Source organism: Ideonella sp. (assembly GCF_041287625.1).
Lineage (GTDB): Bacteria > Pseudomonadota > Gammaproteobacteria > Burkholderiales > Burkholderiaceae_C > Ideonella.
Genome location: NZ_JBGGNH010000066.1, coordinates 54,576 through 111,000, shown reverse-complemented (window position 1 = coordinate 111,000; position 56,425 = coordinate 54,576). Strand labels below are relative to the sequence as shown.

Annotated in this window: 53 protein-coding genes and 2 tRNA genes (2 of these 55 only partly in view); 24 read left to right on the top strand and 31 right to left on the bottom strand. The window is 67.4% G+C overall.

All coding sequences use genetic code 11. The features are described from left to right. Positions 1-1,489 carry the 3' portion of an ATP-binding protein gene (locus ACAH41_RS24365; protein ID WP_370538570.1) on the top strand. Its footprint begins 818 nt before the window's first position, so only the last 1,489 of its 2,307 coding nucleotides appear in the window; its start codon lies beyond the left edge, outside the window; the stop codon is at positions 1,487-1,489. A 171-nt stretch (positions 1,490-1,660) separates the two neighbouring features. Here the strand turns inward: ACAH41_RS24365 and ACAH41_RS24360 are convergent. The 8 genes from ACAH41_RS24360 to uvrC all read right to left on the bottom strand — a co-directional run bounded on the left by ACAH41_RS24360 (position 1,661) and on the right by uvrC (position 8,830). After that, positions 1,661-1,736: transfer RNA gene (locus ACAH41_RS24360), tRNA-His, on the bottom strand. Between the two features lie 59 nt (positions 1,737-1,795). Continuing rightward, positions 1,796-3,709 carry a SurA N-terminal domain-containing protein gene (locus tag ACAH41_RS24355; RefSeq protein WP_325648182.1) on the bottom strand — a complete coding sequence of 638 codons (1,914 nt, stop codon included), beginning with the start codon at positions 3,707-3,709 and terminating at the stop codon, positions 1,796-1,798. A 127-nt stretch (positions 3,710-3,836) separates the two neighbouring features. Further along, positions 3,837-3,912, bottom strand: a tRNA-Val gene (locus ACAH41_RS24350). An 18-nt stretch (positions 3,913-3,930) separates the two neighbouring features. After that, positions 3,931-4,203, bottom strand: coding sequence for an HU family DNA-binding protein (locus ACAH41_RS24345; RefSeq protein ID WP_141287698.1), 273 nt, complete (start codon positions 4,201-4,203; stop codon positions 3,931-3,933). A 339-nt stretch (positions 4,204-4,542) separates the two neighbouring features. Beyond that, positions 4,543-5,409, bottom strand: coding sequence for a DMT family transporter (locus ACAH41_RS24340; RefSeq protein WP_325648183.1), 867 nt, complete (start codon positions 5,407-5,409; stop codon positions 4,543-4,545). A gap of 88 nt (positions 5,410-5,497) precedes the next feature. Then, complete coding sequence (gene pgsA, locus ACAH41_RS24335; RefSeq protein WP_325648184.1) at positions 5,498-6,064, bottom strand: CDP-diacylglycerol--glycerol-3-phosphate 3-phosphatidyltransferase; 567 nt, start codon at positions 6,062-6,064, stop codon at positions 5,498-5,500. A gap of 59 nt (positions 6,065-6,123) precedes the next feature. Next, a complete protein-coding gene (locus tag ACAH41_RS24330) occupies positions 6,124-6,744 on the bottom strand; it encodes a hypothetical protein (RefSeq protein WP_325648185.1) in 621 nt (206 codons plus the stop codon). Then, entirely contained in the window at positions 6,731-8,830 is a 2,100-nt protein-coding gene (gene uvrC, locus ACAH41_RS24325; RefSeq protein ID WP_325648186.1) for an excinuclease ABC subunit UvrC, read from the bottom strand. The genes ACAH41_RS24330 and uvrC overlap by 14 nt, the downstream gene beginning before the upstream one ends. A gap of 76 nt (positions 8,831-8,906) precedes the next feature. On the opposite strand from uvrC, the gene earP reads away from it, so the two are divergent. The 5 genes from earP to mnmC all read left to right on the top strand — a co-directional run bounded on the left by earP (position 8,907) and on the right by mnmC (position 14,706). Continuing rightward, the gene (gene earP / locus ACAH41_RS24320; protein ID WP_325648187.1) at positions 8,907-9,995 is read left to right on the top strand and encodes an elongation factor P maturation arginine rhamnosyltransferase EarP; all 1,089 of its coding nucleotides are present in this window, start codon (positions 8,907-8,909) and stop codon (positions 9,993-9,995) included. Between the two features lie 211 nt (positions 9,996-10,206). Further along, the gene (gene efp / locus ACAH41_RS24315) at positions 10,207-10,761 is read left to right on the top strand and encodes an elongation factor P (RefSeq protein WP_325648188.1); all 555 of its coding nucleotides are present in this window, start codon (positions 10,207-10,209) and stop codon (positions 10,759-10,761) included. Between the two features lie 87 nt (positions 10,762-10,848). Next, the gene (locus tag ACAH41_RS24310; RefSeq protein ID WP_325648189.1) at positions 10,849-11,703 is read left to right on the top strand and encodes a glycosyltransferase family 2 protein; all 855 of its coding nucleotides are present in this window, start codon (positions 10,849-10,851) and stop codon (positions 11,701-11,703) included. Positions 11,704-11,713: 10 nt separating this feature from the next. Next, positions 11,714-12,688 carry a heme-dependent oxidative N-demethylase subunit alpha family protein gene (locus tag ACAH41_RS24305; protein WP_325648190.1) on the top strand — a complete coding sequence of 325 codons (975 nt, stop codon included), beginning with the start codon at positions 11,714-11,716 and terminating at the stop codon, positions 12,686-12,688. Beyond that, positions 12,685-14,706, top strand: a complete 2,022-nt coding sequence (gene mnmC, locus ACAH41_RS24300; RefSeq protein ID WP_325648191.1) for an FAD-dependent 5-carboxymethylaminomethyl-2-thiouridine(34) oxidoreductase MnmC — start codon at positions 12,685-12,687, stop codon at positions 14,704-14,706. Before ACAH41_RS24305 ends, mnmC begins: the two co-directional genes overlap by 4 nt. A gap of 29 nt (positions 14,707-14,735) precedes the next feature. Here mnmC and ACAH41_RS24295 read toward each other — a convergent pair whose 3' ends face one another. Both ACAH41_RS24295 and rpiA read right to left on the bottom strand, forming a co-directional pair. Further along, on the bottom strand, positions 14,736-14,930 hold the full coding sequence (locus tag ACAH41_RS24295) for a hypothetical protein (RefSeq protein WP_141290799.1): 195 nt from the start codon (positions 14,928-14,930) through the stop codon (positions 14,736-14,738). Positions 14,931-15,067: 137 nt separating this feature from the next. Beyond that, entirely contained in the window at positions 15,068-15,730 is a 663-nt protein-coding gene (gene rpiA, locus ACAH41_RS24290) for a ribose-5-phosphate isomerase RpiA (RefSeq protein ID WP_325648192.1), read from the bottom strand. Between the two features lie 98 nt (positions 15,731-15,828). On the opposite strand from rpiA, the gene ACAH41_RS24285 reads away from it, so the two are divergent. Beyond that, positions 15,829-16,872 (top strand): quinone-dependent dihydroorotate dehydrogenase, encoded by a 1,044-nt coding sequence (locus ACAH41_RS24285; RefSeq protein WP_325648193.1) that lies wholly within the window; start codon positions 15,829-15,831, stop codon positions 16,870-16,872. A gap of 91 nt (positions 16,873-16,963) precedes the next feature. Here the strand turns inward: ACAH41_RS24285 and orn are convergent, their stop codons facing one another. Further along, entirely contained in the window at positions 16,964-17,524 is a 561-nt protein-coding gene (orn, locus tag ACAH41_RS24280) for an oligoribonuclease (RefSeq protein ID WP_325648194.1), read from the bottom strand. Positions 17,525-17,579: 55 nt separating this feature from the next. On the opposite strand from orn, the gene ACAH41_RS24275 reads away from it, so the two are divergent. Both ACAH41_RS24275 and rsgA read left to right on the top strand, forming a co-directional pair. Then, the gene (locus tag ACAH41_RS24275) at positions 17,580-18,857 is read left to right on the top strand and encodes a M48 family metallopeptidase (RefSeq protein ID WP_325648195.1); all 1,278 of its coding nucleotides are present in this window, start codon (positions 17,580-17,582) and stop codon (positions 18,855-18,857) included. Continuing rightward, positions 18,854-19,795, top strand: a complete 942-nt coding sequence (gene rsgA / locus ACAH41_RS24270) for a ribosome small subunit-dependent GTPase A (protein ID WP_325648196.1) — start codon at positions 18,854-18,856, stop codon at positions 19,793-19,795. The genes ACAH41_RS24275 and rsgA overlap by 4 nt, the downstream gene beginning before the upstream one ends. Positions 19,796-19,797: 2 nt before the next feature. Here rsgA and ACAH41_RS24265 read toward each other — a convergent pair whose 3' ends face one another. The 6 genes from ACAH41_RS24265 to rpsP form a co-directional block, all read right to left on the bottom strand. Further along, on the bottom strand, positions 19,798-20,793 hold the full coding sequence (locus ACAH41_RS24265; protein WP_325648197.1) for a CobD/CbiB family protein: 996 nt from the start codon (positions 20,791-20,793) through the stop codon (positions 19,798-19,800). 66 nt (positions 20,794-20,859) lie between these two features. Then, entirely contained in the window at positions 20,860-21,555 is a 696-nt protein-coding gene (locus ACAH41_RS24260; RefSeq protein WP_370538574.1) for a CoA pyrophosphatase, read from the bottom strand. A 154-nt stretch (positions 21,556-21,709) separates the two neighbouring features. Beyond that, on the bottom strand, positions 21,710-22,063 hold the full coding sequence (gene rplS / locus ACAH41_RS24255) for a 50S ribosomal protein L19 (protein ID WP_141287537.1): 354 nt from the start codon (positions 22,061-22,063) through the stop codon (positions 21,710-21,712). Between the two features lie 121 nt (positions 22,064-22,184). Continuing rightward, positions 22,185-22,937, bottom strand: coding sequence for a tRNA (guanosine(37)-N1)-methyltransferase TrmD (gene trmD / locus ACAH41_RS24250; RefSeq protein WP_325648198.1), 753 nt, complete (start codon positions 22,935-22,937; stop codon positions 22,185-22,187). A 56-nt stretch (positions 22,938-22,993) separates the two neighbouring features. Then, positions 22,994-23,659: a ribosome maturation factor RimM gene (gene rimM, locus ACAH41_RS24245; protein WP_325648199.1), complete on the bottom strand. Its 666-nt coding sequence runs from the start codon at positions 23,657-23,659 to the stop codon at positions 22,994-22,996. 29 nt (positions 23,660-23,688) lie between these two features. After that, entirely contained in the window at positions 23,689-23,946 is a 258-nt protein-coding gene (gene rpsP / locus ACAH41_RS24240) for a 30S ribosomal protein S16 (RefSeq protein ID WP_325648200.1), read from the bottom strand. Between the two features lie 269 nt (positions 23,947-24,215). Between rpsP and ACAH41_RS24235 the strand changes: the two genes are divergently transcribed. Beyond that, complete coding sequence (locus ACAH41_RS24235; RefSeq protein ID WP_325648201.1) at positions 24,216-24,767, top strand: GNAT family N-acetyltransferase; 552 nt, start codon at positions 24,216-24,218, stop codon at positions 24,765-24,767. Next, the gene (locus ACAH41_RS24230; RefSeq protein WP_325648202.1) at positions 24,764-25,222 is read left to right on the top strand and encodes an NINE protein; all 459 of its coding nucleotides are present in this window, start codon (positions 24,764-24,766) and stop codon (positions 25,220-25,222) included. The genes ACAH41_RS24235 and ACAH41_RS24230 overlap by 4 nt, the downstream gene beginning before the upstream one ends. A gap of 43 nt (positions 25,223-25,265) precedes the next feature. Here ACAH41_RS24230 and ACAH41_RS24225 read toward each other — a convergent pair whose 3' ends face one another. From ACAH41_RS24225 to murJ, 9 genes are all read right to left on the bottom strand, one after another. Then, positions 25,266-26,276 (bottom strand): inorganic phosphate transporter, encoded by a 1,011-nt coding sequence (locus ACAH41_RS24225; protein ID WP_325648203.1) that lies wholly within the window; start codon positions 26,274-26,276, stop codon positions 25,266-25,268. A gap of 19 nt (positions 26,277-26,295) precedes the next feature. Beyond that, positions 26,296-26,943, bottom strand: a complete 648-nt coding sequence (locus ACAH41_RS24220) for a DUF47 domain-containing protein (protein WP_141287535.1) — start codon at positions 26,941-26,943, stop codon at positions 26,296-26,298. Positions 26,944-27,232: 289 nt separating this feature from the next. Beyond that, positions 27,233-27,589 carry a DMT family protein gene (locus ACAH41_RS24215; RefSeq protein WP_325648280.1) on the bottom strand — a complete coding sequence of 119 codons (357 nt, stop codon included), beginning with the start codon at positions 27,587-27,589 and terminating at the stop codon, positions 27,233-27,235. A gap of 5 nt (positions 27,590-27,594) precedes the next feature. Beyond that, entirely contained in the window at positions 27,595-28,098 is a 504-nt protein-coding gene (folK, locus tag ACAH41_RS24210) for a 2-amino-4-hydroxy-6-hydroxymethyldihydropteridine diphosphokinase (RefSeq protein WP_325648204.1), read from the bottom strand. Beyond that, complete coding sequence (gene pcnB / locus ACAH41_RS24205; protein WP_325648205.1) at positions 28,088-29,752, bottom strand: polynucleotide adenylyltransferase PcnB; 1,665 nt, start codon at positions 29,750-29,752, stop codon at positions 28,088-28,090. Before pcnB ends, folK begins: the two co-directional genes overlap by 11 nt. Then, a complete protein-coding gene (locus ACAH41_RS24200) occupies positions 29,749-30,423 on the bottom strand; it encodes an HAD family hydrolase (RefSeq protein ID WP_325648206.1) in 675 nt (224 codons plus the stop codon). The genes pcnB and ACAH41_RS24200 overlap by 4 nt, the downstream gene beginning before the upstream one ends. Next, positions 30,404-31,159 (bottom strand): DnaA regulatory inactivator Hda, encoded by a 756-nt coding sequence (gene hda, locus ACAH41_RS24195; RefSeq protein ID WP_325648207.1) that lies wholly within the window; start codon positions 31,157-31,159, stop codon positions 30,404-30,406. Before hda ends, ACAH41_RS24200 begins: the two co-directional genes overlap by 20 nt. A gap of 237 nt (positions 31,160-31,396) precedes the next feature. Then, the gene (locus ACAH41_RS24190) at positions 31,397-32,266 is read right to left on the bottom strand and encodes a tetratricopeptide repeat protein (RefSeq protein ID WP_325648208.1); all 870 of its coding nucleotides are present in this window, start codon (positions 32,264-32,266) and stop codon (positions 31,397-31,399) included. A 61-nt stretch (positions 32,267-32,327) separates the two neighbouring features. After that, positions 32,328-33,884, bottom strand: coding sequence for a murein biosynthesis integral membrane protein MurJ (gene murJ, locus ACAH41_RS24185; RefSeq protein ID WP_325648209.1), 1,557 nt, complete (start codon positions 33,882-33,884; stop codon positions 32,328-32,330). 144 nt (positions 33,885-34,028) lie between these two features. On the opposite strand from murJ, the gene rpsT reads away from it, so the two are divergent. After that, positions 34,029-34,325 (top strand): 30S ribosomal protein S20, encoded by a 297-nt coding sequence (rpsT, locus tag ACAH41_RS24180; protein ID WP_141287403.1) that lies wholly within the window; start codon positions 34,029-34,031, stop codon positions 34,323-34,325. A gap of 71 nt (positions 34,326-34,396) precedes the next feature. Here rpsT and ACAH41_RS24175 read toward each other — a convergent pair whose 3' ends face one another. Next, on the bottom strand, positions 34,397-34,738 hold the full coding sequence (locus tag ACAH41_RS24175) for a DUF3579 domain-containing protein (RefSeq protein WP_325648210.1): 342 nt from the start codon (positions 34,736-34,738) through the stop codon (positions 34,397-34,399). 353 nt (positions 34,739-35,091) lie between these two features. On the opposite strand from ACAH41_RS24175, the gene ACAH41_RS24170 reads away from it, so the two are divergent. The 5 genes from ACAH41_RS24170 to ACAH41_RS24150 all read left to right on the top strand — a co-directional run bounded on the left by ACAH41_RS24170 (position 35,092) and on the right by ACAH41_RS24150 (position 40,237). Then, on the top strand, positions 35,092-36,285 hold the full coding sequence (locus ACAH41_RS24170; RefSeq protein WP_325648211.1) for an aspartate aminotransferase family protein: 1,194 nt from the start codon (positions 35,092-35,094) through the stop codon (positions 36,283-36,285). Next, entirely contained in the window at positions 36,282-37,244 is a 963-nt protein-coding gene (gene argF / locus ACAH41_RS24165; RefSeq protein ID WP_325648212.1) for an ornithine carbamoyltransferase, read from the top strand. Before ACAH41_RS24170 ends, argF begins: the two co-directional genes overlap by 4 nt. A gap of 236 nt (positions 37,245-37,480) precedes the next feature. Next, positions 37,481-38,224 (top strand): metallophosphoesterase family protein, encoded by a 744-nt coding sequence (locus ACAH41_RS24160; RefSeq protein WP_325648213.1) that lies wholly within the window; start codon positions 37,481-37,483, stop codon positions 38,222-38,224. Between the two features lie 14 nt (positions 38,225-38,238). Continuing rightward, entirely contained in the window at positions 38,239-39,807 is a 1,569-nt protein-coding gene (locus tag ACAH41_RS24155) for a bifunctional serine/threonine-protein kinase/universal stress protein (protein ID WP_325648214.1), read from the top strand. A 106-nt stretch (positions 39,808-39,913) separates the two neighbouring features. Beyond that, on the top strand, positions 39,914-40,237 hold the full coding sequence (locus ACAH41_RS24150; protein WP_325648215.1) for a YkgJ family cysteine cluster protein: 324 nt from the start codon (positions 39,914-39,916) through the stop codon (positions 40,235-40,237). A gap of 16 nt (positions 40,238-40,253) precedes the next feature. Here the strand turns inward: ACAH41_RS24150 and ACAH41_RS24145 are convergent, their stop codons facing one another. After that, on the bottom strand, positions 40,254-40,934 hold the full coding sequence (locus ACAH41_RS24145; protein WP_325648216.1) for a hypothetical protein: 681 nt from the start codon (positions 40,932-40,934) through the stop codon (positions 40,254-40,256). Positions 40,935-41,116: 182 nt separating this feature from the next. On the opposite strand from ACAH41_RS24145, the gene kynB reads away from it, so the two are divergent. Genes kynB through kynA form a run of 3 tightly spaced genes read left to right on the top strand, consistent with a single transcriptional unit; the run spans position 41,117 to position 43,993 of the window. Next, entirely contained in the window at positions 41,117-41,782 is a 666-nt protein-coding gene (gene kynB / locus ACAH41_RS24140; protein WP_325648217.1) for an arylformamidase, read from the top strand. A 26-nt stretch (positions 41,783-41,808) separates the two neighbouring features. Continuing rightward, the gene (gene kynU / locus ACAH41_RS24135) at positions 41,809-43,101 is read left to right on the top strand and encodes a kynureninase (protein WP_325648218.1); all 1,293 of its coding nucleotides are present in this window, start codon (positions 41,809-41,811) and stop codon (positions 43,099-43,101) included. Between the two features lies 1 nt (position 43,102). Continuing rightward, positions 43,103-43,993: a tryptophan 2,3-dioxygenase gene (gene kynA, locus ACAH41_RS24130; protein WP_325648219.1), complete on the top strand. Its 891-nt coding sequence runs from the start codon at positions 43,103-43,105 to the stop codon at positions 43,991-43,993. 68 nt (positions 43,994-44,061) lie between these two features. On the opposite strand, the gene ACAH41_RS24125 is transcribed toward kynA, so the two are convergent. Then, positions 44,062-45,429, bottom strand: a complete 1,368-nt coding sequence (locus ACAH41_RS24125; protein ID WP_370538569.1) for a S8 family peptidase — start codon at positions 45,427-45,429, stop codon at positions 44,062-44,064. 292 nt (positions 45,430-45,721) lie between these two features. On the opposite strand from ACAH41_RS24125, the gene ACAH41_RS24120 reads away from it, so the two are divergent. After that, a complete protein-coding gene (locus tag ACAH41_RS24120; protein WP_325648221.1) occupies positions 45,722-47,533 on the top strand; it encodes an aminopeptidase P family protein in 1,812 nt (603 codons plus the stop codon). Positions 47,534-47,599: 66 nt separating this feature from the next. Here ACAH41_RS24120 and ettA read toward each other — a convergent pair whose 3' ends face one another. Next, the gene (gene ettA, locus ACAH41_RS24115; protein ID WP_325648222.1) at positions 47,600-49,264 is read right to left on the bottom strand and encodes an energy-dependent translational throttle protein EttA; all 1,665 of its coding nucleotides are present in this window, start codon (positions 49,262-49,264) and stop codon (positions 47,600-47,602) included. A gap of 181 nt (positions 49,265-49,445) precedes the next feature. Continuing rightward, entirely contained in the window at positions 49,446-51,866 is a 2,421-nt protein-coding gene (locus ACAH41_RS24110; RefSeq protein ID WP_325648223.1) for an EAL domain-containing protein, read from the bottom strand. Between the two features lie 341 nt (positions 51,867-52,207). Here ACAH41_RS24110 and ACAH41_RS24105 point away from each other — a divergent pair, with 341 nt between their 5' ends. The 3 genes from ACAH41_RS24105 to ACAH41_RS24095 all read left to right on the top strand — a co-directional run. Then, complete coding sequence (locus ACAH41_RS24105; RefSeq protein ID WP_325648224.1) at positions 52,208-53,650, top strand: DEAD/DEAH box helicase; 1,443 nt, start codon at positions 52,208-52,210, stop codon at positions 53,648-53,650. A 242-nt stretch (positions 53,651-53,892) separates the two neighbouring features. Beyond that, entirely contained in the window at positions 53,893-55,635 is a 1,743-nt protein-coding gene (locus ACAH41_RS24100; RefSeq protein ID WP_325648225.1) for a methyl-accepting chemotaxis protein, read from the top strand. A gap of 93 nt (positions 55,636-55,728) precedes the next feature. After that, positions 55,729-56,425: the 5' portion of a diguanylate cyclase domain-containing protein gene (locus ACAH41_RS24095; protein ID WP_325648226.1), read on the top strand. It continues 275 nt past the right edge of the window; 697 of the gene's 972 nt are visible here — the first part of the coding sequence; the start codon lies at positions 55,729-55,731; its stop codon lies beyond the right edge, outside the window.

Below are 56,425 nucleotides of genomic sequence, written 5' to 3'. Positions count from 1 at the left end.
GTCCTTACATCCGGCCCGGCTGAAAGGCCGCTGGCTGATTGCCGCGGCCGCCTGGGCCGCCACGCTGGCCTACGCCCTGCCCTCGCTGTCCGGCACGCTGACGCAGGACTGGTGGTGGGGCCAATCGCTGCTGCTGGGCGATGGCCTGGTCTGCATCGCACTGCTGAGCTGGTCGCACCGCAATGAACCGCATCCGTTTGCGGTGGTGATGCGCCGCTTCTGCGTGGTCACCGTGGCCACGCTGGCGCTGCTGACGCTGGCCGTCTCGATGCGCCCGCACCTGCCGGCGGAAGTGCAGCCGGTGGCCTCGGTCGGGCCGGTGATCTGGGGCGTGTTCTTCGCCTCGGTGGTGCTGCTGGTGCCTTTCATCTCGCGCTCGCAGAACGTGATGCGCGAGTTCGCGATGCTGGCCGGCATCAGCACCATTGCCACCTCGGTGGACCTGCTGTTTGTCGCGGTCTTCTCGTTCAGCCAGTTCACCTCGCTGACGCTGTCGCTGTTCCTCGCGCTCGGTGCCTACGCTGCCATCCGCCAGTGGCTGGTGAGCCAGATGATGGGCGCGCGCGCCTTGACCACCGAGCGCATGTTCCAGCACCTGTACCGCATTGCGCGCGAGGTGGAGGCGCGGCCGGAACGCGCGGCAGACCGCATGATCGAGCTGCTGCGCAATGTCTTCGAGCCACTGGAGACCCACCGCAGCGCCGGCCGCGCCCAGCAAAGCCGCATTGCCGGCAATGGCGCGGTGCTGCAGGTGCCGCTGCCCAACCTGACCGACAACCCGACAGTGGACGGCATGGTCTCGCTGCGCTTTGCCGAGCGCGGCAAGCGGCTGTTCACGCAGGAAGACGCGCGTCTGGCCGACCGGGTGCTGGAGCAGCTGATGCGCGCGCTGGCGCACGACCGCGCGGTCGAGCGCGGCCGCAGCGAAGAGCGCACCCGCATCGCGCAGGACCTGCACGACGACATCGGCGCGCGCCTGCTGACGCTGATGTACAAGTCGCAGAGCAAGGAAATGGAAGAGTACGTGCGGCACACGCTGCAGGACTTGAAGACCCTGACCCGTGGCCTGGCTGCCAAACACCACCCGCTGGCACTCGCCGCGGCCGAGTGGAAGACCGACATCACGACCCGACTGGAAGCCGTGCGCTGCGAGCTGGAGTGGCATGCCCACTTCGACCAGGAAGTGACGCTGAGCATGATCCAGTGGTCCTCGCTGACCCGCATCCTGCGCGAGCTGGTCAGCAACGTGATCTCGCACTCCAAGGCCTCGCACGTGCGCATCGAATGCCGGCTGCACAACGGCCGCTTCAGCTTCGAGCTCGCCGATGACGGCGTGGGCCGCGAACCGGCCAAATGGTCCCACGGCCTGGGCCTGGGCGGCATCCGCAAGCGCGTGAAGCTGTTGAACGGCACGGTACGCTGGCAGGAGCGCGACCCGGTGGGCACGCTGTGCAGCGTAGACATCCCACAGCTCGTCCGACCCGATTAAATGGGGCACCCGGCTTCGCGGGTACGCGAAGCCACCCGCCGGGCGGGTTGCGCAGGCCGCTTGGGGCGGCCCGGCGCTGGCCTGCGTTTTGGGTCACCCGCCTCGCGGGGATGCAAAGCCACAAAGCAAAACGGCGACAAGAACTGAACCTTGTCGCCGTTTTTCATTGGGTGGGGTGGCTAATGGGACTCGAACCCACGACAACCAGAATCACAATCTGGGACTCTACCAACTGAGCTATAGCCACCACCGGAAGCCTATGATTATAGCCATCAATTCAGCCCCTTTTCAGGGGCCCGAGGCGAATTAATTTGCCTCGGTGGCAGAAGCTGCGGGCTCCGGCGCCTTCAGCTTGATGTCGACCTTGTAGCGGCGCTTCAGTGCATCGTAGTACGCCGCCGTCTCTGCGCTGGCCAGGGCGCGAGCCACAGCGGGCTGGGCGCTGGCGACATCGGCGTCCCCCGCAATGCGGGGCACGCTCTTGAGCACCTTCAGCACCGCGTAACCCTGAGCACCCAGGTCCACGCCCACGACGGCCGGTGCCTTGCTCAGGTCGGCCGCGAGCGCTGCGTCCACCACCTGGCGCGGCAGGTCTTGGGCCTTGGCGCGCGAGACGGTCACAACCTGCGGCAAGGCCTCGGCCGGATTCTGCTTCAGCGCAGCCACGCGGGCTTCGCCTTCCTTGCGGGCCGCTGCGGCAGCCTGCTCGGCCCGCAGCTGCTTCAGCACATCGGCATGCACTTCGGCGAGCGGGCGCAAATGCTCTGGCTGGTACTCGGTGACGCGGGCCGCAACCATCTGATTGGGGCCGGTTTCAATCGCCTGCGTGTTGCGCTTGTTCTTCAGCACTTCGTTGCCGAACACCGCGTCCAGCAGCTTGGCCGAAGCCAGCGGGCCGGCGGCATTCGGCACCGGCTGGCGCTGGACCGAAGCGCTGAGCTTGGTCAGCTTGAGCTTGTCGACAACAGGCTGCAGCGAGTCGCTCTGGTCTTCGACAGTGTTGGAGAACTCTTCGGCCGCGGCCGCATAGTTCTTCTGTGCCGCCTGCTTGCCCACCTCGTCCAGGATCTCGGCGCGCACGCTGTCGAAAGGCTTGACCTGCCCACCGCGCACATCGGTCAGCTTGATGATGTGGAAGCCGTAGTCGGACTCGACCACCTTGCTCAACTCGTCCTTCTTCATCGCGAAGGCCGCATCTTCAAACGGCTTGGTCATCGCGCCGCGGCCGAAGAAGTCCAGGTCGCCGCCCTTTTCGGCAGAGCCGGGGTCGGCCGAGTTCTTCTTGGCCAGTTCGGCAAAACGCTCCGGCTGCTTGCTCAGCTCGGCCAGCAGGGCCTCGGCTTTTTCCTTGGCCTTGGCGCGCTCGGCCGCCGGCGCATCCTTGGCAGCAGCGATCAGGATGTGGCTGGCGCGGCGCTCTTCAGGTGCGGTATAGCGCAAGGCCTTGTTCTGCTCATAGTAGGTCTTCAGGTCTTCCTCGTTGACCTGCACCTGCTTTTGCAGTTGCGCCAGGTCCAGCACCACGTAGTCGATCTTGGCGACTTCCGGCGAATGGAACTGGCTGCCATGGGCCTTGTAGAAGGCCTCGATCTCGGCATCGGTGGGTTTGACCTTGTCCAGGTAAGCGCCCGCCTCGAAGCGCTGCAACTGCACCTCGCGCTGGTCCAGCAAGGCGTTCACGTTGGCGCTGAGCAAGGCCTTGCCCGAGAAGGCCGACTCGTTCACGCCCGCCAGCACTTGGCGCTGCGCATATTGCTGACGCACACGCTCCTGGAACTGGGTCGCGGTCATGCCTTGCGCCGCCAGGAATTCCTTGTTCAGGGAGCCGTCAGGCTTGCGCAGCATCGCAAACTGCGGGTCTGCCACGAACAACTGCTGCAGCCGCAGGTCGGACACGCCCAGGTTCTGCTTGGCGACTGCCGTTTCCATCACGCGCTCGCGCACCAGCTCATCCAGCGTCTGGCGCTTCATCTCAGGCGTGTCGAACAGCTTCACGTCGATGTTGGGCATGCGCTCGCGCATCTGCTCGATCTGCTGGCGGTGCGCTGCATCGAGCTCGCTCTGCTTGATGGCGCGGCCGTCCACCTTGGCCACCGTGGCGGCGGCGTCGCTGGTGAAGCTGGAGTAGCCCTGCAATCCGAAGAAGACGAAGGACGGAAAAATCAGCAGTACCAGCAGGCCTTGCAGCAGGCGGTTGTGCGAACGGACGAAATCGAACATGTGACTTGTGCCTTGGTGGAATACGGCGCTCGCCGGAAACAACAAAGGCGAACCGTTGAGTTCGCCTTTTGTTCCTGGCTGCGCACGTCGCGCGGGATTCTAATCAATGCCCGGCGGGGCGCTGCGGTGGTGAGTGCTGAGGGGCTCGAACCCCCGACCTACGCCGTGTAAAGGCGCCGCTCTACCAACTGAGCTAAGCACCCGCAGCTTCAACAAATTCTTCAGTTCAACGCGTCTTTCAGGCCCTTGCCCGGACGGAACTTCGGCACCTTGGCCGCCTTGATCTTGATCGGCTCGCTGGTACGCGGATTGCGGCCGGTACGGGCAGCGCGCTTTGTCACCGCGAAGGTGCCAAACCCAACGATCGACACGCTGCCACCTTTTTTCAAGGTGGTCTTCACCCCACCGATCATCGCCTCCAGCGCGCGCGTGGCGGCTGCCTTGGAGATGTCGGCCTGCAGGGCGATGTGCTCGATCATTTCAGACTTGTTCACGAAAGTACCCCCTCTCTCAATGGTGCAGCAACGACGCCGGACAACAATCGGTTTCATGCTGCCCCACCGGCTCAGCGAGTGGGCTGCAGGCGCCTGGCTTGCGCTGCTCCTGTCACCAGTGCTTCCGCTGCCAAGACAGGCCAGAACCTGACCAGACCCGGGTGCTGCAGGCCATGCAGACCAGAGAAGAAAGGGGCGAGACGAGAGAGAAAAGCCGTGGGAGAAACCGCTGTCCGGGCAGAAAATCATTACAGCGTCCACCCGTGGCGGTGTCAAGCACGGATGCGGATTCTATGCGTAAACACCCGTTCTTCAGAGGACGGCGCCAGCCAGCCTTCATCAGGCCCGCAGAGGCTGCCGCACGACCAGCGCCACACCCAGCGCCGTCAGCGCCATGCCGGCCAGCATGTCGGCTGTCAGCGGCTCGCCGAACAGCAGCGCCGCCATCAAGGCCGTGCAGGGCGGCACCAGGTACATCAGGCTGGTGACCTGGGTCGCCGCGCCACGCTGTATCAGCAGGTAGAGCAAGGAGCTTCCACCCAGCGTCAGCACGCCCACCGACCAGGCCATGGACGCCATCAGCGGCCAGCCCCAATCCATTGCTTCGGGCTCCAGCAGCGCCAGCGGCAAGGTCACGAGGAAAGCGGCGCCCATCTGCACCAGGCCCGCGCTGCGCACGTCGCAAGCCGCCACATGGGCTTTTTGATACAAGGTGCCCACGGTGATGCCGGCCAGCGCCAGCAGCGCGAGCGCCAGGTTGGCCGCGTGCAGTTCACCGGCGCCCAGCTTGTGGCGCACCACCAGGAACAGGCCCAGCAGCCCCAAGCCCAGGCCCAGCCATTGCCTGCGCGCAGCGCCTCGGCCAGGTGCAGATCCCGCAGCGCTGCGCGAGGCCAGCCACAGCGCCGTCAACACCGGTTGCAGGCCGACCAGCAGCGCAATCGTGCCCGCACCCATGCCCAGCTTGACGGCCGACCAGACGCCGCCGAGGTAACCCGCCTGCATCAGCAGACCGGTCACCGCGAGGTGGCCCCACTGCGCCCGTCCCTGCGGCCAGTTGGCACCCGAAACCCGGACCCAGATGCCAAAGGCCAGCACCGACAGGGCGTAGCGCCATGCCAGGAAGCTCATCGGCGGCGAATGCGGCATGCCGAAGCGCGCGACGATGAAGCCGGTGCTCCAGATCAGCACGAACACCCAGGGCATGGCCGCGATTAGGCGAGTGTTCGCCGAAGGAGCGGGAGTGGGCGTGACGCTCATGCAGAAGGGGGACCAGGGGCAGTGCCCCGCAGGCTCAACGGGCCTTGGCCCGGATCTCCGGCAGCGCCTTCTGCAGGTAGTACACCATGGACCAGATGGTCAAAACGCAGGCCACCAGGATCAGCAACGTGCCCCAGATGCGCGTGGGCAGCAGGCCGAACAGCTCGCCGTCATACAGCAGGAACGGGATGGCGATCATCTGCACCGTCGTCTTGAGCTTGCCCAGCATGTGCACCGCAACACTGCGGGAGGCACCGATCTGCGCCATCCACTCGCGCAAGGCAGAAATGGCGATCTCGCGGCCGATGATGACCAGCGCGATCAGCGCGTGCACGCGGCCGAGCTCCACCAGCACCAGCAAGGCCGCGCAGACCAGGAACTTGTCAGCCACCGGATCCAGGAAGGCGCCAAAGGACGAACTCTGGTTCAGCCTGCGCGCCAGGTAGCCATCCAGCCAGTCGGTGAGCGCACACACGATGAACATCACCGTGGCCAGCAGGTTGCGCGTAGGCGCTTCCCACGGCAGGTAGAACACACCGACGATCAGCGGAATGGCCACGATGCGGGCCCATGTCAACAACGTCGGTATCGTGAAAAACATCTGTCGATTCTGCCTGCATTTGGTGCCTGCCGCGGGCGACACATCTCAATCTCGGGATGTCACTGGTCCAGCGTGCGCGGCTTGAACTGGCGGTCTTCGTTGAACAGGAAGACTTCGGTGAACTTCCACGGCTTGGGCAGCTTGCGCACGTCGCCATAGGGCGCTGCCTTGTACACCGCATCCATCGCGATCTTCACCGTGTCCCTGGCCTGGCTGGGCTGTCGCAGGACTTTGATGTGGGCCACTTGGCCATCGGCCTTCAACTCGATCTCCAACACCGGAATGGCCAGCAAGGGCTCGGGCACCGCCCCGTGGTAGATGCGTTCCGGGTTGGCCTCGACCAGCCTGCGCGCGGCCCGCTCGCGGTATTCGTCCCAGTTCCTGGCTGGCGGCAGCGGCGCGGCGGGCGAGCCGTTGCCCACCACCGGCGCGTCCACCGCCTTGCCGCTCCTGGCGGCCTCGGCCGCCTCGGTGCTGGGCACCGCCGCGGGCAGAGGTGTGGAGCAGCCGGTCAGCATTCCCGGCAGACCGGTGACCAGCCCGGCCATCAGCGTGACGCTGACCGTGGTGGCCCAGCCGCCGCGCCACGCGCCGGGGCTGATGCACCAGGCCGCGCCAGCTGCAACATCGGCCGCGTCGCCAGGCATGTCGTCGTCGTTTTGCGGCTCAATGCAATGCACGGTGGATCTCCTCCGCCAAATCCCTCGAAATGCCTTCGACCGTGACCAGGTCGTCGACGCTGGCCTGCGCCACGCCGCGCACCCCGCCAAAGCGCTGCAGCAGCTTCGCACGCTTCTTCGGCCCCACGCCCGGAATGTCTTCCAGCTTGCTGCCGCCTGTGCGAACGCTGGCACGCTTGGCCCGCATGCCGGTGATCGCGAAGCGGTGCGCTTCGTCGCGGATCTGCGCCACCAGCATCAGCGCGGCCGAGTCCGGCGCCAGCGTCAGCTTCTCGCGCCCGTCGGCAAACACCAGCTCTTCCAGCCCCACCTTGCGGCCCTCGCCCTTTTCCACGCCTGCGATCAGCGACAGGTCCAGCCCCAGCGACTGGAACACCTCGCGCGCCATCGTCACCTGGCCCCGCCCGCCATCTACCAGCACCAGGTCAGGCAAGCGCACCTTGGCATCCGGCGGCAGCGGGCCTTCGGCCACCAGCGCGGCCAGTTTCTCGTAGCGGCGCGTCAGCACCTGGCGCATCGCGGCGTAGTCGTCGCCACCGGTGATGCCTTCGATGTTGAAGCGGCGGTACAGGCTGTTCTGCATCTTGTGGTCTTCGTAGACCACGCACGAGGCCTGCGTGGCCTCGCCGGCCGTGTGGCTGATGTCGAAACACTCGACGCGGAACAGCTCCAGGTTGTCGACCGCCAGGTCCAGCGCATCGACCAGGGCGCGCGTGCGTTCACGCTGTGAGCCTTCTTCGGCAAGCAACCGCGCCAACGCCAGTTCACCGCCCTTGATCGCCATGTCCAGCCAGATGCGGCGCTGCTCGCGCGGCTGGTGCAGCGCATTCAGCTTGATGCCCGCCTGCGTGCCCAGTGCCTGCAGCAAGGTGCGCTGCACCGGGTGGCTGAGCACCAGCAGCGGTGGCGGTGCGGTGCCCAGGTAGTGCTGTGCCATGAAGGCCTGCAACACCTGCTGCTCGGCTGTCAGCAGTTCGACCGGCTCCAGCGGCTCCGCCGGCTCACTACCCACCTTGGTATCATCTGCCGTGGCCTCGGCAACCTCCGCAGTGGCCTCTTCGGTCGCCAGCGCAATGGCTTCTTCCACATGCGTCGGAAAGAACGCCCTGTCCCCCAGGTGCCGGCCGCCGCGCACCATTGCCAGGTTCACGCAGGCCCGGCCACCGGCCACCTTGACGGCCAGGATGTCCACGTCCTTGCCGGTGCTGGACAGGCTGCTTTCATCGACAGACTGCTGGTGCTGAACCTTGGCCAGCGCCGCAATGCGGTTGCGCAGCTCGGCCGCGCGTTCGAATTCCAGCATCTCGGCGTGCGCCATCATCTGCGACTGCAGCTCGTCCACCACCTGCTGCTGTTCACCGAGCAGGAAGCGCTCGGCGTCACGCACATCGCGGGCGTAGTCCTCGTTCGAGACCAGGCCCACGCAAGGCCCGGAGCAGCGCCGGATCTGGTAGAGCAGGCAGGGCCGCGAGCGGTTGTTGAAAACCGTGTCTTCGCAGGTGCGCAGCCGGAAAACCTTCTGGATCAGCTGGATGGTTTCCTTGACCGCCCAGGCGCTCGGGTACGGACCGAAATAGCGGTGCTTGCGGTCCACCGCGCCGCGGTAGTAGGCCAGCCGCGGAAAGCGCTGGGCCTGCGGCACCAGGCCACCATCCGGCCCGCGGGCGCCCGTGATCTTCAGGTACGGATAGCTTTTGTCGTCCCGGAACAGGATGTTGAACTTCGGGTTCAACGCCTTGATCAGGTTGTTTTCCAGCAGCAGCGCTTCGGCTTCGCTGCGCACCACCGTGGTCTCCAGACGCACGATGCGCGAGACCATCAACCCGATGCGCGTGCCGCCATGGTCTTTCTGGAAATACGAGGACACGCGCCGCTTCAGGTCACGTGCCTTGCCCACGTACAACACGCCGCCTTGTGCGTCGAAGTAGCGGTAGACACCAGGCAGCCCGGGGAGCGCCGCCACTTCGAGCAGCAGGCGGGCCCGCTGCTCGCCCGCATCGACGGGAGAGGGCGTGGCAGCCGGCGGTGTGGTCGGCGGCAGCTCGGCTGTGCCGGGAACGGAAGGGTCGGAATCCGGAGACGTCATGGGTGGCGAAGGCTGAGCAGCGCATTGTGCCGTCGCAGCCAAAGCGGGCATGGCGGCGCTGCCGATAATGCGCCGCATGCCGCGATGGGATTGGGACCTGCTCTGCCGCGTGATCGACAACCACGGCGACCTGGGGGTGTGCTGGCGGCTGGCACGCGAGCTGGTGAGCCGCGGCCACCGCGTGCGGCTCTGGCTGGACGACGACCGCGCACTGCGCTGGATGGCGCCCGATGGTCCGCCGTCCGGCTTGCAGGTGCTGCCCTGGCCGACGGGCGAACAATTGCCAGCATTGTTCGATGGCGCGCCAGGTGACGTCGTCGTCGAAGCCTTCGGCTGCGAGCCGCCGCCCGCCTTGAAGCACCGCATCGCCCAGGCCGCAGTCGCCGGCCGGGCACCGGTCTGGATCAACCTCGAATATCTCAGCGCCGAAGGCTACGTCGAGCGCTCGCACCGCCTGCGCTCACCGCAACGCCTGGGCGACGACCAATGGCTGGACAAGTGGTTTTTCTACCCTGGGTTCACCGCGGCAACCGGTGGACTGCTGCGTGAATCCAATCTGGACGCCCAGCAAGTGGCATTCGACGCCCCAGCCTGGCTGGCCGCGCATGGCATCTCGCCGCAGCCGGATGAGTGCCTGGTCAGCCTGTTCTGCTACGAGAACCCGCAGTTGCCTGCCCTGCTTGACTGCCTGGCCGAACAGCCCACGCTGCTGCTGACGGCACCCGGCCCGGCCACCGAAGGCTGCGACGGACTCGCGCTGCCCACCAATGTCCGCTGGCAGCCGCTGCCCTGGCTCAGCCAGCCCGCATACGACCGGCTGCTGTGGGCCTGCGACCTGAACCTGGTGCGCGGTGAAGATTCCTTCGTTCGCGCCCAGTGGGCTGGGCGGCCCTTCCTGTGGCAGATCTATCCGCAGGACGACGGCGTGCACGCGGGCAAGCTGGCGGCCTTTCTTGACCGCCACCTTGCGGCTGCTCCGGCGCCGCTGGCGGGCCAGGTACGACAGGCCATGTGGACCTGGAACGGCCTGGCGCCGGCAGGGGCTTTTCCGGCGCTGCCGGCGCTGTCCGAATGGCGGGTGCTGGCAGCGCGCTGGCGTGCACATTTGTTCAGCCAGCCTCCTCTTGTCGAGCAGCTGCTCGATTTCGTCGCCGGAAAGCGTTAAAATTCAAGGCTTTGCGGAAATCAGCCCGGCGGCCTGGATTTCCGACAACCCTAACTCTCACGCGGCGCCGCAGGCCCTGCGATGCCCTGTGGATCGGGACTGGCTGGCCAAGCTTCAGATGCTTCAGCACCCCGGCCTTGCAGGCATGGCGCGCACCCGATGCATTTGGGTGCCCTGTGCAGCGTGGCGCCGCCCTTACTGGAATATCACCATGAAACTCGCTCAGGAAATCCGCGCCGGCAACGTCATCATGCAGGGCAAGGACCCGATGGTCGTGCTCAAGACCGAATACAGCCGTGGCGGCCGCGGTGCTGCCACTGTGCGCATCAAGATGAAGAGCCTGCTCAGCGGCTTCGGCGCTGAAACCGTCTTCAAGGCCGACGACAAGATGGACCAGATCGTCCTCGACAAGAAGGACTGCACCTACTCCTACTTCGCCGAGCCGATGTACGTCTTCATGGACGACGAGTACAACCAGTTCGAAGTCGAAGCCGAGAACATGGGCGACGCCATCTCGTACCTGGAAGACGGCATGACCGTCGAAGTGGTGTTCTACGACGGCAAGGCCATCTCGGTCGAAATGCCCACCAGCGTGGTGCGCGAGATCGAAACCGAGCCGGCCGTCAAGGGCGACACCTCGGGCAAGGTCATGAAGCCGGCCAAGCTGGTGGGCACCGGTTTCGAAATCGCCGTGCCGCTGTTCGTGGAAAACGGCGACAAGATCGAAATCGACACCCGCACCCACGAATACCGCAAGCGCGTCTGATCCTTTTCGGATTCAACGGCATCATCGGGGCACCTTCGGGTGCCCTTTGTCTTGGTGTCCCCGCTTTCGCTTTTTTGCCGCCTCCTCATGACCGCTGCGAACCGCCCGAGTTGCACCTTGTGCCTCATCGCCAAGAACGAAGGCCGTTACCTGCTCGAATGGGTGGCCTACCACCGGCTGCTGGGCTTCGACCAGATCGTCATCTACGACAACGACAGCGACGACGACACCGCGGCCCTGCTCGCACCGCTGCAGCAGCACGGCCTGCTGGAAAGACGCTTGTGGTCGCTGGGTGCCAATGAATCACCGCAGACCACCGCCTATGCAGACGCGCTGGCCCGGTCCCAGACGGACTGGATGCTGTTCATCGATGCCGATGAATTCCTGGTGCTGCAGCAGCATGACTCCGTGGCGGACTTCCTCGCGCCACACCATGCAGACTCGGGCATTGGCGTCGTCGCGCTGAACTGGCGGCTATTTGGCGACAACGGCCTGACGGGCCATGACCCACGCCCGGTGACCGAGCGTTTTCAAATGGCCGCAGCGCTGGACTTTCCGGTACAGCACCACGTGAAGTGCTTTGTGCGCGTGGCACAGGTTCAAAAGCCCGTTCGGATCCATTTGTGGCACAGCCAAGGCCGCGCCGTGCATCCCTCTGGCCGAGCGTTGGAGACAACCGAATTGCAGGGGCAGTCGCGTGCCATTGAGTTCTCGGTCGCCCAGTTGAACCATTACTACGGCAAAACGCTGGAGGAATACCAGCACAAGGCCGCACGCGGCCGGGGCGGCGCGGGTCAGAACCGGCCCGAGGTCAAGTACCACTACGCCGAACACAAATTCCGCGCGCACAACCAGAATCGCCTGCCAGACACCAGCATCCAGCGCATGAGCGCCCTGTTGCAGCGCGAGTTGGCTCGCTTGCGGACCCTCACCGCGAGTTGAGCGCAGACCCATGGCCTTCGACTTCGATCACGCCGTTACCGCCCCATTCCGCATGCAACCGGGCCTGCGCCGCCTGGCGCCCGGCGCCGCGCAGTTCACACCCAATCGCCCCGGTGCCCGGCACCTGCAAGCCAAGCTGACCGTGCTGACCCGCGCGCCGCTGCAGGCCTTGATGCGGGTGCCCGACTTCGATGCCGGCCCGGCGCTGGCCGCTGTCGTGGCGCAACTGTCGGCAGAACACCCGCAAGCATTCGCGGCGCTGCCGGACGGCGGCCTTGGGGCCAGTTGGCTGGGCGTCTCGGTGGATACCCGTGGTGAGCTGCTGCAGACGCAAAACGCGATGGCCTCCGGCGTCTGGCAGTGCCTGCAGGCTCTGCCGCACGAGTGGCGCTTGGCCGGCCTGCTCGCGCTGGCGCTGGAAGAAGACCTGGCCATCGTCGACGGCAACAGGGCCACGCTGCCCTGGCTGGCGGTGGCCCTGCCTTCGCACTGGGCGCCTGCCGACAAACTGGGAAAGCACTTCGCCGAAGTACACGCCCCGGTGGCCGACAACAAGGTGCTGGTGGCCGCTGGCGAGCACCTGCTGCGCCTGGCCTGCGGCCCGGAGCGTTGGGAGCGCTTCGTGTGGAACATCACGCCGCACGCCTTGCTGGACCAGCACCCTGCCCGCCTGGCGGCAGCACAGGCCGCAGGCGAGACGCCCGCCGGCTGGCCCGAGCTCGCAGATGCAGATGAGCTCGCCGCCATGGCCTGGTTCCGCACCGAACGCCAGACCTTCCTGCCGCTGCCCGAGTTGCAGCAAGCCGTGTTCACCATCCACGTGCAGACCCAGCCGCTCTGCGAAGCGGTGGACGAACCGCCCAAGGCCGCGCTGCTGCGCGCCGCCATCGCCAGCATGAGCCCGGCCGTGCTGGCCTACCGCGGGCTGGCGAGTGCCCAGGTCCGCCTGCTGGCCTTCTGGGACAGGCACGCCCCCGCGCCGTGAAAACCGAACCGCTGCAGCCGGCGCACATCGTCTTCGACGACCCAGCGAACCCCGGCCAGGCCTGTGCGCCCGACTTCGGCGAGGCTTACCCCGCTGGCCCGCACGGCTGGGCGCGGGCGCGCAGGGTCTTCCTGGCCGGCAGCAACCTGCCGGCGCGCTGGCAAGGCCGCACGCGCTTCGTGATCCTGGAAACCGGCTTCGGCCTGGGCCACAACTTCCTCGCCACCTGGGCCGCCTGGCGCGAGGACCCGGCGCGCTGCGAGCGGCTGGTCTTCCTGTCGGTTGAAAAACACCCGGCAGGGCACGAAGACCTGGCCCGGGCACAGGCCGGTTGCCCGCAGCCAGCGCTGGCCGACCAGTTGCTCGTCCAGTGGCCGCCCGCCACGCCGGACCTGCACATACTCAGCTTCGAGCAAGGCCGGGTGCAATTGCTGCTGGCGCTGGGCGACGTGGGAACCTGGATGTCCGAATGGGTGGCGCAGGTCGATGCGTTCTACCTCGACGGTTTTTCGCCCGCCCGCAACCCGGCCATGTGGGAGCCTGCGCTCTGGCGCCAGTGCAGCCGGCTGGGCACGGCCGACACCACGCTTGCGACCTGGACGGTGGCGCAACTGGTGCACGACGGCCTGTCCGCAGCCGGATTTCTGCCGCAGCGGCTCGGAGGCGTCGGCCCCGAAGGCGAGATGCTGAGCGCCCGGCGCAGGCCCTTGCCGTCGCAGTCCACGCGCCTGCTGGCGGCCCCGGCCGGCCGGCGCGCCGCTGCACTGCCACAGGACGGCACGCCCGCCCGGGCGCTGGTCATCGGTGCCGGCCTGGCGGGTGCGTCGGCTGCCGCGGCGCTGGCCCGGCAAGGCCTGCAGGTGACGGTGCTGGAGCGCCAGCCAGCGCCCGCCAGCGAAACCTCGGGCAACGCGGCCGGGCTGTTCCACGGCGTGCTGCACCCGCAGGATGGCGCCCACGCGCAGCTGCTGCGCACCGCCGCGCTGCGTGCAGCCCGGGTGCTGGCGCCGCTGATCGCCAGCGGCCGGTTGCCGGGCCAGGCGGACGGCCTGCTGCGCACCGGCAGCGACGAACAAGACCTGCCCGCGATGCTGGCCATGGCCGAGCAACAGGGCCTGCCGGCCGCCTATGTACAGGCACTGTCGACCGGCCAGGCCTCCGCACTGGCGCAGCTGAGCTTGCCGGGTTCCGGCTGGTGGTATCCCGGCGGCGGCTGGGTGGACCCGGCAGCGCTGGTGCGGCACTGGCTGGCCACGCCTGGCGTGACGCTGCGCACCGGCCAGGCTGTCACAACACTGCGTCAGGAAGCGGCTCACTGGCGCGCCGAAGACCCGCAGGGTCTCGGCCTCGCCGAAGCCGATGTCGTGGTGCTGGCCGGCGCGGCGGACGGCCTGCCGCTGCTGGCGCCATGGACCGACATCACAAGCTGGACGCTGAACCGCCGCCGTGGCCAGGTCACGCAGCTGGATGGCTCGCAAGCCGCGGCGTTGGGACTGGCGCGCCCAGCGCATCCGGTCGCCAGCGGCGCCTATTTGCTCGACCTGGGCCAGGCCGGGCTGCTGTGCGGCGCGACCAACCAGCTCAGCGATGCAACCGACCGTGACGCCTCGCCGCGCGCCGCGGACCATTTGGCGAATCTGTCCCAGCTGGACCGCTTGCTGGGCCGCGAAGCGTCCGATGCCGAACTGGCTCAACGCGAGCAGATGGCGCCAGCGTTGAAAGGTCGTGTGGGTTGGCGGCTGACCGCCGACGACCGGATGCCAGTGCTGGGTGCTGTCCCCTTGCCCGCTGCGCTGCTGGCCGGGCATCGCCGGCTGGAGCAACCGCGGCAGGTGCCCCGGGTGCCGGGGCTGTATGTGCTGACCGCGCTGGGTTCGCGCGGCATCACCTTGGCGCCGCTGCTGGGCGAGGTGCTGGCGGCCTGGATCACCGGCGCGCCGGTGCCACTGTCGTCCAGCCTGCTGGATGCGATAGACCCGGCGCGCTTCGTGGCGCGGGCCGCAAGGCGCAGCGGCTGAAGGCCGGGGAACCCGCCCTGCCTGGCCGTTCAGGCGGCCGGTGAGCCACCTTCCGCGGCAGGTGCGCCGCCTTCTGCGGGTCCACCCTCGGCGCCGGCCTCCGCCTCGCCATCTTCAGGTTCCGGCGGCAGCCCCAAAGCCTTGCGCTGGGCTTTCTCTTCCTTCTTGCGCTTCTTCGCAAGTTCACGCTGGCGCTTTTCGTAGGAATAGTTCGGAGTGGCCATCAGTGAATCCTTTGATCTGAGAAAAACGCCCGCACGGTGGGATCGTGCGAACGGTGTCGGCCCGACGATACACCCGCGGCCTGAGAAGGCCGGAATGCCAGACCGCCACAAGCCCGGGCTTCGCAGGCCGAAGGGTTTCAGAACTGCAGCGTGCGCACACCTTCTGGCGTGCCCAGCAGGCAGACTGCGGCCTTGTGGCGCGCGAAGATGCCCACGGTCACCACGCCTGGCCACAGCGTGGCCTCGGCCTCCATCGCCAGCGGGTCGCGGATCTGCAGGCCGCGCACGTCCAGGATCAGGTTGCCGTTGTCGGTCAGCACGCCTTCACGCACCGTCGCCTGGCCGCCGTAGGCCTTGGTGAAGCGGCGCGCCACCTGCGCAGCGGCCATGGGAATCACTTCGACCGGCAGCGGGAAACCGCCCAGCACCTCGACCTGTTTGGAAGCGTCGGCGATGCAGATGAAACGCTCGGCCAGGTCAGCCACGATCTTCTCGCGCGTCAGTGCTGCGCCGCCGCCCTTGATCATGTTGCCGGCCGGGTCGATCTCGTCCGCACCGTCGATGTAGACCGGCAGCGATTCAACCTCACTGGCTTCCAGCACCGCGATGCCGTGCGCCTTGAGCCGTTCGGTGCTCTTGACCGAGCTGGACACCGCGCCGCGGATCTGGTCCTTCATCGTCGCCAGCGCGTCGATGAAACAGTTCACGGTGGAGCCGGTGCCCACACCGACGATGCTGCCGGGCACCACGTAGGCCAAGGCGGCCTGGCCAACCAGGGCCTTCAATTCGTCTTGCGTCATGGACTGGATTATCGCCGCTGCCTCCCTGGCAAACCCCGGAGAGCGAAGCCTGTCTGAGACAATCGCGGTCCCCGTTCGCCGCATTGCCGCCCTCGTCCATGGCCCTGATTCCCTACGCCCTGACCCGCCCGTTCCTGTTCGGCCTGGACCCGGAGTGCGCCCATGAACTGACGCTGGACAGCATCGCCAGGCTGCAGCACACGCCTGCCCGGCTGGCCTGGTCCCAGCGCCGCGTGGATGACCTGGTGACCGTCGCCGGCCTGCGCTTCCCGAACCGGCTGGGGCTGGCCGCCGGGCTGGACAAGAATGGCCGCTGCATCGATGGCTTTGGCGCGATGGGCTTTGGCTTCATCGAGGTCGGCACGGTGACGCCCAAGGCCCAGCCGGGCAACCCAAAGCCACGCATGTTTCGCCTGCCCGAGCAGCAGGCGCTGATCAACCGCATGGGCTTCAACAACGACGGCCTGGATGCCTTCGTTGCCAACGTGCGGCGCGCGCACAGCTTCCGCGCCGGCGGTGGCGTGCTGGGACTGAACATTGGCAAGAATGCCAGCACGCCGATCGAGAATGCGGTCGACGACTACTTGATCGGCCTGGCCGGCGTCTACCCGCATGCCGACTACGTAGCGGTCAACATCTCCAGCCCGAACACCAAGAACCTGCGTGCGCTGCAGAGCGACGAAGCGCTGGACGGCCTGCTGGGCGTGCTGGTCGCGCGCCAGGCGGAGCTGGCCACGCAGCATGGCCGGCGCGTGCCCGTGTTCCTGAAGATCGCACCGGACCTGGACGAGACGCAGATCCGGGTGATTGCTGCGACGCTGAAGAAGCACGGCATGGACGGCGTGATCGCCACCAACACCACGCTGAGCCGCGACGCGGTCAAGGGCTTGCGCCATGCAGAGGAAACCGGCGGTCTGTCCGGCAAGCCGGTGCGCGAAATGAGCAGCCAGGTCATCCGCGCGCTTCGCAGCGAACTCGGCGCCGGCTTTCCCATCATCGGTGCCGGTGGCGTGATGAGCGGCGAGGATGCCCGCGCCAAGCTGGCCGCCGGCGCGGACCTGGTGCAGGTCTACACCGGCTTCATCTACGCCGGCCCACCGCTGGTGACCGAAGCGGCCACCGCGATGGCGCGAAAAGGCTGAACAACGCCAGGCGGGGCCAGCGCCGGGCCGCCCCCAAGCGGCCCCGCCACCTGCTCGGCGGGTGGTCTCGTGTACCTGCGAGACCGGGTGCTCACACGTTCAACAGGTTCGTCCGGTAGTGGATGAGTTCGTCGATGGACTCATTGATGTCCGCCAGCGCGGTGTGCGCCTGGGCCTTCTTGAAGCCTTCCATCGCCGCCGGCTTCCAGCGCCTCGCCAGTTCCTTCAAAGTGCTGACGTCCAGGTTGCGGTAGTGGAAAAAGGCTTCCAGGCCACGCATGTAGTTGGCGAGGAACCGCCGGTCCTGGCAGATCGAGTTACCGCACATCGGGCTCTTGCCGGCCGGCACGTAAGCCGCCAGGAACTCGATCACGCGGGCTTCGGCCTCGGCTTCGGAAACAGTCGAGGCCTTGACCCGGTCGATCAGCCCGCTGCGGCCGTGCGTGCCTTTGTTCCAGGCGTCCATGCCGTCCAGGATGGCGTCGCTCTGATGCACCGCGAAGACCGGGCCTTCGATGCGCACGGTGAGTTGCGGGTCGGTCACGACAACCGCGATCTCGATGATGCGGTCCGACTCGGGCTTCAGGCCCGTCATTTCCAGGTCGATCCAGATCAGGTTCTGGTCGTTCTTGCTCAGCGTGTCGGTGCTCATGGGATTCCTTGATACGGGGCGGCCGCCATTGTCCGACAACATACACTGCTGCCCCATGCAAGCTGCCGTCGTTTCCCTGGCCTTTTGTGCCGCCCTGCTCGCTTCGCTGGGCGTCAAGTTCTGGCTGGCCACGCGCCAGATGCGCCATGTGCACCAGCACCGCGACGCGGTGCCAGCGCCGTTTGACGCGGTGATCCCGTTGCCGGCGCACCAGAAGGCCGCCGACTACACCGTCGCCCGCAACCGCTTCAGCCTGCTGACCGAGGCCTTTGGCGTGCTCACGCTGCTGGGCTGGACGCTGCTGGGCGGGCTGGACTGGCTCAACGTGCTGCTGCGCGACTGGATCGCGCAGCACTGGGGCGGCATGGCCTACCAGCTGGCCTTGTTTGCCGGCTTTGGGCTGATCAGCGGTCTGCTGGACCTGCCCTTCGAGTGGTATCGCACCTTCCGCCTGGAGCAGCGCTTCGGCTTCAACCGCATCACGCCGGCGCTGTTCCTGGCCGACATGGTGAAGAGCACGCTGCTGGGCGCTGTCATCGGGCTGCCGCTGCTGGCAGCTGTGCTGTGGGTCATGGCGGCCACCGGGACCTGGTGGTGGCTGTGGGCCTGGGGCTTGATGGTGGGTTTCATGCTGTTGATGCAGGTGCTGTATCCGACCGTCATCGCCCCCATCTTCAACAAGTTCAAGCCGCTGGCCGACACCGAGTTGGCCGAACGCGTGCAGGCGCTGATGCAGCGCTGCGGCTTCCAGTCCCGCGGCCTGTTTGTGATGGACGGCAGCCGCCGCTCGGCGCATGGCAACGCCTATTTCGCCGGCATGGGCCGCGCCAAGCGGGTGGTCTTCTTCGACACGCTGCTGGAGCGCCTGCAGCCGGCCGAGGTGGAAGCCGTGCTGGCCCATGAGCTGGGCCACTTCCACCACCGCCATGTGCGCAACCGCATGTTGACCGTGATCGCGATGAGCGGGCTGGGCATGGCCGCGCTGGGCTGGCTGGCCGGCCAGGCTGGTTTCTACCAAGGCTTGGGCGTGACGCCCAATCTGGTCGACACCCAGGCCGCGCCGAACAACGCGCTGGCGCTGTTGCTGTTCATGCTGGCCACGCCGCCGCTGATGTTCTTCATCGCGCCGCTGATGGCGCACTCTTCGCGCAAGGACGAGTTCCAGGCCGATGCCTATGCCTGCCAGCAGGCCAGCGGGCGGCAGCTGTCTTCTGCGCTGCTGAAGCTCTACGAGGACAACGCCTCGACGCTGACGCCGGACCCGGTCTACGCCCGCTTCTACTACTCGCACCCGCCCGCTTCCGAGCGCCTGGCTGCGCTGGCGCGCACATGAAGCCCGCAGGCAGCAAGGCCAAGGCGGCGGCGACCGGCGACACCGCGCTGGTGGTCGGCGCGCACGGGCGCCACGTGGTGATCGAAACCCCTTCTGGCGAGCGCATGCTGGCCCACGCCCGAGGCAAGAAGTCCGCCTGCGTGGTGGGCGACCGGGTGCAGTGGCAGCCGGCGGGGGACGAAGCGGTGGTCGAGGCCCTGGTGCCGCGGCGCAACCTGCTGATGCGCCAGGACGAATGGCGCAGCAAGTCGTTTGCAGCCAACCTGGACCAGTTGCTGGTGGTGCTGTCGGGCGAGCCGATGTTCAGCGAATCGCAGCTCACGCGCGCACTGATCGCCACCGAAGACGCCGGCATTTCCGCCACGCTGCTGCTCAACAAGATCGACCTGCCCACCGCAGCGCTGGCCCGCGAGCGCCTGCTGCCGTACAAGGCCATGGGTTTCACGGTGCTGGAGACGGCGCTGACCACGCAGCCTGAAGCCTCCATCGCGTTGCTCACGCCGGCCCTGGCCGGCAGGACCACGCTGGTGCTGGGCGCCAGCGGCATGGGCAAAAGCACCTTGATCAACCTGATGCTGCCGCAGGCGCAGGCGCAGGTTGGCGAGATCTCGCAGGCGCTGAATGCCGGCCGCCACACGACCACGACGACAACCTGGTACTGGCTGGACGCAGCCGACCGCACGAACGGCGGTGCGCTGCTGGATTCGCCCGGCTTCCAGGAATTCGGCCTGATGCACATCACGCCGCAGCGCCTGCCAGAACTGATGCCCGACCTGCGCAAGCACCTGGGCGAGTGCCGCTTCTACAACTGCACCCACCTGCACGAACCGGGCTGCGGTGTGCGCAGCGCAGTCGAACGCGGCGAGATCACCCCGTCACGCTACCGGTTGTACGAAGGCCTGTGGGCCGAGTTGTCGCAAGGTCAGCAGAAAGGCTGAGTTCAGCCGATCAGGTTGGCCAGCTTCAGCAGTGCCAGCAGCAGCATCCACAGCACCACCGAGCGCCAGACCAGGCCAACCACGCTGCCCAGGTGACCCAACTGCGGCGGCAGGCCCGGCGTGGAGCCTGTCGCGTCGGCAGCATCGGTTTCGGCAGCGCCGGCCGAGAAGCTCATCGACCGGTCGGGCGTGACGCCTGGTGCGGTCGCGCCCCCCAGCTGCACGCCGACGGCGCCCGCTGCAGCGGCCAGGATGATGCCTTCGTTGGCCCGCTTCCACAGCTCGGCATCCCGCCGCCAGCCAGCCACGGCTTCCTCGAAATTACCAACGACTGCGAAGCCGAAGGCCGTCAGCCGCGCCGGCACGTGGTCGATCAGGCTGAACAACTGCTGCGACAGGTCGCGCAAGCCTTCGTTGACCGCCAGGCCCAGCGAGCGGCTCTCGAAGGTCCAGTAGCGGCTGGCGAACTCGGCCATGCGGTAGGCCACTGCGCCGGCTGGGCCCAGGCCCAGCGCGGAGAACACGACGTAGCAGAAGAACACGCCGAACACGTGGCGGTGAGCCGCCAGCAGCGAATGCTCGATCACGTGGCGCAGCAACTCGGTGCGCGGCAGCTCGCTGGCGTCCAGGTGGCGCCATTCGGCGAGCAACCGGCGCGCCTGGTCTTCGTCGCCCCGCTCCAGCGCTTCGCGGATGTCGGTGAAGAAGTGGCTGAACTGGCGGAAACCCAGCGTCAGGTAGAGCATGGTCACGTCGAAGGCCAGCGCCAGCATGAAGCTGATGTAGCGCGCCAGCACCCAGTGCAGGGCGGCAGCCAGCGCAGCCGGCAGGATCACGGTGACAAACCAGACGACCTTGGCATGGTGCGGCTTGCCGGCGTCGAAATTGCGCCCGGCCCACCGCACCCACGAAGCCAACGCGTCATGGACCCAGTTGTCCCGAGGCAGGGGTTTGATCTGCTCGAGCAGCAACGCAAGGAGAACGGCGAAAAAGCTCATCGCCGAGCATGATAACCACCGGCCGTATGTTTCTCCGCGCAGCAGCGCTGGAATCGACCTGCCAGGTCAGACAACGAGCAAGTGGTAGAGGTTGCGCAACATCGCGGCGGTGGCGCCCCAGATGAAAAACTCGCTTCCGGCCGGCGATTGCCAGGGCATGGACAGGAACTGACGCTGCACGCCGCCGTTGTCGAAGCTGTGGTGCTGGTGGTGGGCCGGCGTCATCAGGAAGGCCAGCGGCACCTCGAAGGCCTCGGCCACCTCGAAAGCGTCCAGCTGTAGCGTGTGGTCCGGCGAGACCAGCGCCACGATGGGCGTCACCTGGAATTGCGTCACGGTGGCGTACACCGGCAGCCGGGCGATGACCTCCAGCTCGTTTGCCAGCAGCCCGATTTCCTCTTGCGCCTCGCGCAGCGCAGTGGCGACCACGTCGGCATCGCTGGGCTCCTGCCGGCCGCCGGGGAAGCTGATCTGGCCGGCGTGGGAGCGCAGATGCGCGGTGCGCCGGGTCAGCAGCACCTGCAAGCCCTCAGGGCGCTGCACCAGCGGCACCAGAACCGATGCGGCAGCGGGGCTGCGGTCCGACATGAAATCAGGCCGGGGACCGTCGCCTTGCAGGAAGGGCGTGGTGTGTGCCCTGGCGGCCAGGTGCTGGCGCAGCCAGTCCGGTTGCAGACGCTCTGGAGGCACTGGCGGCAGGTCGGCGTCGCTGTGCGTCACCGGACAGGCGCTGGGGTCCAGGATGGCCGTGGGCCGGGACAACGTCGCCGAAGGTTCGGCTGGCGAGACGGTCGCCGGGAGCTGGGAATCGGTCACCCGGGAAGCTTACGTCAGAAAAAACAAAAGCCGCCCGAAGGCGGCTTTGTGTGCGGTGCTGGCAAGGTACTGCAGCCGAGGGCCGCAGCCGAGCGGACGCTCAGGACAGTTTTTCTTTGATCCGAGCCGACTTGCCCGAACGCTGGCGCAGGTAGTACAGCTTGGCGCGGCGGACGTCGCCGCGGCGCTTGACCTCGATCGAGGCGATCAACGGGCTGTACAGCTGGAACGTGCGTTCCACGCCTTCGCCGCTAGAAATCTTGCGCACGATGAAGCTGGAGTTCAGGCCGCGGTTGCGCTTGGCAATCACGACGCCTTCGTAGGCCTGCACGCGCTTGCGGGTGCCTTCGACGACGTTCACGCTGACGATCACGGTGTCGCCAGGGGCAAACACCGGAATGGTCTTGTTCAGGCGAGCAATTTCTTCTTGCTCAAGGGTTTGGATCAGGTCCACAGGGTTCTCCAGAGGATCATGCCGGCGCGGTTGGTGGTGTGGCGCATCGAAGTCGCCTGCAACAGGAAAGGGCCCCTGTTGCTTGTCAATTCCGCCCGGCAGAGGATCGAAAAGCCTTCGATTATAGCCCAAGCTGCTCGAGGAAATGCTCATCCGCTTTGGAGAGGCGCCCAGCCGCCCTGGCGGCGGCTATCAGGTCCGGCCGGCGCCGGGCCGTCAGTTGCAGCGACTGCTCACGCCGCCACCGGGCAATCTGGGCGTGGTGCCCTGACAGCAGCACCGGCGGCACCGGCAGGCTTTCACCTTCTGGCGTGCTCAGCTGCTCGGGCCGGCTGTAATGCGGGCAGTCGAGCAGGCCGTCTTCGAAGCTGTCTTGCTCATGCGAGCGCGCGTCCGACAGCACGCCTGTCTGCAACCGCGCAATGCCGTCCAGCAGCGCCAGCGCCGGCAACTCGCCCCCTGACAGCACAAAGTCGCCCAGGCTCAGCTCCAGGTCCACGTGGCGGTCCAGGAAACGCTGGTCAATGCCCTCGTAGCGGCCGCACAGCAGCACCGCGCCGGGGCCACTGGCCATTTCGCGCAGCAAGGCCTGGTCGATCTTGCGGCCGGTCGGGCTGAAGTGGATCACCGGCGCCGCGCCGGCCTGCGCGCGCACCGCCACCAAGGCCCGCTCCAGCGGCTCGACCAGCATCACCATGCCAGGGCCGCCACCATAGGGACGGTCGTCGACACGGCGGTAGTTGTCGTCGGCAAAGTCGCGCAGCGGCCAGAGGCGCACGTCGACCTGGCCGGACTCGAATGCGCGCCGAGTGATGCCCTGCTGCAGGAACGGACCGAACAGATCGGGAAACAGCGTGATGACGTCGAAACGCACGGAAACTCCAGCGCGACAAGGACGCGGCGCAGCGCTTGGCGGCTGCGCCAGCGGCGTCAGTAGTCCAGGCCCCAGTCGACCGTGATGCGGCGGCTGGGCAGGTCCACGTTGTCGATGAAAGCGTCGACAAATGGGACTAAGCGCTCGGCCTCGTCGGGCTTCATCTCGGGCGTGGCATCGTCGCGGCGAATGCGCAGCACGCAATGCGGGCCGGTTTCGATCAGGTCGGTCACAACGCCCAGCGACGCGCCATCGCGGTTGACGACGTTCAGGCCGATCAGGTCGATCCAGTAGAACTCGTCGCTGTCGGCCGTGGGAAAACTGCTGCGCGAGACAAACACCCTGGCGCCGCGCAAAGCCTCGGCCGCATTGCGGTCCGGCACTTCCTGAGCCTGGGCGACGACCACGTCACCCTGCTCCTTGGCATGGGTGATCTTCAGCAGCGAGGGCAGCGGCGCGGCAACTGGCGCGGGTTTGGCTGCTGTGGCGGCCGAAGCCAGCTTGCTGGCAGCCTTGCCGACCGGTGGCACCCCTGTGGGGCGGCGCGCCGTTTCCGCGGCCGGCTTCAGGAACCAGCGGCGGGAAGAAAACAGGGCCTGGGGGTCGGCGGAAAAAGGCTGCACCTTGAACCCGCCCTTGATGCCCCAGGCGTCAAGGATGCGACCGACTTCGATCGCGTCCTCGGGCCAGGCGACCGCGTCCGAGAGGTCTTGAGACTGCATCGGACTCATGCGTTCGCTGGCAACCGCCATCAGGCGGCGACGACCTTGGCCTTGGCCGTGGACAGCAGACGCGTCACGGTTTCAGAGGCTTGGGCGCCGGTGCCTTGCCAGTAAGTCACGCGGTCCAGCGCGATGCGCAGGCCTTCTTCGCTTTCCTTGGCCATCGGGTTGTAGAACCCGACGCGCTCGATGAAGCGGCCGTCACGGCGGACGCGCGAATCAGCGACGACGATGTTGTAGAACGGGCGCTTCTTGGAGCCACCACGAGCCAGACGAATCACGACCATTTGTCGTTCCTTCAGGATCAAGAATAAGGTCGACCGTTTGCCCAGGAGACACCGCAAGACAAGCTGGCCATCTGCCGCACACGATGGGGTTTCACCCGAAACCCCTCGCCAACGTGCGGCACGTTGCATGTTTTTCCGGCCCCGTAGATACGCCGTGCATCCCTGCGTTGTGCGCCCCTCTGGAGTTGCCAGAACAAGCGCGCGCCAAGACGTCGACCGTGACCGAAACATGAGATTATAAGCGGCTGAACAGAAACATCCAAGTTGCCATGCCTGAGACTTCGTCCGAGCGCCTGCTCATCCGCCCGAGCATCGACGCCGACCTGCCCGCGATCACCGCGATTTATGCCGAGGCTGTGTTGAATGGCACCGGCACCTTCGAGCTGGAAGTGCAGGACGAAGCCGAGATGGGCAGGCGCCGGGCCGACGTGCTGGGCAAGGGCCTGCCGTGGCTGGTGGCAGAGCGCGGCGCGCAGGTACTGGGCTATGCCTATGCCAACCATTTCCGGCCGCGCCGCGCCTACCGCTTCTGCGTCGAAGATTCGATCTACCTGCACCCGGACGCCCGCGGCCAGGGCCTGGGCTCGCTGCTGCTGGCCGAGTTGATGGCGCGCTGCCAGGCGCTCGGGGCGCGGCAGATGGTCGCGGTGATCGGCGACAGCCGGAACCTGGGCTCGGTCGGTGTGCACCGCCGCGCCGGCTTCGAGCACACCGGGCTGCTGAAAAGCGCCGGCTGGAAGTTCGAACGCTGGCTGGACGTGGTGATGATGCAAAAAGCCCTGGGCAACGGGGACAGCCTGCCACCGGCGGCCGGCCTATGACGGCCTCGCCCTTGCGCGAACCTCGCTCGAAAACGCTGGCGACCTGGCTGGCCGTGGCCGGTGGTGTTCTTGGCGCGCACCGGTTCTACCTCCACGGCCGCAAGGACTGGCTGGGCTGGTTGCACCCGTGGCCGACCCTGGTCGGCCTGGCCGGCGTGGTGCGCATGCGCAACCTGGGCCAGGACGACATGCTGTCCTGGGTGCTGATCCCCTTTCTTGGCCTGATGCTGTCCTGGGGCATGATCAGCGCCATCGTCATCGGACTGACGCCGGACGAACGCTGGAGCGAAAAGCACGGCGCAGGCCAGCCGGTACAGGCAACGGCCTGGGGACCGATCCTGGGCGTGATCGTGGCACTGCTGGTCGGCGGCGCAGTGCTGATGGGCACCATCGCCTTTGGCGGCCAAAAATTTTTCGAGTGGCAACAGCTTCAGGCTGAAGCCGTCGGCAATTGAAAAGGCCTGCAGATGCAGGCCTTTTCAGGGGTGCGGCGCCAACTCAGAACAAGGACATGCTGAGCCAGTAGAACATCCCGGCCACGAAGGCCGCTGCCGGAATCGTGAAGATCCACGCCCAGACGATGTTGCTGGCCAAGCCCCAGCGCACTGCCGAAGGGCTGCGAACCGAACCCACGCCGACGATGGCGCCGGTGATGGTGTGGGTGGTCGACACCGGGATGCCCAGCGCCGTGGCGATGAACAGCGTCACCGCCCCACCCGTCTCGGCACAGAAACCACCCACCGGCTTCAGCTTGGTCAGCCGCTGGCCCATGGTCTTGACGATGCGCCAACCGCCAAACATGGTGCCGGCGCCGATCGCGATGTAGCAGCAGAAGATCACCCAGGTGGGCGGGGCGGTGGCATCGCTGGCCATGTAGCCACCCGCGACCAGCAGCATCCAGATGATGCCGATGGTCTTCTGCGCGTCGTTGCCGCCGTGGCCCAGCGAATACAGACCGGCCGAGACCAATTGCAGCCGGCGAAACCATCGGTCGACCTTGATCGGTGAGGTTCGCCTGAAGATCCAGGCCACGGCCACCATCATCAAGGAGCCGAACAGGTAGCCCAGCAGCGGTGAGACGAAGATGAACAGGACTGTCTTCAGGATGCCGCCCGCAATCAGCTTGCTGACGCCAGCCTTGGCCATCACCGCACCCATGATGCCGCCGATCAGCGCGTGCGAGCTGGACGAGGGGATGCCATACCACCAGGTGATCACGTTCCAGGTGATGGCGCCGATCAGCGCGCCGAACACCACGTGGTGGTCCACCACGCCGGGCTCGACGATGCCCTTGCCGATCATGCTGGCCACCTTCAGCTGGAAGATGCCGATGGCCACCACGTTGAAGAAAGCCGCGAACAACACCGCCTGCTGCGGCTTGAGCACGCCGGTGGAGACGACGGTGGCAATGGAATTCGCCGCGTCATGGAAGCCATTCATGAAGTCGAACGCCAGTGCCAGGATCACCAGCAAGCCGACGACCCACAGCGCTATCGAAACCGATGCCATGCGAACTGCGCCTCGCCGGTCAGGAGTTCTCGAGGACGATGCCCTCGATCAGGTTGGCCACGTCCTCGCAGCGGTCGGAGATGGTTTCCAGGTGCTCGTAGATGGCCTTCATCTTGATCAGCTCCCGGGTATCCTGCTCTTCGCGGAACAGGCGCGACATCGCGCTGCGCATCACGCGGTCGGCGTCGGATTCCAGGCGATCGATCTCCTCGCAGGTCTTCAGCGCGGCCTCGGTCACCTCGGCCTGGTTCAGGCGCGGCAGCAGCGTCACGGCATGCTGTACGCGCTCGCAGCACTTCAGCGAGATCTCGCCCAGCCTGCGCACGTCCTCGTTGACCCGCTGCACGTCGTACAGCGCCATCACCTCGCAGGAGTCCTGCATCAGGTCGATGATGTCGTCCATCGCGTTGATCAGGCTGTGGATCTGCTCGCGATCAATCGGCGTGATGAAGGTGCGGTGCAGCAGCCGGTTGACCTCGGTGGTGACCTTGTCGGCGGCATGCTCGTTGGCATCCACCTCGCCTGCGTACTTCTCGCGCAGGTCCGGCGTGTCGTAGTACTGGATCATGGCCAGGAAGGCGCGCGCACCTTCGGCGATGTACTTGCCGTGTTCGTTGAACAGCTCGAAGAAGTTGCCGTCCTGGGGCAACAGCTTGCCGAAAATCATCCGGATCTCCTGATGGGTGCGCGGGGCTCGCCGCCGCCCGGCAGCAGGCCCGATGAACGGGCAGCCGGCGCGACAAAACGCCACGGTGCAGCGGTGATGCGGCGCCGGCTAACTTGCCCGCGCCCTGCCCGCCTGCCGTGGCGTCACGAAAACTTCACCGATTTGTCATCGGCGAGTCAAAACGCGCATTGTAGTAAACCCGTGGTTACAGCGTTGCCTCGGCTGTCGGGGCTGCGCGACGCCAGCAGGCGCGGCGTGACGGATGGCGCAAGCCGCCGGAACGCAAGCCCTATCCGCGGAAGATGAAGTACACGGCTCCCAGCAGGCAGAAGCCGGCCCACAGGTAGTCCAGCTTCAGCGGCTGGTCCATGAAGAACACCGCGAACGGCACGAACACCGCGAGCGTGATGACCTCCTGCGCGATCTTCAGCTGGGCCAGGCTGTAGCCACCGGCATAGCCGATGCGGTTCGCAGGCACCTGCAGCAGGTACTCGAACAACGCAATGCCCCAGCTGGCAAACGCCGCCATCCACCAGGTCTTGCCGGCCTGATGCTTCAGGTGGCCGTACCAGGCAAAGGTCATGAAGAGGTTGGACAGGGTCAACAGCCCGAAGGTCTGGACCGCCAACGGCAGCTTGCTCAACATCTCAGTCACGCGATCACATCCTTGTCCATGCGCTCAATGGCCTGGTCTGCCACCCCCGGCAACCAATCGGCCAGCGGCCCAAGGCCAGGCAAGAGCAAATCTGGCACCAATTCGGCCAAGGGCAGCAGCACGAAGGCACGCAGGTGAAGCCGCGGGTGCGGCAGCGTCAGCAGCGGGTCGGCCAGCACTTGCTCACCATGCAGCAGCAGGTCCAGGTCCAGCGTGCGCGGCGCGTTGCGGTAGGCGCGCTCGCGGCCAGCCAACTGCTCCAGGGCCTGCAACTCGGCCAGCAGCGCACATGGCGCCAGCGTGGTATCCAGCTCAGCCACCGCATTGACGTAGTCCGGCCCGGTCGCGTCGACCGGCGCGCTGCGGTAGAACGACGAGGCACGCAGCCCCTGCACGCCCGGCAATGCCGCCAGGCGTTGCAAGGCAAGGCTCAGCTGACCGCGGGCGTCCCCGAGGTTGGCGCCGAGGCCCACATAGGCACGCGCCGGCTCAGGCTTCACCACCAGCGCCACCACCACCACCACCCGCCGGGCCACTGCCAGTGTCGCCGCTGCGTGCGCCGGTCCGGGCACCCGAAGGCTTGCGACGGCGGCGGCGCTTCTTGCGCGGTGCGTCGCCGGTGCCAGGCTCGGCGAGCTCCTGGTCGTCCGATTCGTCGTCGCCAGCTTCGTCGGAAGCTTCGGCTGGCGTGCCGTCTTCGGCTTGCTCGGCCGGCGTGCGGCGCGGTTTGGGCGAGCGGCGCGGGCGCGGCGCGTCGCGCACGGCATCCACCAGCGCTTCGCGCTCGGCGTCGTTGCCGAGCGAGAAGTCTTCCCACCATTCGGCCAGGTCGGCCGGAGCTTCCCCTACGTCCGCGCGCAGGCGCAGGAAGTCAAAGCCGGCGCGGAAGCGCGGCTGCTCGACCAGGCCGTAAGCCTGGGCGCCTGTGCGGCGTTCGAAGCGCGGCTGCATCATCCAGATCTCGCGCATGTCGGTCGCCAGCTTGCCGCGGCCGGAAATGTCGCCGATGCGGGCGTCGAACACCGCGTCGATGGCCTGGGACAGTGCCGGCATCGGGTGCTCGCCCGCGTCGCGCAGCCGGGTCCAGTTTTCCTGCACGTCGTGCCACAGCATGCAGGCCAGCATGAAGCTGGGGGCCACGGCCTTGCCTTCGGCGACGCGGCGGTCGGTGTCCTTCAGCGCCAGGTGCACGAATTTCTCGCGCGGGCTGCCGGCAGTGGCGTGGGTCAGCACGGCATCCAGCACCGGGAACAGGCCGCGGTCCAGGCCCTGCGCCTTCAACTGCGCCAGGCTGTCCAGCGCATGGCCGGTCTGCAGCAGCTTGATCATCTCGTCGAACATGCGCGAGGCCGGCACATTGGCCAGCGTGGCGGCCATCGCCTTCAGAGGCTTTTGCGTCTTGGGCTCGATCGTGAAGCCCAGCTTGGCGGCGAACCGCACCACGCGCAGGATGCGCACCGGGTCTTCGCGGTAGCGGGTTTCCGGGTCACCGATCATGCGCAGCACACGCGCCTGCGAGTCCTTGATGCCACCGTGGTAGTCGATCACGATTCGGGTCGACGGGTCGTAATACATCGCGTTGACAGTGAAGTCGCGCCGCGCGGCATCCTCGATCTGCGGTCCCCAGACGTTGTCACGCAACACCCGGCCGCTGGCATCCACCACATGGCTCTTGCCGGCCATCTCGTCGCGCGAGGTCTTCTCATTGCCCTCGACCTGCTCGGCCGCGCTGTTGTCCATGTACGCGCGAAAGGTCGAGACTTCGATGACCTCATGGTCACGGCCCCGGCCATGGATCACGTGCACGATGCGGAAGCGCCGGCCGATGATGAAGGCCCGCCGGAACAGGCCCTTGACCTGCTCGGGCGTGGCGTTGGTCGCCACGTCGAAGTCCTTGGGCCGGCGGTTGACCATCAGGTCGCGCACCGCGCCGCCCACGATGTAGGCCTCGTAGCCGGCCTGCTGCAGCGTGGTGACGACACGCACCGCGCGCTCGTCCAGCAGCGAAGCGTCAATGCCGTGCTCGCTTTCCGGCACCTCGGTGCGCTTGCCCAGCGGAATGCCACCCGTCTTGGCGGCCTTGGCCGCCTTGGCCGCCTTGGCCGAGCCATCTGCCGGCTTGCCCAGCAGCTTGTCGATGAATTTGCGGATCATGGGGTCTCGAATAGATTCAGGATGCGCCAGCCGCGTTCGCGGGCAATCGCTGCCAGCGCGGGCGTGGGATTGGTGGCCACTGGCGTGCTGACACGCTCCAGCAGCGGCAGGTCATTGGTCGAGTCACTGTAGAAGACGACTTCGTCGAATTCCTGCCAGGCACGGCCCAGGTCGGTCAGCCAGGCGTCCACTCGGGTTACCTTGCCTTCGCGGAAGGTTGGCACGCCATGCACCTTGCCGGTCACGCGTCCCTGCTCGTCGCGTTCCAACTCGACGGCCAGCAGGTGCTCGACGCCAAAGGCGGTGGCGATCGGCCGGGTCACGAACTCGTTGGTCGCGGTGACCACTGCCACCAGGTCGCCGGCGTCGATGTGGCCCTGCACCAGTTCGCGCGCCGCCGGGTGCAGCACCGGTTCGATCACGTCCTGCATGAAGCGCGCGCGCATCGCCTCGGCCTCTGCCGTGGGCCGGCTGCGCCAGGCGGCGGTCGCAAAGTCAAGGTAATCGGCCAGTACCAGCGTGCCGGCCTGGTACTGGGCGTAGAAGCCATCGTTGCGGCGGCGCCAGGCATCGCCGTCGACCCAGCCGACGTTCACCATGTACTCGCCAAAAGCGTGGTCGGAATCGTTGGGCAACAGCGTGCCGTCGAGGTCAAAAAGCGCGAGTTTCATCGGGAAACAGGTCCAGCGAAGCAATGTCCGGGTCAGGTTGGGCAGCGTTGGCGGCCGGCAGCGTCGGCTGCCCAGGCTCTTCGGCCAGCATTTTCTTGAGCAGCGGCACACTCAGTGCCCGGCCTTCGGCGAGCGAGAAGCGGTCCAGCCGGATCAGCAAGGCCATCAGCGAGCCCAGCTCACGAGAGAAATGGCTCAGCAAGTAGTCCAATACCTCGCTGGACAACGCCAGCCCGCGGTGGCGCGCCTCGCGCACCAGCACCTCGCGAACACCATCATCACCCAGCGGGTGCAGCGCGAATACGTGCCCCCAGCCGAAACGGGTGCGCAGGTCCTCGCGCACCGGCAGGTCGACCGGCGGCAAACGGCCGGCGGAAGCCATTTGCACACCGTGGGTTGCGGCCTCGACGAACAGCGTGAAGGCAGCGTGCTGGCGCGCCGGGTCCAAGCGCTCGGCACCGTCGATCAGGATCAGCGACCAGCCTTCGTCGAAGGTCCAGGGCAAGGCATGGTCGGCATCGAACCAGCCACTGCGGCCACCCTGGGCATGCACCTGGTGTGCCAGCGCGGACAACAAATGTGTCTTCCCGCTGCCGGCCGGGCCGCACAGATAGACCGGTGGCCCGGGCAGCACCAGGTCGCGCATCGCCTGCGCTGCGAGGCTGTTGTCGCCAGGCACGAAATTGTGGAAATCAGGCTCGGCCTCCAGGCCGATGGCCAGCGGCATCTGCTTCATGCGAGGCCCACCGACGCACGCGACCAAGCGCCGCCGCCGGCCAGCGGCTGGCCGCGCAACGCGTGAGGGTCTGCGGAGCGGTTCATGGTGAGAACGGAAAAATGGCTTGCGGCATGAGCGGCACGGCCGGGCCACCATCGGCTTCAGGCTGGCGCAGCCGAGCGTGGCGACCACAGCCAATGTGGCCGGGCGCCGGATTGTAGGACGGACGCCAGGGCGCACCGCCACCGCCCTGGCTCAGTGCAACAACGGGCGCGGGCTGCCACGCAAGGCTTCGACCCGCGCCTCCAGCGCCGGCGCGTCCGGCGCGGCCGGGCAATGCTGGAGGTAGGTCACCAGGTCGCTCAGCGCGGCACTGGCCTGCCCCAGCTCGGCATAGGCCAGGCCGCGGTCGCGCCGTTCTTCCCACTGTTCCGGCAGCAGGCAGACCATTCGCTGCTGCACCGCCAGCAACGCCACCCAGTCCTCGGACTGGCGGTGGATGGCTTTCAGGTTGCCCAGCATGCGGGCCAGCATGTCGCGCGGTGCCGCGGCCTGCAGGAACAGGCCGAGCGGCGTCTCGAAATCGCCGATCAGGCCTTGCTGCTGAACAAAGGGCTCCAACCGCTCTTCCAGCTCTTCGCGCGACAGCGAGCGGCCGTTGATCGGGTCCAGGATGACTTCGCCAGCCGGCATGCGCAGCTTGACCAGGAAATGTCCAGGGAAAGAAATGCCACGCGCCTGCAGGCCGATCTGCCCGGCCAGTTCGATGAAGATCAACGCCAGCGAAATGGGTATGCCGCGCCGCGTGGCCAGCACGCGATGCACGTAGCTGTTGTCAGGGTCATAGAAGTGGTTGGCGTTGGCCCCAAAACCGAGTTCATTGAAGAAATAGCGGTTCAGAACCCGCAGCCGGTGCAGCGGCGCGGCATCACCAGGCAGGCGGCGGCGCAGTTGCTCGGCCAGCCGGTCGATCTCGGCCAGCACGGCTTGCACGTCCAGCGCCGGATGGGCGTCCTGGCCGAGCAGGATGGCCGCTTCCAGCAGCGCGAATTCATCGTCCCGGGTCACCAGTGCCGAGAAATAGTCCAGCGCACTTTGGGGCACGAGGCTCAGGGGCACACTCATGCCAGCGAGTGTAGGACGAAGCAGCCAGCGCGGGTTTGCAAATTGCCTTGCAGCAGCTGCATCAGGTCCGGCGCAGGAACTGTTTCAGCGGCAGGCCAGCCAGGCGCAGCGCGCCGAAATACAGCAGCGCCCCGATGCCGATCACGCCCGCCAGCAGCCCGGCCCGCTGACCCGCATGCGCCTGCAGCGCCAGCCAGCCAATCGCGTGCGCGCTCCAGCCCAGCCACAGCCCCAGCACCAGGTTGGCCGGCGTCAAGCGCGCAAGGTACACCAGCCAGCCAGGTCCCGGGCTGTAGAGCCCACGCTTTTGCAGGCCGATCATCAACCAGCCGGCATTGACCATCGCACCCAGGCCGATCGACAAGGCCAGGCCGGCGTGCCCCAGCCAGGGCACGAAGATCGCGTTCATCAGCTGGGTGCAGATCAGCACCATCACCGCAATGCGCACCGGCGTGCGCAAGTCCTGCTGGGCAAAAAAACCGGGCGCCAGCACCTTGACGCCCACCAGGCCCAGCAGGCCGCAGCCGTAGCCGCGCAGTGCAAGCACAGTCATGTCCACGGCCTCTGAGCTGAACTTGCCGTAGTGGAACAGCACCGCCACCAGCGGCTCCGCAAACACCAGCATCGCCACCGCGCACGGCGTGGCCAGCAGCATCATCAGCCGCAGCCCCCAGTCCAACTGAGCCGAATACCCTGCGTGGTCGCCGCGCGCCCGCAGCGCCGAGAGGCCTGGAATCAGCACCACGCCCAGCGCCACGCCCAGCATCGCCGTGGGAAATTCCATCAGCCGGTCCGCATAGACCAGCCATGAAACCGCACCCGGGCGCAGGTGCGAAGCGATCTGGGTGTTGACCAGCAGCGAAGCCTGCGCGACCGAAACACCCAGCAGGGCCGGTGCCATCTGCTTGAGCACGCGGTGCACGCCAGGGTGCCGCCACGCGGCGAGCAGCGCGCCCGGCAGCACGCCAATGCGCGGCAAGGCGCCTATGCGCGCCAGCGCAGGAATCTGCACCGCCAGTTGCAACACCCCGCCCAGCAACACGCCAGCGGACAGCGCATGGATGGGCTCGATGTGGTACGACTTCAGCACCGGCGTCAGGCCCAGCGAGCAGACGATCATCGCAACGTTCAGCAGCACCGGTGTGGCGGCCGGCAACGCGAAGTTCTTCCAGGTGTTCAGCACGCCGGCCGACAGCGCCACCAGTGACATGAAGCCGATGTAAGGGAACATCCAGCGGGTCATCACCACCGCCAGGTCGAATTCCTCCAGCCCGGCGCCGAACAGCCAGACCACCGCCGGCGCCGCCAGCACGCCAACGACGCAGGTCGCCACCAGCACCCACAACAACACCGTGCCGACCGCGTCGATCAGCCGGCGAGTGACTTCATCGCCCTCCCGCTCGCGGGTGGCCGCCAGGATGGGCACGAAGGCCGCCGAAAAAGCGCCCTCGCCAAACAGGCGACGCAGCAGATTGGGAATGCGAAACGCGACGTTGAAGGCATCGGTCACCGCGCTGGCGCCAAAACTCGCGGCAATCAACTGGTCCCGGACCAGGCCGGTGATGCGGGACAACAAGGTCCACAGCGAAACAGTGGACGCGGCCTTCAACAGATTCATGGGAGGGCCGGCACGTGGGTGCCGGCAGCAGGGCGAAACCGGGGATTATGCGGGAGGCCTCAACGCGAGCCGGGCGCAGCTTGCCTGCAGCGCAGGAAATGGGCTATACTCGACAGTCTTTCCCCACCTGGAAAACCATACAGCATGGCCACCTCCTCCAAAGCCAAGAAGCGCACCGTGCGCCTGGCCTCGGGCCGCAAGCGCGCCCGCCAGGACGTTCACCTGAACGCCGCGAACACTTCGCTGCGCTCCAAGTTTCGCACCTCCGTCAAGAGTGTCCTGAAGGCTGTTGCCACTGGCGACAAGGCACAGGCTGCCGAAACCTTCAAGACCGCCCAAAGCGTGATCGACTCGATCGCTGACAAGGGCATCTTCCACAAGAACAAGGCAGCTCGTCACAAGAGCCGCCTGGCAGCCAAAGTCAAGGCGCTCGCCGCCTGACGCAACCTCCAGGTGGAAAGTGAAAAGCCCCGCACTGCGGGGCTTTTTTCATGGCCGGGTGGCTTTGGCGATCAGGCCTTCTTCTCGCCGCCGGCTGCCGGCGTGTCGGGCAACAGGCACCCATCGGTGACCTGCAGCTTGTTGTCGCGGGCGAAGTTCATCACGAAGTCCCAGGCCATCGGCTCGATGTCCTTCAGCGCTTCATTGACGATCACGCATTTCACGTTGTTGATGACCCGCGGCACGCAATACGGCGAGTAGCCGATGAAGGCACCAATGCCGGCCTTGCTGCCGCCAGGGCGGAAGCAGGACATCGCGCCAGCCAGCCGCTCGGCCCAGTCACTGGGGCGAAAGGTGCGGCCGTCCATGGTGAGGCCCTGGATGAACACTTCGCGCGGCTTGGACAATGGCATGGGTGACGTGGCGGGACGCCGGCCGGCAAGGCCAGCCTGCAGTTTTGACAACGTTCGCGTCCCGACGCGGGCTCGAAGCCCATGCCAGAGCCGGAGGCCGGCCGACGCAAACAACGCATTGTGCCTTGCCGGTGCTGCAATGCAGCATGCAAGGGTTTGGGAATGGCCAGTGGAGCTTCGCCGGCTTCCGGTACCCACCTGTTGTCGGCACCTCGGCCAAAGGCTTGAGAAGCGGCTGCATGACACATGTCGGCCTTTAGAATTCGGCCCCTGGGCAGCCTGTGATCCACAAGACACAGCCGCCCTTTGTTTTCTCCACTCTTTCTTTGCTCATCCCGACCCGGAGCCTGCCCATGTCCGCCCCCATGCCCCATGTGATGAACACCTACGGCCGACTGCCTTTTGCGCTGTCGCACGGCCGCGGCTGCACCGTCTGGGACACCGAAGGCCGACGCTACCTGGACGCGCTGGGCGGCATTGCCGTCAACACGCTGGGCCACAACCACCCGGTGCTGGTGCCGGCGCTGCAGGATCAACTCACCAAGCTGATCCACACCAGCAATTACTACCAGACGCCGCTCCAGGAAACGCTGGCAGCGCTGCTGTGCGAACGCGCAGGCATGTCGCAGGCATTCTTTTGTTCAACCGGCCTGGAAGCCAACGAAGGCGCGCTGAAGATCGCCCGCAAGTTCGGCCACGGCCGCGGCATCGAGCGGCCCGAGATCATCGTCTTCGACAAGTCCTTCCACGGCCGCTCGATTGCCACGCTGTCGGCCACCGGCAACCCCAAGATCCAGGCAGGCTTCGGCCCGCTGGTCGAAGGTTTCGTGCGCCTGCCGCTGAACGACGTGGACGCGCTGCACAGCGCCGCTGCCACGCATCCGAACGTGGTCGCGGTGCTGGTCGAACCGATCCAGGGCGAAGGCGGCATCGTGCCGGCGCGGGGGGACTACCTGCGCGAGCTGCGCACGCTGTGCGACACGCACAACTGGCTGCTGATGTTCGACGAAGTGCAGAGCGGCTTCGGCCGCACCGGCAAGTGGTTCGCCCACCAGTGGGCCGGCATCAAGCCGGACGTGATGCAGCTGGCCAAGGGCCTGGGCTCGGGCGTGCCGGTCGGTGCGATCCTGGTCGGCCCCAAGGCCGAAGGCGTGCTCACGCCGGGCAGCCACGGCAGCACCTTCGGCGGCAACCCGCTGGCCATGCGCGCCGGCGTCGAGACCATCCGGATCATGGAAGCCGACGGCCTGCTGGCGAGCGCGGCCCAGGTTGGCGACCATCTGAGGCAGGCACTGGCGCGTGAACTCGCCGGGCAGGCCGGCATCAAGGAAATCCGCGGCCACGGGCTGATGCTGGGCATCGAGCTGGACCGCCCCTGCGGCGTGCTGCTGGGCCGCGCGGCCGAGGCCGGCCTGCTGATCAGCGTGACGGCCGACAGCGTGGTGCGCCTGCTGCCGCCGCTGATCCTGCGCACGGCCGAAGCCGACGAGATCGTCAGCCTGCTGGTGCCGTTGATCAAGGCCTTCCTCGCGGAACCTGCCGCATGAAACCGGGGTTCAGCCTCATGAAGCACTACCTGCAGTTCAAGGACTTCCGGGCCGAGGAATACGCCTACCTGTTCGAACGCGCCCGCGTCATCAAGCAGCGCTTCAAGAACTACGAGCGCTACCAGCCGCTGACCGACCGCACGCTGGCGATGATCTTCGAGAAGGCCAGCACCCGCACCCGCGTCAGCTTCGAAGCCGGCATGTACCAGATGGGCGGCTCCGTCGTTCACCTGACCACCGGCGACAGCCAGCTGGGCCGCGCCGAGCCGATCGAGGACTCGGCCCGCGTGATCAGCCGCATGGTCGACATCGTGATGATCCGCACCTTCGAGCAGACCAAGATCGAGCGCTTCGCGGCCCACTCGCGCGTGCCGGTCATCAACGGCCTGACCAACGAGTTCCATCCCTGCCAGATCCTGGCCGACCTGCTGACCTACCTCGAAAACCGCGCGCCGGTGCATGCCCGCGGCTATGACCTGGACTGCCTCAAAGGCAAGGTCTTCGCCTGGGTGGGTGACGGCAACAACATGGCCAACACCTGGCTGCAGGCCGCCGAGATCCTGGGCTTCACGGTGCACGTCAGCACCCCAAGCGGCTACGAGGTGGACCCGAAGGTGGCCGGCATTTCCCGCAGCGACTGCTACAAGGTCTTCAAGGACCCGCTGGAGGCCTGCCGCGGCGCCCACCTGGTCACCACCGACGTGTGGACCAGCATGGGCTACGAAGCCGAGAACGCCGAGCGCCTGAAGGCCTTTGCCGACTGGTGCGTCGACGCCGAGATGATGGCCGTGGCCCAGCCCGACGCCCTCTTCATGCACTGCCTGCCGGCCCACCGGGGCGAGGAAGTCAGCGCCGAGGTGATCGACGGGCCGCAGTCGGTCGTTTGGGACGAAGCCGAGAACCGCATGCATGTGCAGAAGGCGCTCATGGAGTACCTCTTGCTCGGGCGCATCGGCTGAGGCTGAGCGGCGTCTCCGCAATCCACTTTGCGGGGCGCCGGCCCCGGCGACTGCGCTTGCAACCGCCGGGCTGCCGCCAGCAGCGGTTGGCGCCGCTCGGCAGGCGTTCTGGTTGGTGTCGATGCGCGCCTCGGCGTTCTGGTAGTAGCCTGCTCAGGTGACCGCACCGGCCACCGGTCCAACGTGACCGACAATCGCCCTGCCCTTTCCCGTCCCGTCCTGCACTGCCCATCCCGATGAAACTGGCCCTGGTAACCGACCTGCATGCCAACCGCGAAGCGGTACAGGCCGTGCTGGACCACGCCGCCACGCAAGGCGCCGAGCGCTACGCCTTCCTGGGCGATTACGTGGGCTACGGGGCCGACCCGGGTTGGGTCATCGACACGGTGCGCGAATACGTGGCCAATGGCGCGATCGCCGTGGGTGGCAACCACGACTCGGGTGTTGCCGACGTGATCTCGCCGTCCATGCGACCCGAGGCCCGCCAAGTCGTGGAGTGGACCCGCTCGCAGCTGGACGATGCGCAGATCGGTTTCCTGAAACGGCTGCCGCTGTCGGTCACCGAGGGCGACATGCTGTTTGTGCATGCCAATGCGTTTGCGCCGGCCGAGTGGGAGTACATCCAGGGCCGCATCGAGGCGGTGCGCAGCCTGCATGCCACGACCTGCCACTACACCTTCTGCGGCCACATGCACGAGCCCAAGCTGTTCCACCTCTCGGGCACCGGCAAGGCGGGCGACTTCATTCCTTCGCCGGGCGTGCCCATTCCCATCCCGCCGCTGCGCCAGTGGCTGATCGTGCCCGGCTCGGCCGGCCAGCCGCGCGACGGCAACCCGGCCGCCTGCTACGCAATGTTCGACACCACCGAACAGGCCCTGACCTTCCAGCGCGTGCCCTACGACCACGAGCAGGCCGGCGACAAGATCCGCGCCGCCGGCCTGCCCGAACGCCTGGCCGAGCGGCTGGCGCACGGCCACTGACGCGGCGGGCGAGAGTGGAAAGCACCGGCTCGTTCAAAGGCCCCGGCCGCTACCGCGGCGCCGACGTGCATGGCGCAGCACTGCGCATCGGCCAGGTCATCGACGGCTTCCGGCTCGAGGAGCGGCTGCACCAGGGCGGCATGGCCAGCCTGTGGCGCGTGACCCGCCTGGGCGCGGACGCGCTGCCGGTGGCCGACGGCTCGCCACTGATCATGAAGGTGCCGCGCATCAAGGGCGGCGAGGACCCGGCCGCCATCGTCGGCTTCGAGGTCGAGCGCATGATCATGCCGACGCTTTCCGGCCCGCATGTGCCAAAGTTCGTCGCCAAGGGCGACTTCACGCGCCAGCCGCACATCGTGATGGAGCACATTCCCGGCGCCACGCTGCGCCCGCGGCTGGACAGCGCGCCGCTGGCCATCCTGGAAGTGGTGGACCTGGGCGAGCGCGTGGCCAGCGCGCTGCACGAGCTGCACCGCCAGCACGTGGTGCACCTGGACATCAAGCCCAGCAACATCCTGTTCCGCGAAGACGGCACCGCCGTGCTGATCGACTTCGGCCTGTCGCGCCACGATCAGCTGCCGGACCTGCTGGACGAGGAATTCACGCTGCCCATGGGCACCGGGCCGTACATGTCGCCCGAGCAGGTGCAGTTCGTTCGCAACGACCCGCGCAGCGACATCTTCGCTTTGGGCGTGATGCTCTACCACTTCACCACCGGCGAGCGCCCGTTCGGCGCGCCGAACACGGTGCGCGGCCTGCGCAAGCGGCTGTATTTCGACCCCGTGCCGCCGCGCGCCATCCGTGCCGACTGCCCGCCGTGGCTGCAGGAAGTCATCCTGAAGTGCCTGGAGGTCAACCCGGAGCAGCGCTACCAGACGGCTGCGCTGCTGGCGCTGGACCTGCAGAATCCCGGCCAGGTGCCGCTGGGCCCGCGCTCCGAGCGCATGCAGCGCAGCAGCGCCTACACCCGGTTCAAGCGCTGGTTCTTCGCGCTGGGCTCGGAGCCCGACAGCCGCGGCGTCAGCGCCAGCGAGATGGTGCACAAGAGCCCCATCATCGTCGCCGCGGTGGACGTGGAAAACGCCTCGCAGCACCTGCTCGAAGAGTTGCGCGAAACCGTGCGCCGCATCGTGCAGACGGAGCCCGGTGCGCGCCTGGCCTGCCTCAGCGTGATGCGCACCGCGCGCATGGGCATGGACGAGCTGGTCGACAAGGCCGGCCAGAGCGTGCACGTCAAGCAGCTGATCAACCTGAAGCACTGGGCCCGGCCGATCAGCAAGGCCCTGGACCTGGAGGAAGGCCGGCTGACCTACCACGTGCTGGAAGCGCCGGACGAGGCCAACGCCATCATCGAATTCGCCCGCCGCAACCAGGTCGACCACGTGGTGCTGGGCGCGCGCGGCCAGTCGGCGCTGCGGCGCTACCTGGGCAGCGTGTCCTCACAGGTGGTGGCGGAGTGCGAATGCACGGTCACCGTGGTGCGGGCCAATGCGCCGGCGCCGTCGCCCGAAGACGCCCCGATGGCGCCGGCCAGCAGCCCCGCCACGACCACGCCGCCCCCCGAGCCCGCCCCCGCGCCGTGAGCCCCCTTGTGTCAACCCGCCCCACGCGGGCCGAGCGCCGGGCCGCTCCCAAGCCGGCCCGCATCCCCGCGGGGGATCGGCCGACGTACCCGTCGGGCGGGCGGTCATGAACCCCTGCGTGCACTGTGGTGCCTGCTGCGCCAGCTTCCGCGTGGACTTCGCCCGCGCCGAGCTGGACAGCGAGGGTGGTCGCGTGCCGGACGGGCTCGCCGTCGACGTGACCGATCACACCTGCCGCATGCGCGGCACGGACCATGCGCAGCCGCGCTGCGCAGCGCTCACCGGCCGCGTTGGCCAGGACGCGCGCTGCGGCATCTACGAATGGCGGCCCTCGCCCTGCCGCGAATTCGGCATGCTGGCCCCGCTGGGCCTTGGCGACGACGCCTGCGCCCGGGCCCGCATGCGCCACGGCTTGGCTCCCCTGCCCTGATCAAGAGGCGGGTCTTTCAGTTCTTTCCGGTTGCCACCTGTGGCGCAGCGCGTACGCCGAAGACTTCCTTGAGGAAGATGAAGTCCGGCGCGGGCTCGCCTGCCGGATGCTGCGCCGCGGCGCGCTGCAGCCGGTAGCAACTGAGGTACTCCGGCTGCAGCCCACCCAGCCACGACAGCGCAAAGCTGTTGTCCTGCGCCACCAGGCGACCATCGCGGTCCTTCACCTGCAGGCTCATCTCGGTCAGGCCGGTGAGGCTCTGCGGCCAGTCGGACGGGACCGGCGTGCGGCGCCAGCCCACCACGTAGTCGGCCCCGGCTGGCTGGCCTGGCGACAGGCTGGCGCGCTGCGTGCTCGCCACCGCCAGCGTCTTCAACACGGCACGCGGCGGCAGCAGCGCGTTGTCATCCGGCTCACTCAGGCCGCGGGTGTCCAGCAGCAGCGTGGCCGTGGGCACCTTCAGCGGCAGCGTGGCAGGCAGTGGCAGTTCCGCAGCCAGGGCCTGGCAACGGGCTTGCAAAGCCGGCCATAACGCCAGCCAGGTGGCCTCGCGCTGCGCCTGCAGCAGGTCATTGCGGTCGCCCACCACATTGCGCGCCATGCGCACCGCGAAGAACGCGCCGCAGCCGCTCAGCAGCAGGCTGGACGCCAGTGCCACCGCCCCTGCCCGCAGGAGTCCCGTCGATCCAAAGCTCATGCCGATACCGCGCCGCCACAAAAATGAAGACCGGGCGACTGTCGCACGATTCGTGCGCAGCACTGGACCGCAGCGGGTAACAGGGGGGCCGCGGGAAGCTATGCCAGTGCAGCCCGGATTTCTCCCGCCTGTTGGAAATAACCGACACCACGGTGCATCATGCGGCGATAACTTCCGCCGCCATGCCAGACGCTTCCCGCACCGCCCCATCCGCCGCCCGCGAGCGCCGGCTCTGGGACATTTCGCCGCCGGTGTTCATCGGCGCGCCGGTCTTTCCCGGCGACACGCCTTACCAGCAGCGATGGGCCGCCACGCTGGGCCCTGGCTGCCCGGTCAACGTCGCGACGCTGACGCTCTCTCCGCATGTGGGCGCGCATGCCGATGCGCCGCTGCACTACAGCCCGGACGGCGCCACCGCCGGCCTGGTGGACCTCGCACCTTACCTCGGGCCCTGCCGCGTGATCCACGCGATCGGTGCCGGCCCGCTGGTGCGCATCGAGCACCTTCAGCATGCGGTGGCCGACCTGCCACCGCGCGTGCTGGTGCGCACCTACCAGCGCATGCCGCAGGAACGTTTCGACACCTCGCTGCCAGCCTACGCGCCCGAGACGCTGAGCTGGCTGGCCGACCTGGGCGTGAAGCTGGTCGGCATCGATTCCGCCAGCGTGGACCCGGCGGACAGCAAGACGCTGGACAGCCACCAGGTGCTGCGCCAGCGCGACCTGCGGGTGCTGGAGAACCTGGTGCTGGACGAAGTGGCCGAAGGCGACTATGAGCTGATCGCGCTGCCGCTGAAGCTGATCCAGGCCGATGCCTCTCCCGTGCGCGCCGTGTTGCGCGAGCTGTGAACCCGTTTCCCTTTCAGAGACTTCCGATGTTCGTCACCCTGACCCGACAAGACTGCCTGGCGCTCGACGCCACCGACCCGCTGCGCGCGCTGCGCGATCAATTCATCCTGCCCGAAGGCGTGATCTACCTGGACGGCAACTCGCTGGGCGCACAACCCGCAGCCACCCCCGCACGCGTGGCCGAAGCCATCCAGCAGGAATGGGGCGAGGGCCTGATCCGCAGCTGGAACAGCGCCGGCTGGATCGCGCAGCCGCAGCGCCTGGGCGACAAGATCGCCCGGCTGGTGGGCGCGGCCCCCGGCGAAGTGGTGGTTGCAGACTCCACCTCGGTCAACCTCTACAAGGTGCTCAGCGCCGCGCTGGCCATCGCGAGGGCCGACGCGCCCGAGCGCAAGGTTGTCCTGTCAGACCGCGAGAACTTCCCGACCGACCTCTACATCGCCCAGTCGCTCTGCGCCCAGCACGGCCTGACGCTGGAGCTGGCCAGCGCCGCCGGACTCGAAGCGCGGCTGGCCAAGGGCAGCGACATCGCGGTCCTGCTGTGGACCCAGGTGAACTACCGCAGCGGCTTGATGCTGGACATGGCCCGCCTCACGGCACAGGCCCACGCTGCTGGCGCGCTGGCGATCTGGGACCTCGCGCACTCGGCCGGCGCAGTGCCGGTGGACCTGAACCGCGCCGAGGCCGATTTCGCGGTCGGCTGCGGATACAAGTACCTCAATGGTGGCCCTGGCGCTCCCGCCTTTGTCTGGGCCCACGCCCGCCATGCGGACCGCTTCTGGCAGCCGCTCTCGGGCTGGATGGGCCACGCGGCACCGTTCCGCTTCGACACCGGCTACCGGCCGGCACCGGGCGTGTCGCGCTACCTCTGCGGCACGCCGGCGGTGCTGGCGATGAGCGCGCTGGAATGCGGCATCGACACCCTGCTGGCCGCCGAGCCGCTGGGCGGCATGGCCGCACTGCGCGCCAAGTCGCTGCAGCTCTCAAGGCTGTTCGTCGCCCAGGTGCAGCAGCGCTGCGCCGCGCATGCGCTGCCGCTGGCCTCACCGTTGGACGAGACGCAGCGCGGCAGCCAGGTCTCGCTGGTGCACAACGAAGGCGGCTACGCGGTGATGGCCGCGCTGATCGCGCGCGGCGTCATCGGCGACTTCCGTGCCGGCGCCAGCAGCCAGGCCGAGCCCGACCTGCTGCGCTTTGGCTTCACGCCGCTGTACACCCGCTTTGTCGACGTGTTCGACGCGGTGACCGCGCTGGCCGAAGTGCTGGACAGCGGCGAGTGGCGCGAGGCGCGCTTCAATCAGCGCGCCGCGGTGACCTGAGATGGCCTGCCCTCACGCATCGCAAGACGACGTGCCCGCGGCAAATCCCGTGGCATCGGCCGGCGAAACCATCGTCCGCGAGGAAGGTGCCCAGCTCGACTTCTCCCGCGACATGAGCTACGGCGACTACCTTCACCTGGACGAGGTGCTGGGCGCGCAGCACCCGCTCTCGCCGGACCACAACGAGATGCTGTTCATCGTCCAGCACCAGACCAGCGAGCTGTGGATGAAGCTGATGCTGCACGAGCTGACGGCCGCGGTGCACCACCTCGCGTCAGACCAACTGCAGCCGGCCTTCAAGATGCTGGCCCGGGTCTCGAAGATCATGGAGCAGCTGGTGCATGCCTGGGACGTGCTGGCGACGATGACGCCGCCGGAATATTCCGCCATCCGCCCGTACCTGGCCAAGTCCAGCGGCTTCCAGAGCTGGCAGTACCGCTGCATCGAGTTTTCGCTGGGCAACAAAAACCCTGCAATGCTCAAGCCGCACGCGCATCGGCCGGACCTGCTGCAGACCGTGGAAGCCGCCTGGCGCCGGCCCTCGCTGTACGACGAAGCGCTGCGCCTGCTGGCCCGCCGCGGCATCCCCGTGCCCGCCAGCCACACGGAGCGCGACTGGACCCTGCCTTACGCAGCCGACGAGGGCGTGATGCAGGCCTGGCTGCAGGTCTACCGTGCACCCGATCGGCACTGGGACCTCTACCAGCTCGGCGAGGAGCTGACCGATCTGGAGGACGCCTTCCGCCTCTGGCGCTTCCGCCACGTGACCACGGTGGAACGCGTGATCGGCTTCAAGCGCGGCACCGGCGGCACTGGCGGTGTGAATTACCTGCGCAAAATGCTGGACGTGGTGCTGTTCCCGGAGATCTGGCAGCTGCGCACCGAGCTCTGATTCGGCTGCCGCCCGCCCATGAAAAGAGCCGCCCTCGGGCGGCTCTTTTCTGAGGCACGAGTGCTGCGTCAGAAGGTGCTCATGTCCAGCCGCGCGCCGGTGATGACCTTGCCGTTTAGCGAGTTGGTCGGGATCGCGCTGTTCAGGATCGCAGCCTTGATCTCGGGGGCCTTGGCACTCTGGTGCGACGAGGCGTACATCGCGGCAGCGCCGACGACAAATGCCGAAGCGAACGAGGTGCCGCTCAGCGACGCATAGCCCGATTTGTAGACACCCTTCTTGATCACCGGGTTGGTGGTCTCGATGGCGGTGCCCGGTGCGGCGATGTGAACCGTCGTCGCGCCGTAGTTCGAGTAGCTCGCCAGCGTGCCGAATTCAGTCAGCGCCGCGACCGAGATCACGTTGTCCAGCGCGTAGCTGGCGGGGTAGAAAGGTGCGGTGTCATTGCTCTTGCTGCTGTTGCCTGCAGCGGCGACCACCAGGATGTTGGCGGCACCTGCGCGGCCGATCGCATCGGAGAAAGCCTGCGAGAAGCCACCGCCGCCCCAGGCCGCGCTGATGGCCACCAGCTTGATGCCCTTCGAATACTTCAGGCCGGTCAGATAGTCCATCGCCTTGACCGCCAGCGCCGCGTTGCCGGTGCCGTTGGTCATCATCTTGGCGGGGATCATGTTCACGCCCCAGCAAACGCCGGCAATGCCCTTGTCGTCGCCACCACGCGCGCCGATCACGCCGGCCACCTGGGTGCCGTGTTCGTCGGTCACGTCGTCGAACACGGTGTTGTCGTTGTTGACGAAGTCCCAGCCGTTGATGTCGTCGACATAACCGCTGCCGTCTTCGTCGACGCCGTTGACCACCTCATCGGGGTTGACCCAGACGTTCTTCAACAAGTCGTTGTGGGCCAGCATGATGCCTTCGTCCATCACGCCCACATGGATCTTCTTCAGGCAGGTGTTGCCGCGGTCCCAGGCCATTGCGGCACCGGAGCCATAGGTGTTGGTGAAGAGTGGCGAGGTCGCACCGTACATGCCCCACTGGCTGCCGTTGACATAGTACGGATCGGTGGCGACCGACTGGGCGGTGTAGACCCAGTTCGGCTCGGCGAATTTCACGAAGCCGTTGGTGCCCAGCAAGCGCATGGCCGCAGCAACCGAGGAGCCCTCGGGCAGGCGGATGCGGTGCAGCTCACCCATGCTGCCATTGGCCGCGCGCAGCCGCTCGATCGAGCGCCCGCCGACCAGCGCCAGCGCCGATTGCCGTGCTGCCAGCGCGGCAGTGCCGTGGAACTGCACCAGCATCTCGCCCGGCACGTACCTGGCATGCGCGCTCAGGCTGGCCTCCACGAGTTCCGAATTCGCCTGGGCAAGGCCCACGAAGCCCAGCAGTGACCCCGCCACAGCAACAACCGACAGGCCACGATTCAAACAACTGCTCACTCGATACCTCCAAACCCACAAGAAACACATATATAAAACCTTGTTACAGCTTCGCAGCGTCAGAGAGGGGTGTCTACCATGCGACTTAGGGGGAAATCATCGCCTTGGAGGATTGCGCGGGTGTCGGCGGGCTGGCCCCGGCAAGGCTGGCGCGGCCCTGCCGAGACCGAAACTGCATGCGCCTCCTAGAATCACGGATTCGGCGCCGGGCTCATGGCGCCGTTTCGCCCTTTATTTCCTGACGACCTGCGCCGCCTGCGCCATCCGCGGGCTGGCTGACCGGAGCCACACCATGGACACCCGCACCGCCCCCGCCCGCCTTCGCATCGTCCGCCTGCGCGAAGCCATGTCTGCCGCCAACGTGCAAGGCGTGCTGGTGCCGTCCAGCGATCCGCACATCAGCGAGTACCTGCCAGGCCGCTGGCAGGGCCGCGAATGGTTCTCCGGCTTCACAGGTTCGATGGGCACGCTGGTCGTCACGCTGACCGACGCCGCGCTGTTCGCCGACAGCCGCTACTGGACCCAGGCAGAAGCCGAACTGGCCGGCAGCGGCATCTCGCTGGTCAAGATCCCGACTGGCGCCGCCACCTATCACCTGGACTGGATCACCCAGCACCTCAAGCGTGGCGAAACCCTGGCGGTGGACGGCCAGGTGCTGGGGTTGGCCGCAGCCAAGCAGCTGCGTGGCGTGACCGACGCCGCCGGCATCCAGCTGCAAACCCAGGCCGACCCGCTGGACGCCGCCTGGGACGACCGGCCCACGCTGCCAACCGCCGGCATCTACGAGCACCTGGCACCCGAGGCGCCGCTGCCACGCACCGCCAAGCTGGCCCAGGTGCGCGAGGCAATGGCCGCACAAGGCGCAAGCCACCACTTCATCTCGACCGTCGACGACATCGCCTGGCTGACCAACCTGCGCGGCGCCGACGTGGCCTACAACCCGGTGTTCCTGGCCCACGTGCTGATCGCGCCGGCCCACGCAACGCTGTTTGTCGGCAGCGGCAAGGCCGACGCCGCGCTGGCCGCCAAGCTTGCCAGCGAAGGCTTCCAGTTGGCCGACTATGCCCAAGCCGCCGCCACGCTGGCCAAGCTGCCGGCCGGCAGCACGCTGCTGATGGACCCCAAGCGCGTGACGCTGGGCCTGCGCGAAGCGGTGCCGGCCAGCGTCGCCGTGATCGAAGCCATCAACCCCAGCACGCTGGCCAAGAGCCGCAAGACAGCCGAGGAAGCCGCCTTCATCCGCCAGGCCATGGCCGAGGACGGCGCGGCGATGTGCCACTTCTACGCCTGGTTCGAAGCGGCCCTGGCCAGCGGCGAGCGCATCACCGAGCTGACCATTGACGAGAAGCTCAGCGCCGAGCGCGCCAAGCGGCCCGGCTTCGTCGGCCTGTCCTTCCCGGTGATTGCCGGCTACAACGCGAACGGCGCGATGCCGCACTACCGCGCCACGCCCGAGTCGTTTGCCGCCATCGAGGGCAACGGCCTGCTGCTGATCGACTCCGGCGGCCAGTACAAGGGCGGCACCACCGACATCACCCGCGTCTGGCCGGTCGGCACCATCACCGCCGAGCACAAGCGCGACTACACGCTGGTGCTCAAGGGCACACTGCAGCTCAGCCGCACGCGTTTCCCCGAAGGCACCATGAGCCCGATGCTGGACGCGCTGGCCCGCGCGCCGCTGTGGGCCGAGAGCATGGAATACGGCCACGGCACAGGCCACGGCGTGGGCTACTTCCTGAACGTGCACGAAGGCCCGCAAAGCATCAGCAAGGCCGTGCCGGACGCCCACATGGCGATGCGCGCCGGCATGATCACCTCGATCGAGCCGGGACTCTACAAGCCCGGCCGCCACGGCATCCGCATCGAGAACCTGGTGCTCAACGTGCCGGCGCCCAGCAGCGAGTTCGGCGAGTTCCTCGAATTCGAGACGCTGACGCTGTGCCCCATCGACACCCGCTGCATGGACTTCGACCTGCTGCGCGCGGACGAAATCGACTGGCTCAACCAGTACCACGCGATGGTGCGTGAGCGCCTGTCGCCGCTGGTGGACGGCGATGCACTGGCCTGGCTGCTCAAGCGCACCGAGAAGATCCAGGCCGCCTGAAGCACGCGCCGCGCGCCCAGCAAAAAGCCACTCGAGAGTGGCTTTTTTCGTTGCGGCGCGAAGGCCTTACTTGAGCGCCTTGAAGCGCAGGCGGTGCGGCTTGGCGCCTTCTTCGCCCAGGCGCTTTTTCTTGTCAGCTTCGTACTCCTGGTAGTTGCCGTCGAAGAAGAACCACTGCGAGTCGCCTTCGCAGGCCAGGATGTGGGTGCAGATGCGATCCAGGAACCAGCGATCGTGGCTGATGATCATGGCCGAGCCGGCGAATTCCAGCAGCGCGTCTTCCAGCGCCCGCAGGGTTTCGACGTCCAGGTCGTTCGACGGTTCGTCCAGCATCAGCACGTTGCCGCCCTGGGCCAGGGTCTTGGCCAGGTGCAGGCGGCCGCGTTCACCGCCGGAGAGGCTGCCCACCAGCTTCTGCTGGTCATTGCCCTTGAAGTTGAAGCGCCCCAGGTAGGCACGGCTGGGCATCACGAACTTGCCGACGATGATGTTGTCCAGGCCGCCGGACACGTCCTGCCACACCGTCTTGTCCGCGGCCAGGCCTTCGCGGCTCTGGTCCACGAAAGCCAGCTGCGCGGTCTTGCCGGTCTTCACCTCGCCCGAATCCGGCTGCTCGACGCCCTGGATCATGCGGAACAGCGTGGACTTGCCGGCGCCGTTCGGGCCGATGATGCCGACGATGGCGCCCGCTGGCACCTTGAAGCTCAGGTTGTCGATCAGCACGCGGTCGCCAAAGCTCTTCGAGACATTGGTGAACTCGATGACTTCATTGCCCAGGCGCTCGGCCACGGGAATGAAGATTTCGTTGGTCTCGTTGCGCTTCTGGTATTCGACGTCGCTCAGTTCCTCGAAACGGGCCAGGCGCGCCTTGCTCTTGGCCTGGCGGCCCTTGGCGTTCTTGCGCACCCATTCCAGTTCCTGCTTCAAGGCCTTGGCGCGCGCGTCTTCGGACTTCTGTTCGGCTTCCAGGCGCTTGCCCTTGCCGTCCAGCCAGTCGGAATAGTTGCCCTTGTACGGGAAGCCCTGGCCTCGGTCGAGTTCGAGGATCCACTCGGCCGCGTTGTCGAGGAAGTAGCGATCGTGGGTGATGGCCACGACGGTGCCGCCAAAGCGCTTGAGGAACTGTTCCAGCCAGTCCACCGATTCAGCGTCCAGGTGGTTGGTCGGCTCGTCGAGCAGCAGCATGTCGGGCTTGGACAGCAGCAGGCGGCACAGCGCCACGCGGCGCTTTTCGCCACCGGACAGCGGGCCGATCCTGGCGTCCCAGGGCGGCAGGCGCAACGCGTCGGCGGCAATGTCCAGCAGGTGGTCGGTGTTCTCGCCGCCCGAGGTGGCGATGATGGCTTCCAGCTCGGCCTGTTCGGCGGCCAGCGCGTCGAAGTCGGCGTTTTCTTCGCCGTAGGCAGCGTAGACCTCGTCCAGGCGCTTCTGCGCCGCGATGGCGCCGCCAATGCCCTCTTCGACCGCTTCACGCACGGTCTGGTCCGGATTCATCACCGGCTCCTGCGGCAGGTATCCGATCTTCAGGCCGGGCATCGGCACGGCTTCGCCTTCGATGTCCTTGTCCAGCCCGGCCATGATCTTCAGCAGCGTGGACTTGCCCGAGCCGTTCAGGCCCAGCACGCCGATCTTGGCGCCGGGGAAGAAGGACAGCGAGATGTCCTTCAGGATGTGACGCTTCGGCGGCACGATCTTGCCGACGCGGTTCATGGTAAAGACGTATTGCGCCATTTGCGGTCCCGATGACGGCCCTTGCTGGAAGGGCGGAGCCATCTCCCGGGGCCGACAGCGCCGGCGGGGAGTGGCGGAAAGGATGGTGTGCTGCAGTCCTGGCCGCCGGGGCGGCGCATGGCAATGCGGTGCAGCAAACCTCGATTATCGCTGCAGCTGACAGTGGCGGTTCAACGCCGGCTCAGCTGGCCCGCTCCGGCGAGTTCGGCCATTGCGGAAGGAACTGCTCGAACTGCATTGACTCGCTGGCCGGCAGGTCGCCCGGATCGGGCCGGCTGGCCGGGTCCCAGCTGTCCATCAGCCGGCGCATCTGCTCCGCCGGTGCCGGCCGGGCCAGCAGGTAGCCCTGCACCGAGCTGCAGCCCGCGCGCCGCAACACTTCGAGCTGGGCCGGCTCCTCGACCCCTTCGGCCACGGTTCGCATGCCCAGCATGCGCGCCAGCTCGACGATGGTGCGCACGATGGCGCGGGCGTCGTGGTGGGTCAACAGCTCCCGCACGAAGGCGCGGTCGATCTTCAGCGTGTCGAACGGGAAGCGGCGCAGGTAGGCCAGCGAGGAATAGCCGGTGCCGAAGTCGTCCAGCGCAATCTGCACGCCCAGCGACTTCAGCTGGTGCAGGTTGGACATCGCCGTCGGCGTGTCGTCCAGGAAGATGCCTTCGGTGATCTCGATCTCCAGGCGCTCGGCCGCCAGGCCGGACACCTGCAGCGCGCGCCGCACGTCGTCCAGCAGCCCGGTGCGCATCATCTGGGCCGGTGAGACATTGACCGAGATCATCAGGTTGCCGAACAGCGCCTGCGCCTCCTGGCAGGCCCGCTGCAGCACCCAGGCGCCGATCTCGCCGATCAGCCCGCATTTCTCCGCCACCGGGATGAACTCGGCCGGCGGGATGGACCCCAGCGTCGGATGATGCCAGCGCACCAGCGCCTCGGCACTGAGCAGCTCCCAGGTGTCCACCCGCACCCACGGCTGCCAATCCAGGCTCAACTCGCCGCGCTGCAGCGCCTGCCGCAATTCATGCTCGACCGACACCACGCGCCGGCTGCGCTCGCCCAGGGCCGGCGCGAAATACTCGCAACGGCCGCGCCCGGCTTCCTTGGCGGCGTACAGCGCCAGGTCGGCATTGCCCAGCACTTCATCGATGGTCGTGCCGTGGTCGGGGATCAACGCGACGCCAATGCTGGCGCCAATCGCCACCATCTGCCCGCGCACCTCGCCCGGCGAATTCAGCACCTGCAGCAGGCGCTGCGACAGCTGGCCCACTTCCTCGTCGCTGCGCACATCGTCCAGCAGCACCGAAAACTCGTCACCGCCCAGCCGCGCCACCAGGTCGCTGCGGCGCACGATGGACTGCAGCCGCTGCGCCACCAGGCGCAGCACGCCGTCGCCCACCGAATGGCCCAGCGAGTCGTTGATGGACTTGAAGTTGTCCAGGTCCAGGCACAGCAGCGCACTGCGCCGCGGCGGGTCGCCCCTGGCTTCCAGCGCCTGCGACAGGCGCTCGCGCAGCTGCACCCGATTGGCCAGGCCGGTCAGCGAATCGTAGTGCGCCAGATAGGCCAGGCGCTGGTGCGTCAGGCGCTGCTGCGTGACATCGGAAATCACGCCGCGCCAGCCGTTCGAGCGGCCGATCTCGTCGAGCAGCGGCTTGGCGGTCACCGTCCACCAGCGGTGGTTGTCGCCGGCCTTGACCTGCAGCAGCACGTCCCGGAAGGGCTTGCCGCGGGTCATCGCCGCGCGCAGCGCGCGCAGGCCGCCGGCATGTTCGGTGTCGACGTTGCGCTCGTCCAGCATCTGCACCAGCCCGGTCTCGGCCAGCACATCTTCCGGCTCGCCCAGCAGCAGCGCCAGCCGGCCGGAAACATGGGTGAACAGGCCGCTGCGGTCGATCTCCCACAGCACGTCGGTCGCATGCTCCTCGAAATCGCGCAGCAACAGGCTGACAAGCTGGCCCTGGCGGGCCGCCTCGCGTTCGGAATTGATGCGCGCCTGCAGTTGCCGCGCCATCGAGCGCACCCCTGCCAACACCACCGCCGCGTAGACGCAGAGCATCCCGGCCACCGTCAGCGCCGGGCCGCCGCCCTGGCGCAGCAGGCCCACCAGTGCGCCCAGCGCCAGCACGCCCAGCCAGGCCAGGCTGGCAGGCAGCAGCGGCGCCAGCAGGAAGGCCCCGGCGCCGAGCATGCCGCAGACCAGCATCGCAATCACCAGCTGCTGGCCCACCGGCACCGCCGGGTACCACAGCGCGGAAACCACCGACCACAGCAGCGCCAGCCAGGCCGCGTGGCCGGTGGCATGCCACAGCGCACGCGGCGACACGCTGGCCGGTGCCATCGCGCCGCGCAGCCGCCAGGCGCGCCAGCCCGCCCAGCCGCAGCTGGCCAACAACAGCAGCAGCCAGGTGCCGAGCGGCCAGGCCCGCGGCAGCGAGCCCAGCAACGCGCCCGTCACCAACAGGCCGCAGAGTGCGTTGGCCAGCATCACGGCCGGCGACAGCCGGGTGACGATGGCCAGATGGCGAGCGCGCAGCTCGGCCGCCGCGGGCTCGGGCGAAAACATCGCCTGGACTTCGCCGCGAGCAGCCTGCCAGGTGCCAAGCATGTGAGAAAGACCGCGCAACTTCGTTCCTAGAAAGGGTGGCCGAAGCGCCCGCCACAGGCGCTGCAAGTGCCCGGATCCACGGCCGCTGTCCGGAGCCAGCGGCGAAATGTAACCGCACCGGTGAACACCCTCTATTCAAAGCATGCCCAATGCGGCGGGGCAATCCCCTGACTGGTACACTGTACTCAGCAGCTTCGAGTCCAGCTCTGATGCCTGCTTGTCGCTCCTGACATCGGTGATCGCCTCCCGGCGCTTCACCCTCTCCCCCCACGCCGGGCCCCTGGCTGGTGCCCCCTCCCGGCGGCAAATGGGCCGGCGACACGCTCCCCAACTGAGTCTGCATGACCTTTGACACCCTCGGCCTGGCCGAACCGCTTGTGCGTGCCGTGCACGAACAAGGCTACACACAACCCACCCCCATTCAAGCGCAGGCCATTCCTGCCGTCCTCCTGGGCGGTGACCTGCTCGCTGGCGCCCAGACCGGCACCGGCAAGACGGCCGGCTTCACGCTGCCCATGCTGCACCGCCTGGCGGCGCTGGGCACCAAGCGCGACGCCAAGGGCCGCGTCGCGATCCGCGCGCTGATCCTCACCCCCACCCGCGAACTCGCCGCCCAGGTCGAGGAAAGCGTGCGCCTGTACGGCAAGTACCTGCCGCTGACCAGCATGGTCATGTTCGGCGGCGTCGGCATGGGCCCGCAGATCGAGCGCCTGCGCAAGGGCGTGGACATCCTGGTGGCCACGCCCGGCCGCCTGCTGGACCATGCACAGCAAGGCACGCTGGACCTGTCGCACGTCGAAATCTTCGTCCTCGACGAAGCCGACCGCATGCTGGACATGGGCTTCATCCACGACATCAAGAAGGTGCTCGCGATGCTGCCCAAGGCCAAGCAGAGCCTGCTCTTCTCGGCCACCTTCAGCGACGACATCAAGGCCCTGGCCGACCGCCTGCTGAACCAGCCGGCGCTGATCGAGGTCGCCCGCCGCAACCAGACCGCCGAGACGATCTCGCAAAAGATCCACCCGGTCGGCCGCGAGCGCAAGAAGGAACTGCTGGCGCACCTGATCCGCAGCGGCAACTGGCACCAGGTGCTGGTCTTCACCCGCATGAAGCACGGCGCCAACCGCCTGGTCGAGTTCCTGAACAAGGAAGAGATCAGCGCGATGGCGATCCACGGCAACAAGAGCCAGGGTGCCCGCACCAAGGCGCTGGCCGACTTCAAGAGCGGCGACCTGCAGGTGCTGGTGGCAACCGACATCGCCGCCCGCGGCATCGACATCGACCAGCTCCCGCACGTCGTCAACTTCGAGCTGCCCAACGTGCCGGAAGACTATGTGCACCGCATCGGCCGCACCGGCCGTGCCGGCGCGCAGGGCGAAGCCGTGTCGCTGGTCTGTGTCGACGAGGACTCGTTCCTGCGCGACATCGAGAAGCTGATCAAGCGCAGCATCCCGAAGGAAATCGTGCCCGGCTTCGCACCGGATCCGAATGAAAAGGCCGAGCCCATCGTGCTGGGTCGCCGCATGACGATCGGCGTGGGCGCCGGGGGTGGCGGTGGCCGAGGTGGCCGCAGCGGTGGCGGCGGTGGTGGTGGTGGTTTCGGCGGTGGTCGTGATGGCCGCCCGGCCGCGCGTGCCGGCTCCGGCTCCGCCCGTCCGGGCGCTGGCGGCGGTGGTGGTGGCCGTGGCCCCGGTGGCGGCAACGGTGGCGGGCGTGGTGGCCCGAGCGGCGGCGGCAGTGCAGGCAGTGGTAACGGCGGTCCGCGCCGCGGCGGCGGTCGCTGATCACCCGCCGATCCAGGACCAACAAAGACACCTTCGGGTGTCTTTTTTTTGATCTGGATCAAGCCGCGGTCGGCCGCCGGCGAATCGGCCGGGTTTGCCCCTCACTTCGGCCAATCCAGGCCCGAAGAAGGCTCATCCAATGTCGGCATGCGATGTCGGCGACTGCTGGCCATTGCATGCCGCCTGCGTCCAGCCGTTCGGACGCCTTCGCCGCCTCGGCACTTCCAAAGAAAAACCGGCCCATGCGCACCAACCTTCCCGTCACCCAGAAGGAATATCCGCTGCCCGAGGGCGAGACCCTGGTGTCGTGCACCGACACGCAGGGCCGCATCCTCTACTGCAATGCGGCCTTCGTCACGGTCAGCGGTTTCGCGCACCAGGCACTGATCGGCCAGCCGCACAACATGATCCGCCACCCGGACATGCCGGCCGAGGCTTTCCGCGACATGTGGGCCACGCTGAAAGGCGGCCAGCCGTGGTCGGCCATGGTCAAGAACCGGCGCGCCGATGGTGACCACTACTGGGTGATGGCCAACGTCACGCCGCTGATGGATGAGCGCGGCCAACCCAGCGGCTTCATGTCGGTGCGCACCCGGCCCAGCCGCCAGCAGGTGGCGGATGCAGAGGCGCTCTACCAGCGCATGCGCGAGGACGCAAGCCAGGCCAAGCCGCGGCTGCGGCTTGAAAAGGGGGTGCTGCATGACCTGCGCCCGCTGGCCCGGCTGCAACGCGCGCTGCGGCCCGGCCTGGCCGGCCGCATGTGGCTGATCTGTGCGGCCATGGGCCTCTGGGGCCTGCTGGCCGGCGAGCTGGGCCAGAAGGTCGGCAGCTGGGGCACGCTGTCCATGGTGCTGCCCGCCATCTTCCTGAGCGGCTGGACGCTGCGCCGCATGACGCTGCAGCCGCTCGAAGCGCTGATCGGCAATGCCAACCGCATGGCCGGCTGCGACCTGACGCAGGAATTCTCCAGCGATCGCAACGACGAGATCGGCCGCTTCACACGGGCGCTGGCGCAGCTGAACGTCAACCTGATGTCGGTGGTGGGAGACGCCCGCACCGGCATGATGCAGATCCGCCAGGACACCCAGGTCATCGCCGAGGGCAACCAAGACCTGTCCTCACGCACCGAGGCCCAGGCCAGCAGCCTGGAAGAAACGGCCTCGTCGATGGAAGAGATCACCAGCACGCTGCGCCAGAGCACCGACATGGCCGCGCAGGCCACGCAGCAGGCCGGCAGCGCCCGCGCGGTGGCCGAGGAAAGCCGCCGTGCGGTGCAGGCGCTGGCCAGCACCATGCAGGGCATCAGCGAAGCCTCCGGCAAGATCAGCGAGATCATCCAGGTCATCGACAGCATCGCCTTCCAGACCAACATCCTGGCGCTGAACGCCGCCGTAGAGGCCGCCCGTGCCGGCGAGCAGGGCCGCGGCTTTGCCGTGGTGGCCGGCGAGGTGCGGGCGCTGGCACAGCGCAGCTCCTCGGCAGCGCGCGAGATCCGCGGGCTGATCCAGGCCTCGGTCGAGCAGGTCGCCGCCGGCAGCCAGCAGACCGACAGCGCCCGCGCCGCGATGGACAAGGCCCAGGCCGCCGTGGACCGGGTGCACCACTTCATCGAGCAGATCAGCCACGGCATGAGCGAGCAGATGCTGGGTGTCGGCCAGATCAACCAGGCCGTGGCCGAGATGGACACGATGACACAGAAGAACGCAGCGCTCGTCGAGGAAATCGCCGCGTCGGCCAGCACGCTGAACGGGCGAGCCGGCGAAGTCGCCGATTCGGTGGGCGTGTTCCGCCTCAAGGGCCAGGCCGGCACAGCGGCCACTGCCCCCGCCGCCGCGGCGCTGCGCAAGGCCGCCAAGGCGGCAAGCACCTCGGCCGCCCCCAGGCCGGTCAGCTCGCATGCCCCGAAGCCGAAGCCGGCCAGCGTGCCTCGCGCGGCCCCAGCACCGGCCGCCACGGCAGGCGACAGCGACTGGAGCAGCTTCTGACCCAGCCTCCCCAGGGAAAACGATAGAGCGGCCAACCCTTCCGCCACGCGGGTGCCGCTTGTCGGCGCTCGCGGCTCGGTGGAAACTGGCCCCATGGACCGCCGCCCCCCCTCCTTCGACCCGCAGTCCCGCACCTGGCTGGAACTCGGTGAAGTGCAGCGACTGCTGCTGGATTCTTATCCCGGCCTGGTGCTGGGGCTGGACCTGGACGGCCGAATACGCTGGCTCAACCCGGCCGGCGCCGAGCGCCTGGGCAGGGGCCGCGAGGAGTTGAGCGGCCGCGAGCTGGCCGGCAACCTGATGGCACTCGAAGAGCTGGAAGTGCGCGCCGCACAGCTCTCGCGCGAACTCGGCGAGCGCATCCCGGCCGACGCCAGCGTGCTCAGCGCCCGCCTGCAGCGCGGCTTCACCGACGAACACGAATGGGTGCTGCGCCACAAGGACGGCTCGCCCCAGCCCACCCGCCTGGCACTCGGTACGCTGCGCGACCACCAGGGCAGCGTGGTCGGCCTGATTGCCGTCGAACCCGCGCAGCGCGATGACGACGAAGCCCGGCTGCAGCTGACCCACCATGACAGCCTGACCGGCCTGCCGACCCGCGCGGTGCTGCCGGACCGGGCTGAAATGGCCATCCAGCGCGCCGCCCGCCAGCACAGCGTGGTCGCCTTCATGCTGGTCGAGTTGACCGGCTTCGAGGCCCTGTGCGAAACCCATGGCCACAGCGTCGGCGACGATGTGCTGCGGGCCACCGCCAGCCGGCTGCACTTCGAGCTGCGCAAGACCGACACGG

Coding starts and splice junctions, on each gene's coding strand:
- ACAH41_RS24305 (WP_325648190.1), top strand. CDS start 11,714: ATGGCCTTCGACTTCGATCACGCCGTTACCGCCCCATTCCGCATGCAA.
- kynU (WP_325648218.1), top strand. CDS start 41,809: ATGTTCGTCACCCTGACCCGACAAGACTGCCTGGCGCTCGACGCCACC.
- murJ (WP_325648209.1), bottom strand. CDS start 33,884: ATGAATCTGTTGAAGGCCGCGTCCACTGTTTCGCTGTGGACCTTGTTG.
- rpsT (WP_141287403.1), top strand. CDS start 34,029: ATGGCCACCTCCTCCAAAGCCAAGAAGCGCACCGTGCGCCTGGCCTCG.
- earP (WP_325648187.1), top strand. CDS start 8,907: ATGCCGCGATGGGATTGGGACCTGCTCTGCCGCGTGATCGACAACCAC.
- ettA (WP_325648222.1), bottom strand. CDS start 49,264: ATGGCGCAATACGTCTTTACCATGAACCGCGTCGGCAAGATCGTGCCG.
- ACAH41_RS24310 (WP_325648189.1), top strand. CDS start 10,849: ATGACCGCTGCGAACCGCCCGAGTTGCACCTTGTGCCTCATCGCCAAG.
- rpiA (WP_325648192.1), bottom strand. CDS start 15,730: ATGACGCAAGACGAATTGAAGGCCCTGGTTGGCCAGGCCGCCTTGGCC.
- uvrC (WP_325648186.1), bottom strand. CDS start 8,830: ATGACGTCTCCGGATTCCGACCCTTCCGTTCCCGGCACAGCCGAGCTG.
- ACAH41_RS24340 (WP_325648183.1), bottom strand. CDS start 5,409: ATGCCCTGGGTGTTCGTGCTGATCTGGAGCACCGGCTTCATCGTCGCG.
- ACAH41_RS24190 (WP_325648208.1), bottom strand. CDS start 32,266: ATGAGTGTGCCCCTGAGCCTCGTGCCCCAAAGTGCGCTGGACTATTTC.
- ACAH41_RS24285 (WP_325648193.1), top strand. CDS start 15,829: ATGGCCCTGATTCCCTACGCCCTGACCCGCCCGTTCCTGTTCGGCCTG.
- ACAH41_RS24100 (WP_325648225.1), top strand. CDS start 53,893: ATGCGCACCAACCTTCCCGTCACCCAGAAGGAATATCCGCTGCCCGAG.
- ACAH41_RS24355 (WP_325648182.1), bottom strand. CDS start 3,709: ATGTTCGATTTCGTCCGTTCGCACAACCGCCTGCTGCAAGGCCTGCTG.
- argF (WP_325648212.1), top strand. CDS start 36,282: ATGAAACCGGGGTTCAGCCTCATGAAGCACTACCTGCAGTTCAAGGAC.
- ACAH41_RS24200 (WP_325648206.1), bottom strand. CDS start 30,423: ATGAAACTCGCGCTTTTTGACCTCGACGGCACGCTGTTGCCCAACGAT.
- ACAH41_RS24110 (WP_325648223.1), bottom strand. CDS start 51,866: ATGCTTGGCACCTGGCAGGCTGCTCGCGGCGAAGTCCAGGCGATGTTT.
- ACAH41_RS24175 (WP_325648210.1), bottom strand. CDS start 34,738: ATGCCATTGTCCAAGCCGCGCGAAGTGTTCATCCAGGGCCTCACCATG.
- rimM (WP_325648199.1), bottom strand. CDS start 23,659: ATGCAGTCTCAAGACCTCTCGGACGCGGTCGCCTGGCCCGAGGACGCG.
- ACAH41_RS24145 (WP_325648216.1), bottom strand. CDS start 40,934: ATGAGCTTTGGATCGACGGGACTCCTGCGGGCAGGGGCGGTGGCACTG.
- ACAH41_RS24160 (WP_325648213.1), top strand. CDS start 37,481: ATGAAACTGGCCCTGGTAACCGACCTGCATGCCAACCGCGAAGCGGTA.
- ACAH41_RS24275 (WP_325648195.1), top strand. CDS start 17,580: ATGCAAGCTGCCGTCGTTTCCCTGGCCTTTTGTGCCGCCCTGCTCGCT.
- ACAH41_RS24220 (WP_141287535.1), bottom strand. CDS start 26,943: ATGATTTTCGGCAAGCTGTTGCCCCAGGACGGCAACTTCTTCGAGCTG.
- ACAH41_RS24265 (WP_325648197.1), bottom strand. CDS start 20,793: ATGAGCTTTTTCGCCGTTCTCCTTGCGTTGCTGCTCGAGCAGATCAAA.
- rsgA (WP_325648196.1), top strand. CDS start 18,854: ATGAAGCCCGCAGGCAGCAAGGCCAAGGCGGCGGCGACCGGCGACACC.
- hda (WP_325648207.1), bottom strand. CDS start 31,159: ATGAAGCAGATGCCGCTGGCCATCGGCCTGGAGGCCGAGCCTGATTTC.
- ACAH41_RS24170 (WP_325648211.1), top strand. CDS start 35,092: ATGTCCGCCCCCATGCCCCATGTGATGAACACCTACGGCCGACTGCCT.
- kynA (WP_325648219.1), top strand. CDS start 43,103: ATGGCCTGCCCTCACGCATCGCAAGACGACGTGCCCGCGGCAAATCCC.
- ACAH41_RS24225 (WP_325648203.1), bottom strand. CDS start 26,276: ATGGCATCGGTTTCGATAGCGCTGTGGGTCGTCGGCTTGCTGGTGATC.
- ACAH41_RS24150 (WP_325648215.1), top strand. CDS start 39,914: ATGAACCCCTGCGTGCACTGTGGTGCCTGCTGCGCCAGCTTCCGCGTG.
- ACAH41_RS24235 (WP_325648201.1), top strand. CDS start 24,216: ATGCCTGAGACTTCGTCCGAGCGCCTGCTCATCCGCCCGAGCATCGAC.
- pgsA (WP_325648184.1), bottom strand. CDS start 6,064: ATGTTTTTCACGATACCGACGTTGTTGACATGGGCCCGCATCGTGGCC.
- ACAH41_RS24105 (WP_325648224.1), top strand. CDS start 52,208: ATGACCTTTGACACCCTCGGCCTGGCCGAACCGCTTGTGCGTGCCGTG.
- rpsP (WP_325648200.1), bottom strand. CDS start 23,946: ATGGTCGTGATTCGTCTGGCTCGTGGTGGCTCCAAGAAGCGCCCGTTC.
- pcnB (WP_325648205.1), bottom strand. CDS start 29,752: ATGATCCGCAAATTCATCGACAAGCTGCTGGGCAAGCCGGCAGATGGC.
- ACAH41_RS24295 (WP_141290799.1), bottom strand. CDS start 14,930: ATGGCCACTCCGAACTATTCCTACGAAAAGCGCCAGCGTGAACTTGCG.
- orn (WP_325648194.1), bottom strand. CDS start 17,524: ATGAGCACCGACACGCTGAGCAAGAACGACCAGAACCTGATCTGGATC.
- ACAH41_RS24215 (WP_325648280.1), bottom strand. CDS start 27,589: ATGTTGAGCAAGCTGCCGTTGGCGGTCCAGACCTTCGGGCTGTTGACC.
- kynB (WP_325648217.1), top strand. CDS start 41,117: ATGCCAGACGCTTCCCGCACCGCCCCATCCGCCGCCCGCGAGCGCCGG.
- efp (WP_325648188.1), top strand. CDS start 10,207: ATGAAACTCGCTCAGGAAATCCGCGCCGGCAACGTCATCATGCAGGGC.
- ACAH41_RS24230 (WP_325648202.1), top strand. CDS start 24,764: ATGACGGCCTCGCCCTTGCGCGAACCTCGCTCGAAAACGCTGGCGACC.
- ACAH41_RS24120 (WP_325648221.1), top strand. CDS start 45,722: ATGGACACCCGCACCGCCCCCGCCCGCCTTCGCATCGTCCGCCTGCGC.